Below are 57,671 nucleotides of genomic sequence, written 5' to 3'. Positions count from 1 at the left end.
TAGAAATCCAGAATGGACATACATCTATCACACATTCCTCCAATCAAACAAGAGCATTTATCTGGTCAACAAGTACGTATTTAGCAAATCCTCACGCAAACCAATCTCAAATAGTGGTAAGAGAAAATGCACAGCTTGATATACAGACGAATAGTAACATGACATATGGAACGTTAGCTCCGAGCTATGTTGTTGAAAAGAATGCTGTTTTTAATTTGGATAAAGTAACACTTGCTACAGATAGTGCAAGGAATCAATTCTTTGCATCTAATCAAACACAACCTGTAACATTTGATTTTCAAGAGCAGTCTCAAGTCGATTTTAAGTTGCCTTTGCCAATCAATCTTTATACTGCTAAAGGTGGGATGAATATTGGAGAAAATGCTGATGTTTCCCTAGATGTTGCAAGTGGAACCATCTTTACAACTTCGTCATCCAGTAATTTTGCACTCAATATGAATAAAGCAAAACAGGTTTCATTTGCGGGAACGAGTATAGGAACTTTGGGGTTAAATGGTGCCAATGACGTAAATAATCTATCTTTTACAAGTAACTATTTACAAAAAATAGAAACTTTTTCAAGTAAAACGGACAGCGCGCCGACACAAGAACTATTTAAGCAAGCTTCAGATTTAAGTGTTCAAGGAACGAATTTTACGAATATACCAGGTTCGAGTAGCCCATTTAGTGATGGAGAATTACTTGCTTTAAAAAACGCACAAAAATTGGTATTTAGTGAATTCGTGGATGTTCCAGATCAATTAGAACTATATGCCCTTAAGTCATTGGATACATCCGTTTCACTAATTGGAAGTTCTGTAAATAATGGGAGTCAAGCAACCGAAGTGAAATTCTTCATTTTCTCTTCTGAAGAAGATGCAAATGATTTAAGGAAAGCAAGGCAAATTGTTACATTAAATTCATTTGAAAATCAGAAAAATACAGTACTTAAATCTCAGTACGAAATCACTATAGACGGTTTGAACCCAAACACACTTTATTGGGCTCAAATGGTTGTGATCAATCAAGCTGGTGAGAGTGAATTTTCTGATGCAGAAATATTTGCTACCCAACCACAGTTGAGCAACCTTACAGCTAATGTCACAACCACTACTGCAATCATCAACGGGGTATTGGCAAGTGATACAGGAAAATGGACAGACTATTCAAATGGAGAAGCTGCTGCAATACCTGACCAACAGGCAGATTTTGGCAGTAAGTACCGACAAGTTACAGTAGAGTACAGTAAAAACAAAGACTTTCCAAAAGCTGAAACAATGTCTCAAGTGGCGGTACTTTCTGGTAATAAAAACCAAAATTTCAGTGCGAAATTAAAAGGACTTGAAGGAGACGTAACCTATTATGTTCGTGTGAGTGTTGCAGGTGTTTATGGAGAAGAAGTTGTTTTAGCGATGACACCGTTAACAGAATTCCAAACGATAACAGATATTATCAAAGTAGAAGTGCCAATCGAAATGGCCTTTCAAACCCAAAATAAAGACATTGGAACTTTGCAAGAAGGGCAAGTGTCTTCAAGTGAGTATCCAGTCGTAAACAAAGGAAACACTCCAACAAAAGTATCGATAACCAATCTAACGAAGGAAAATGCAGCGGCCAATCAGTTGCAACTGTTAGATAGTCTATCAGGAAATTTAGGTCAGGATGAACTAGCGTTGCAATTGCTTGTTGATAACAATCAGGCAGAGCCACTTTTCTTAACGAACGAATTATCAAAAAACCCTTTATCGGTCGGTGTTTTAAACGTGAATGAAGAAAAAAACTTGCGTCTTAAAGGTAAGTACTTTAACGCCACAAGACAAGCAATATTTCCAACGTACAAAGTGACATTCAAAGTAGAAAAAGATGAAGAGTGAGAGGGATTTTATGGATAACACAAACGAAGAGAAGAAGAAAAAGAAACGGCTGCTGATTTTACTATTACTATTCTTATTTGCAGCTTCAGCGGCAGGCTTATATTATTATTTTTCAACTAAAACGGGACCTGTACAAGTTGTTTCAGGAGACTACTTACCAGATGCAAAAGGCGCTAAAAAAATGAGTGATAAAGATCTCAAAGCAGCTGAACAAAAAGCTGTGGATGCAAGTAAATTCAATATGGTCATTAAATCAGAGGCTGTATTTGAGAACGGCGACAGTGAAGGTAGTCTATACATTCAAAATCCTATCGAAAATGGGTATCCCATCAATGTGGTAATTCATTTAGATAGCAATAATGAACAAGTTTATTCCTCCGGTGCAATTCAGCCAGGGTATGAAATAAATGGAGCAAAACTAGAGAAAAAACTTGCTCAGGGAGATTATCCAGCAACAGCTACGTTTGATATTTATGATTCAAAGACAAACAAGAAACGTGGGCAAGTTCAAGCTGGCATTACAATTCGCATCAACAACTAATATCGTTATTTAGCAGATTTTCTGTTAAAAATAAATCATTTCACACACAGAAGGAGAAACAGAATGAAGAAAACAAACTTTTTACTTACTACAATGATGCTAGGTCTAAGCGTATCAGGACTAACACAAATAGCTTTAGCGGATGATATTAATGGGAATAATTCAGCAGAGATCACGATTAATGGATCAATCGGTAAATTAGATAATACAAATCCAGATACGAATATCCCAGAAGGCTCTGATGAGTGGATTAATGTTACTGTTGATACAGTGACAGCCTTCCATACTACGACTGCTAGTGCACATAAAAACATTGAGTCTGCTGATTATAACATCGTAAATAATTCAGGTCGCGGTGTTGCAGTGACATTGAATAAAATGGAAGGAACTCCTAAGTACGTGGACACCTTAGCGATCGAAGCTAAAGGGAACGATTTAGTTGAGGCTCCAAAAAAGACTAATTTGGTCGCAAACAATGCGTTAGTTGACCTAACAAGTTCAGCAGTTTGGATGCGATTGGCCAATAAAGATGGACGTTTGAATATCGAAGATGATGCAGCTTCAGCCTATGCGAATTCTGCTAAATTCTTTTATACTGGTACAACAACGGCTAGTTTGCCAACAAATGTCAATGAAACTGCAGCAAAAGAAGAATATAAACTAACATTGAAATTCTCATCGATCCAAAAAGATGGAACAACGATTGGTGTAACACCATAATTAAATAAAGGCCGTGATATAAGATGAAACAATTCAAATGTTACATCATTACGATCATTCTTTTGGTGAGTTGTATTACTTCTTTTCAAACGATTGCGGATGCTACAACTGATATAGAGATCCATGGACAAATCGGTAGAAATGAGACAACTATACAGCCATCAATCAAACCAGAACCAGGGTCAGATACGAAATTAGCACAACCAAAGCAAACGCACATAAGAGTAAAAAATTTTCCAACCGCTGGTAGTATTGTCGAACAGCTAACGCCGATTGGCTTATTGCTCCTGTTGATTTTTTTATTGCTCAGTAGGTGGAAAGCACATAGAAATAAATAGTTTGGATAGCACTATTGTAATCTAACTCGTTATTCAAATGTAGAGGGTGGAGGAAACGGATAGTTCGTTTTTTCCATCCTCTATTTTTATTCGAACCGTTACGCAAAAACAGATTTGACAGCGCTTTCCTTTGTGCTATAATGATAAGTAACGGAATGTAACTGAATTTTCAGGCATAACCATAATAGCGTAAAGACGACAAGGATTTTGTTGTGTTTATTCTATTATGGTTTTTATATTTTTGGATAAAAGATTGAGAAGGAAGGTTCTGGTAATCGATGTTTTGAGATGACTGGACTGTATTTCTTAAAAATGTATAGTGAGGAGAAATGACCAATGAGCAAATCAGTATTTTCAGAAAATTTTTTATGGGGTGGCGCAACAGCAGCTAACCAATATGAAGGCGGCTATCTATCAGGAGGCAAAGGGCTTAGTACGCTTGATGCAATTACAGGAGGCAGTCACACAATACCTAGAATGATTACCTATAAAACGAAAGAGGGTAAAGTTGAAACATGTAGTAGAGGAGAAGCTTTGCCAGAAGGGGCAGTTGGCTATGTTGATCCAGATAAGTATTATCCTAGTCATGTAGCCACAGATTTTTATAATCATTATAAGGAAGATATTGCATTATTTGCAGAAATGGGCTTTAAATGCTTTAGACTTTCAATCGCTTGGGCTAGAATATGTCCAAAAGGAACAAAGGAAATCAATGAAGAAGGTTTGGCTTTTTATGATAAAGTCTTTGATGAGTTGTTACGTTACGGAATTGAGCCAATCGTAACAATCAATCACTTCGATATTCCAATGTATTTAGCAGATGAATTAGATGGGTGGTCAAATAGAAAAGTAATTGACTATTTCGTGTTTTTCTGTGAAACGTTGTTTAAACGCTACAAAGACAAAGTCAAATACTGGATGACCTTCAATGAAATTAATTTTTTGCGCAGCTGGACTCAAATTGGGATTCACCAAAATGATCAACAAGCAAAGTATCAAGCAGCACATCACTTATTCGTTGCTAGTGCTAAAGCGGTTAAATTAGGACATAAAATCAATCCTGATTTTAATATAGGGATGATGGTGGCTTATATTCCGAGTTACCCAATGAGTTGTAATCCAAATGATGTGATGGAAGCAATCAAGTTTAATCGGGAACAAGAATTTTATATTGATGTGCAAGTCAAAGGCTATTATCCAGCCCACAAAGTAAAAGAATTCGAACGAGAAAATGTCGTCATTCAAAAAGAGGCGGGGGATGATGAGCTTATTAAAGAAGGAACCGTTGATTACATTGGCTTTAGTTATTATATGTCGACCGTTTCTGCAGCTAATCCAGATGAAGTGAAATATGTGGGGGGAAATCAAATGCCAGCAGTCAAAAACCCATACTTGCAAGAATCAGAGTGGGGTTGGGCTGTTGATCCTCTAGGATTGCGTATTTCGTTGTGTAAATTGTATGATCGATATAATATACCATTATTTGTTGTAGAAAATGGCTTTGGTGCAGTGGATAAACTAGAAACAGACGGTACGATCCAAGATGATTATCGTATCGATTATTTCAGCAAACATATCGCTGCGATGAAAGATGCCATTGAATTAGATGGTGTTGATTTGATAGGCTATACGCCATGGGGATGTATTGATGTCGTTTCATCTGGAACAGGTGAAATGAAAAAAAGATATGGTTTTATCTATGTTGATATGGATGATGAAGGGAATGGAACATTGGATCGATCTAGAAAACAATCATTTTATTGGTACAAAAAATTGATTGCCGCAAATGGTCTACAAGAATAAAGAGGCGGGGTAGGAGGTTGGGACAGAAGTGTTTAACTCCGAGAAATAAGAAGGAATTTACGAAAATTGCTCTTCAAATTTTTGTGAATTTCGGCTTATTTCCGAAGGAGTTACTTCTGCGCCCACCGTTTATTCGGTTACTAAGAGCCTGAAACATAACTTTTTTAGTTATGTCTCAGGCTCATTCTCTTTTCTTAAAATAAATGTTCAAAAATTGGGCGTAAAATGTTGTAGTAAAAATCAACCATGGTATACTGCTAATGAGGCGAATTTTCTGGTTACAAAATTGTTTAATAAGTGTAGTCAGATGTTTGAAAAAGCCGCAGGAGGAATCATAACCAGATGAAAAGAGTATCAATCAAAGAATTAAAAGAATTAATCGAACTAACAGTGAGTGAGCCCGTTTCAATCATTGATGTCCGGGAAGTGGAAGAATTTGCTGCAGGTCATATCGTCAACGCTAAAAATTATCCTTTGTCCACTTTACCAGAGGCAATGACAGAGATAAATCGTGAACAACCCCATTATGTGATTTGTCAGCATGGCGTGCGTTCAGAGCATGCGTGCTCGTTTCTTGAAAATTATGGCTACAATGTTGTTTCTGTTTCAGAAGGTATGTCTGTTTGGGATGGAAAAGAAAATAGTTATCAATAAAAAAAATCGCAATGAGCCTGATGCTTGTTGCGATTTTTTTGATGAACAGAATTAAAGTGAAAACTTATTTTTAGTAAGCAAAATCCTTTGCAAGTATACTTACTTTTTGTTAGTATATAAATGTAGATAAGAAAACAACAGTTATTGGAGGAAAAAGTCATGACAACAAAATTATTAATTGCCTATTATAGTTCAACAGGAACAGGTACACAAATGGTAAAATGGGCCAAAGAAGCAGCAGAAGCGAATGGAGCAGAAGTTCGTTTAAGAAAAGTTCATGAGTTAGCGCCAGATGTGGCAATCGATTCAAATCCAGCTTGGCGCAAAAATGTCGAAGCAAGTAAAGAAATTCCAGAAGTGACAAGTGACGATTTATTATGGGCAGATGCCTACATTTTCTCTTCACCTTCACGCTTTGGTGTAATGGCCAGCCAGTTAAAACAATTTTTTGATTTACAAGGCGGGCTTTGGGCACAAGGAAAATTAGCGAATAAATTTGTTACAGCATTCTCTTCTGCACAAAATCCAAACGGTGGACAAGAGCAAGTAATCCAAGGGATATACACAGTAATGCAACATTGGGGTGCAATCATCGTGCCAGCAGGTTACGTAAATCCATCTACTTTTGCTGCTGGCGGTAACCCTTATGGAACAAGTGCTTCAATCGACGGTGAAGGGAATATGTTAAAAGCGGACGAAGTGAAAGCAGCAGTTCAAGATCAAACCAAACGTTTGGTTGATGTAACAAGTAATTATTTAGGTTAAAAAAAGTAAAACGATACCACTATTGCGTTCTTTTTATTAAAGAATGCGATAGTGGTATCATAAATAGTTTAGAAATCATTACCTCCCAAACGAGATCACTTCTCTTGGGGGTTTTTATTGGATAGACAGCCTAATAGATTGTTACTTCTTAAATGCGGTGATTAGATAACGCTCTAAAGTAGGCAAGATAAGTATTGGGTTATCTGAAAAATAGTTCTTATTTTGTTACATCTTCTCCAAACCACTTTTTTGAAATATCAGCTAGTTTTCCGGTTTTTCTAAGCTCTTCAAAACCGTTGTTGATTTTTTCGGCTAGTTCTTTATCGGATTTTCTCAGACCAACAGCGAAAGCTTCACTTTCAAATTCACCATTAACAATCGAATAATTTGCTAGATTATCCTCGTGAGAAAGATAATAGTTGGCATAAACACGATCAATCAATAAGCCATCAATTCGTCCGGACTTTAAATCCATAAATGCTTCATTAAAACCATCATACAAAATAGCTGTTTGATCTTTAACCAAATTTTTCAAAATGTCAGGTTGTGTTTCAAAGCTGTTGTAGCCAGAAGAACCATTTTGGACACCTAGAATTTTGCCTTTCATATCTGAGAATGAATGGATAGCATTCTTTTTCAGAGAAACGACGACTTGTTCATTTTTCATGTACTCATCACTAAAAAGTACTTTTTCTTCTCGTTCAGCACTTTTAGAATAACCATTCCAAATCAAGTCAATTGTTTGATTTTGTAATTCATTTTCTTTCATGGACCAGTCGATTGGTTGAAAGTCCACAGTGATCCCATATAACTCAAATACTGCCCGAGCTAAATCAACGTCAAATCCAATGATTTCACCGGATTTATTTTGAAAGCCCATGGGGACAAAGGAATCATCTAAGCCAACGATAACTCTTTTTTCATCATTGATTCGTGTCCATTGATCAGCATCTGTTTTTTTTCTACCACAACCGACTATGGATACTACTGCAAAAATAGCTGTTATGGCAAGGATTAGATAATTTTTTTTCTTCATATAATCTTTCCTTTCTACTGAACCGGTTTTACTGTTAATAAGTTGTCAGCAATATTTTCAGCAAAATTCATATCGTGGGTGACGACGATTTGAGTCATGCCTTGTGCTTTTAACGTTAAAATCACTTCTTCGACTTGTTGGCGAAGTTCAGGATCAAGTGCACTAGTAGGTTCGTCATAGCCTAATACTTTAGGTTTCATTGCAAGAGCCCGAGCGAGAGCGACTCGTTGTTTTTGACCGCCGGATAATTGATAAGGATACAAGTTCTCTTTTCCATGGAGATCGAATTTCATCAATAAGTCCATTGCTTCCATTTCACTTGCTTCTTTCGATTGTTTTAAGGAAAGGATAGGTGCTAACGTGATATTATCTAAAACTGAAAGGTGAGGAAATAATTGGAAATCTTGAAAAACAATCCCCACGACTTGATCTGCATTATTCATTTCTACAGGATTAAAGGGGACGCCATCCATCGTTAATTCACCTGAATCAATGGTTTCTAGACCAGCTAAACAACGCAACAACGTTGTTTTACCACCACCAGAAGGCCCTACAATCGTTAAAATCTCTCCATCTTTGATCTCTAAATTCAATTGATCGATGATGCGACGACTATCAAAACTTTTAGTTAAATTTTTTATTCGTAACATGATTTTCCTCCTAATTTTAAAAGCGTGGCGGGCTCGTTCTACTCTGACAGGAAAATAGGAAATTAAGAATGAGGCGCTTTTTGCCTCAATCGAAATTTATCTTTTACCCGAAGAGTTAGCCCGTAAAGCTAGATGACATATAGCAACAGTCTTCCGTTTATTTGTAATACTGATAGTGTTTTTCCAATTTTTTAGAGGCTAACGTTAGGACGGCCGTCAACAAAAGGTAAATAATACCAACTAAAACTAAAGGCAATAAACTGACATCGCGACTCATCGCAATTTTACCAGCACGTAATAGGTCCCCTAAACCAAGTACATAGATCAAAGAAGTATCTTTAACCAAATTGATCACTTCATTACCGATAGAAGGTAAAACGATTTTGATCACTTGGGGTAAAATAATTCTTGTGACGGTTTGAAATCGTGTTAAACGTAAAACTTTCGCCGCTTCATATTGCCCTTCTGGAATCGATTGAATGCCGCCACGAAAAATTTCTGCAAAATAAGCTGCATAATTTAAAATAAATGCGAATAAAGCTGCATCATATCGTTCAAAGACAATGCCAATCAATGGTAGGCCGTAAAAAACAAAAATAAGTTGTAGTAACAACGGTGTCCCACGCATTAGCCAGATATAAATAGTAATCAGAAAATTCAAAGGTTTAAAATTTGTCTGTAAGGCAAATGCAACTAAAATCCCAAGTGGAATCGAGCCTAATAGTGTAAAAATAAATACTTTCAATGTCATGAGTGCGCCGTCAACTAAAGCCGGCATAATTTCTAAAATATAGTTCATCATTTTTCCTCCAGTTTTTTATTTTTTTATAAGAGTAAACAAAAAAGTCCCCTTGACTGGTTTGCCAAGAGGACGAAATAATCGTGGTTCCACCTCAATTCGTTAATACCTCACAATATTAACCTCGTAGAATCTTTTGTAAAAGAAAAGATTCTTTTCTGATAACGGAGAATGCCGCATCTTCTTACTTGATTCAGAAGGTGACTAAAACAGGTGTGTTCATCGAAGGTTTCCAGCTTTTTTTCTCAGCGAATAAAAAAGTCTCTGTCAAGAAAGTATCTTTGATTACTTGTTCTGTTTGTGCGTTTTAATTTTATTAGAATAGCTAATATGAATTGTTCTAATAAGTTATTTCTATTTATTGTAACAATATACGATGTTTAGGGATAAAAAACAAAAAATCCTTTGGCAATTAAGCCAAAGGACGTAAAAATCGTGGTTCCACCTTTTTTTATTATCGCTTCACAACGATAACCTCATGAAGTCATAGACTTCCAATGCTGTAACGGGCATACCCGAACTTCCCTACTGCTACATTCAAAAAGTTAACTCCCAGATGTGGTTCGCTTTATCCTTCTGTCTTTTTACACCAACCAAAGACTCTCTTTGAGAATAAAATAAAGGTACTCTTCTGTTCTTTGTTTTTTTATAACTTTACCACCAGTTTTTCTGCTTGTCAACAACTGTTTGTTTAGAAAATTCAGAAAATAGCTTGTTTTAAGCATAAAAGTAACTGATTGAACAAAGTTGAGGTAAAATAGAAATAGTTACTTCCTATTAAAAAGTAAGTAAACGGTGATAGTGAAAAACTATCGCACTGTTTCTATTTGTACTATCCTTCTATAAATATATCTGATAAACTATGTACAATTATTGTCGGAAAGTAAAAAAGGAGTGGTATCGATTGAGGCGGCCGATTATTGGAATTGCAGCGAATGAAATTGAAGACGCAGGGGCGAAATTGTATCATTTACCGATCAGTTATACTCCTTGTGGATATGTTAAAGCCGTTCAAAACGCTGGTGGTTTACCCTTGGTTTTGCCAGTGGGCTCTCCTAATTTGGCTAAGGAGTATATCAAACAAATCGATAAGTTGATTTTGGCTGGCGGACAGAATGTTTCACCAGCATTATATGGTGAATCAGTTCAACTTGAAGAAGCGTCATTATCAGAAAAAAGAGATCAATTTGAGTTAGCGTTGATTGAAGAAGCTATTGCACAAAATAAACCGATTTTTGCGGTTTGTCGTGGTCTCCAATTAGTTAACGTAGCACTTGGTGGCAGTTTGTATCAGGACATCAGTCATTTTAGCGATGGGAAAATTGCCCATATGCAAGTACCGGTATCACGTGAAATCCCTACACATCAGATCCAAACAGAAGACACGAGTATTTTACGTGACATTTACGGTAAAAAAACAACTGTTAACTCGTTTCATTTTCAAGCTGTCAAAAAATTAGCAAAGAAACTAAAAGTTACAGCACTTAGTGAAGACGGCATTATTGAAGGAGTGGAAAGTAACGATTCGAATCTCGCATTTTTAGGCGTGCAGTGGCACCCTGATTTTGCTTTTGATCATTTGGAACAAGAAATGGCTGTTTTTCGTTATGTTGTTGAAGAATTATAGGTAAGATAGATTGAACAGAAAACAAGCGTTATGATCAGTTTTAAGAAAGAGGAGGAATTGGACAATGAAGAAAAAGTTTGGTGTTTTTGTATTAGCAGCGGGTTTATTATTGACGGCTTGCAATGGGGGACAAGGGACCAGCACATCTGGTGAAAAAACGGATGGCGGTAAAACAGATCAGACACAAGTAATCAAAGTTGCTTCTGGAGGAGAGTTATCAACACTAGATAGCGCACATTATACGGATGTATACAGTTCGGATATGATTGGTCAAGTTGTAGAAGGACTTTATCGAATGGATAAAAATCATGATCCAGAATTAGCTGTTGCAGCAAGTGAGCCTACCGTTAGTGATGATGGATTAGTGTACACATTTAAATTAAAAGAGACAAAATGGAGCAATAGTGATCCTGTTATAGCAGGTGATTTTGTCTCAGCATTTAAAAATGTTGTAGATCCAAGTTTTGGTTCAAGTAGCAGTAACCAAATGGATATTTTCAAAAATGGTCGAAAAATCCGAGAAGGGGAAGCAAAAGTGGATGAGCTTGGGGTCAAAGCAATTGATGATCAAACATTAGAAATGACCTTAGAATACCCAATTCCTTATCTATCTCAAATATTGGTTGGAACGCCCTTTATGCCAAAAAATGAAAAGTTCGTCAAAGAAAAAGGCGATGCTTACGGTACATCAACAGATAATTTTGTTGGAAATGGCCCATTTGTAATTTCTGGTTGGGACGGTAATACAGAAAATTGGAAACTAACAAAAAACAAAGACTACTGGGATCAGGAAAATGTTAAGCTAGATACGATTGATGTTCAAGTAGTGAAAGAAATCGGTACTGGAACAAACCTTTTTGATGCAGGTGATCTAGATTACACTGTTCTAGCAGATACGTATGCATTGCAATACAAAGACTCACCGCAAGCACATTTTATTCCTAAGGCAATGGTTGGCTATTTGAGTCCTAATCATAAGCGAGAAGTAACCGGCAATGTAAATGCGCGTAAAGCTATTTTACAAGCAATCGATAAAGAAACATTTGCTAAAGATATTTTAGGGGATGGTTCTACAGCTATCAACGGTTTTGTACCAAAAGATTTTGCGAAAGATCCTGAAACAGGCGAAGATTTCCGAAAAGAAAATGGAGATTTCCTTCCATATGATTTAAAAGAAGCACAAAAAAGTTGGGAAATAGCTAAGAAAGAATTAGGTAAAGATGAAATTGAATTAGAATTATTATCAGCCGATTCCGCACTTGCGAAAAAGACAATCGAGTATGTCCAAGGGCAATTACAACAAAATCTACCTGGGTTAAAAATTACGTTGAAATCTATTCCACTGCAAAATCGATTGGACTTGCAAACAGCAAGCAATTTTGACTTAGTTTTTGGTACATGGACACCAGATTATGCTGATCCAATCAACTTTTTAGAATTTTATGACTCTAAAAGTGGGTTGAATACTTCAGGCTATAATAATTCTGACTATGACAAAGGATTGAATGATGCTAGAATCACTTTAGCTAACGAACCAGAAAAACGTTGGGATAAATTAAAAGAATTAGAAGAAACGTTGATTGAAAAAGATGCCGCTGTTCTGCCGCTTTATCAAGGAGCAATTGGGTATCTAAAAGCGGATCAATTAAAAGAATTACAAGTTTTTCCGTTTGGTAGAACAGTATCTTATCGTTTAGCGTATGTTGAATAATAGATAAAAAAGGGAGCATAAAGATCAACATCTTTATGTTCCCTTTTTTTATTATGAAGTCATTAGTATCTTCATCGCAGTGTTTACAGTGAAAAAGAGAAAGGCGTAAACGAGGATCCAACAAAGAGCATGCATATCTTTTGTAATTGTTTGATAATGCGTTTAACATAAAAGTATAGATTAGAGAAAAATCTTGAAAAAGTACAATCAACGTTGGAGGGAGAAAATCTATGCGAGTAATCAAAGTACTTATTTCTATTATACTATTAGCTGGTATTTTTGGGATTGCTGGTTTATATTCTCAAATAGTAGATTTAGGTGTTGTGACCACATTTTTTGATAATTTACTGTTTCAATATGATTGGCTATTTTATTTTTACCAAGTTGTTCTTTTTGCTTTATTAGCAATCTTGTTGCTGGCTTTTTTGATGATTATATTCAAACCGATCACATCAAAACAAATCCACATAAAAAAAGATACCGGTCAAGTCAACTTACCACTGAACACACTGGAATCGATTGCTAGAGCTTCATTACATGGCATTGTAAATGGTGATAATACACAGGTAAAAGTTAGATTAACAAAGAAACAAACGGCAGATGTAGAAGTCACGATAGCAGACGAACAACAACAGCAGTTCTTAAGTAGAGGGAAACAAATTCAAGAATCAATCCCACAAGCCTTGCAAAACATGGCAATGATCGAGACGAATAAAATCAAGGTTATTTTCAAAAAGAAAAAAGCAGAATCGTCTTTATTGCCAAGCAGTAAAAAAGAGTCACGTGTGGTTTAAAGGAGGAAGGATAATGAAAAAAAAAATGACAATAGCTCCTTACCGCAATCAAATTATATGTACCGGATTAGCTGTTCTAATTGCCATACTGTTTATGACAATTGGATTTTGGAAAACAGTTTTGCTTGTCGCTTTAACAGGAATCGGCTATTTTATTGGCAAAACGCAAGATGAAAACCGCTCTATCTCTTCAATTTTAGCTACAATACAGGCTTTTTTTGAAAGATAAAAATAAATCGAATCAAAATCAGAAAGGTTGAGTAAAATATGGATAACAAAGCAACTGGAAACACAACTGAAGGAACAAACGCAAATGGAATCAAAACAAAATTAACATTTGACGATCAAGTCGTGAAAAAAATTGCTGGTATCGCCGTATCAGAAATCCCTGGTATTTTAGGATTAAGCGGAAATGCGATTACAAACTTGACCGATAAATTTACGAATGGAAACAATCCAACGAAAGGCATTAGTGCAGAAGTTGGAACGAAACAAGTTGCAATTGATTTAGATGTCATTGGGGAATATGGTAAGAATATTGCTCAAGTATTTGATACAGCAACAAAAAAAGTTGCAGAAGAAGTAAAAAACATGACGGGGCTAGATGTTATTGAATTTAACATGAACATAGATGATGTGATGTCAAAGGAACAGTACGAAGAAAAATTTGAAAACAAGAAAAAAGATGATAATGAAAATGATAAAAAACAAGAAAACAATACACGTACATTACAATAATGTTTCGCTGTAGTTGAATTAGAGGAGGATGTTTATTATGTTGAGTTTTATTTGGTCATTGATTGTCGGTGGTGTACTAGGAGCCATTGCTGGAGCAATTTTAGGTAGAGATGTACCAGGTGGTGTAATTGGCAATATTATCGTTGGATTTATTGGTAGCTGGGTAGGCACAATGCTTTTAGGAAACTTTGGCCCAATTATCGGTGGGTTTCCAATTATTTCCGCATTGATCGGTGCAGTGATTTGTATCGCAATTTATTCATTTATTGCGAAACGAATGGCATAAGTATAAAGAAATAAAAACCAGTTCTACATGACTTTTACAAGCTATGTAGAACTGGTTTTTTTATTATTCCAGCATTTCTGCTGGCAATAAAATCGTTTCTTTATGACCATCATCAAAAGCAAATACTTGAGACGGATAGTTTTCAGAGTAAGGAAAAGGTAAGTCAACGGCCATTTGAACATCGCTGATTTCTTGTGAAAAATGAACAGTTACTGTCCCACCATTGTCTATTAAATCAAAATACAGCATATTCGTAAGTGGGATGACCCCTTTTAAATCCAAATCGATAATCAGCCAGATACTGTCGATCAAAGCGCCAGGTAGGCTTTCAACCACACCTAAAGATGCATAACGACTACGTTCACTATCAAAACTTTCAACCATTTATATGACCTCCTTTAGCTATCTAATATCAACAGTATACCTTATTTAGGAAAAAGTCGCTTCTGTCATGTTTCAAAAAAAAAGCAACTAAAAAGCTTGCACAATCTGTTGAATGCAAAGATAGAAAAAAGAAATTGAGACATCACTCTAAGAGTGACATCTCAACCTTCTAAAATCTATTTTAATAGATGGATTATTCTGGTTTTTCACCGATCACTGTAGGTTCAGTAGCTTCTCCAGAACTTTCTTCTTCTGATTCCGTTTTCGCTTCTACTACGGCTGCAATTTGTTCTTCACTGTCAGTAATGATCTCATAATCTTTACTTTCTGGTAAATCAGCCACGGTAATAGCATCGCCAATTGCAAGTTTTGTAATATCGACTTCTACACGTTCCGGTAATTTATCTGGTGTTGCTGAAACTAAAACATTATATAAGTTTTGAGCAAGTTCACCACCAGCTTTCACCCCTTCGGATTCACCGATAAGCACGATTTCAGCTTCTACTTCCGTTGTTTCTTTCATATTTACAGCTAGAAATTCGATGTGTTTCATTTGATTTGTAAAGGTGTCCAATTGAGCTTTAAACATTAATGTATTGATTTTTTTACCACCAATAGTCATTGTGATTACGGCATTGGCACCATTGTCTCGTAAAATTTTTGTTATTTCTTTTTGATCAACTGAAATAGGTGTACTTTCAATTTCATACCCATAAACGACGGCGGGAACTTGACCAGAGTGACGTAGTTGATTTCTTAGTGAACGCGGACGGACAGCTCTTTCTTTGACTTCTAATGATACTGACATAACCTAAATTCCTCCCTTAAATTTAAAAGCTGAACAAGCTTTTATAGCCTCCATGTATTATGAGACTTGCTTATAAAGCTAGATAAATCAAAATGAATTTATATTTGGTTATCTGCAAAACGCAACATGATGGAAAAAAGGAGTTTTGTTGACGTAGAGTATAAACATGTAAAAGCATAAACTTAGCTAAGGTTTTCCTGTTCAAATTTGAAACGAACAAGCAGCTTCTACAAACGAACAACAAAAACAAAAAATCCCGAATAATTGTGCACAATTATCCAGGGGGAATTCCATATGATATCTTATTCTCTCCCAGGTCATTACGCTGTTTTTGAGAAACCTTATTCACTTTCTACATCAACCTTAACGCGAATTCAATGGTAAGTCAAGGGAAGTGAAGAAAGAACGGATGACCTTTAAAGAGTCTTAAAAAGTATCGATTCGGAAAAATCGTACGTCGTTCAGGGTGATTTCTTTTCATTTTTTAAAGTTTATACTAAAATATTAAATGAAATGAGGAAAATAAATGCGGTTAGATAAATTATTAGAAGAAAAAAAATCGGTTCTAAAAGAAAAGTAAAAACACTGATTCGCAGTAAACAAGTTACGGTTGACGGTCAGATCATCTTGAATGAAAATTTGAATGTAGATGCAACGTTACAAGAAATTTACGTTGGGGATCAAAAAATCCAACACGAATCCCATGTGTATTATATGCTGAATAAGCCTAAAGGTGTTGTGACGGCAGTCAAAGATGCTCAACATCAAACCGTTATTGAGTTAATTCATCCTAGTGATCAACGAGCAGGATTATATCCTATAGGTCGTTTAGATCGTGATACAGAAGGATTATTGCTAATGACGGATAACGGTCAGTTAGGGTATCAATTATTGTTGCCACATAAAAAGGTTACAAAGAGGTATGAAGTTAGAGTGAATGAACCTTTAACAGCTCAGGATCGTATAATATTTGCGCATGGAATCGTTTTTTCTGACGGAAATAGATGTAAGCCGGCCAAGCTGGAAATTTTAACATCAGAAAAAAATGAGAGCCATGCCTATTTAGATATCACGGAAGGGAAATTTCATCAAGTCAAAAAAATGTTTTTATCTGTTGGAAAAAAAGTGGTTTATTTGAAACGATTATCAATGGGGCCAATCCAATTAGATACAGACCTTGATTTAGGGGAATATCGTCCCTTAAACCAAGCAGAATTACAGATGTTGTTGCCTTATTTTACGACTCATAAAAAAGAAAAGAGAGTGGAAGATGAAATTTAAAACATTATTATTTGATGTAGATGATACATTACTAGATTTTCAATTAACAGAAAAAAAAGCACTACAAGCTCTTTTTCAAGAAGAAAACGTCACGCTAACAGATGAAATAGAAGCAACATACAAAAAAATCAACAGTCAATTGTGGCGTGAATTTGAGCAAGGAAAAATAGATAAAACAACGGTGACGGATACGCGCTTTAGTTTACTATTTGAGCAATTAGATAAAAAAGTAGATGGGAAAAAGATGGGGGAACAATATCGCCATTATCTAGGTCAGGGGCACGATTTGTTGGGAAATAGTAAAGAAATCATTGAACGACTCAAACCTGATTACGATCTGTATATTGTGACAAATGGTGTCGCAAAAACGCAATATCAACGACTGAACGATTCAAATATGACACCCTTTTTTAATGATATCTTTGTTTCAGAAGAAGTAGGTTTTCAAAAACCGATGAAAGAATATTTCGACTATGTTTTTGAACGAATTCCTAATTTTGAGCGAGAAAAAACATTGATTATTGGAGATTCATTGGCTTCAGATATTCAAGGAGGGAATTCGGCAAATATCAAAACAGTTTGGTTAAATCCAGGGAAACAACACCCAATAGCTGAGGTTAAACCAACGTATGAAATCAGTTATTTAGATGAGATTTTTAACGTGTTGGAACAATAAAAATTGGCAGTCGCAGGAGTTCATAAGACTTGCGACGGCTATTTTTTATAGATCTATACATAAGCGAACCATATCTTTTAAAATAAGCTTATTCTCGATTATTTCTTCCTCATAGTGACGAAGAAAAAAATCACGATCAATACTTGTCATGCGAAAGCCGCATTTTTGATAAAGATATAATTGACCCAAGCTAGTACTGCCCGTACCGATTTCAACGGTTTTGTATTGATTATTTTTAGCATAAACGAAAGCAAACTGGATCAATTTTTTACCAAAACCTTTCCCCTGATAGCTTTTTGAAACGGCAATATTCACAATTTCTAATGTTTCGGGTCTTGTAGGAAGTAAGACTAGAACACCAATCGGTATTTCATCGTGAAGTAGTTCAAAACATAAACCACGTTTAGTATAGTTAGCGACTAAATGTTTAGCTGGATCAGCTAATAATAGTAGGTCATAGTGGACTGTTTGAAGAGTTTCGATTTTCTTGATCGTCATACTGTTTTTTCCTTTCTAATAAAATAGTCAATAAGTGAATAAAATTGTGGCATTTATGCTCGTTTCTATTATAATAGAAAAAGGTTATTATGACTATTACATATAAGAGAGAGGTTTCGTTGAATGAAAAATACTCAACCAATCGTGATTGGTGTTACTGGCGGTTCCGGCAGTGGGAAAACCAGTGTCAGTCGAGCGATTTTTAATCATTTTCCCAATCATTCTATCATGATGCTGGAACAAGATTCTTATTATAAAGATCAAAGTCATCTGAGTTTTGAAGAAAGACTAACAACGAATTATGATCACCCGTTTGCTTTCGATACGGATTTGCTGATCGAGCACATACAACAGTTGATTAACTATCAAACAATCGAAAAACCAGTGTACGATTACGTTGCACACACTCGAAGTTCAGATATTCTTGTTCAAGAACCAAAAGAGGTCATTATTTTAGAAGGGATACTGATCTTGGAAGATGTTCGGTTAAGAGAGCTAATGGACATTAAACTCTATGTCGACACAGATGATGATATGCGCATCATTCGCAGAATCAAACGTGATATGGAAGAACGCGGAAGAACTTTAGACTCTGTTATTGAACAGTATTTATCAGTAGTAAAACCAATGTATCATCAGTTCATCGAACCCACAAAACGATATGCAGATGTGATTGTTCCAGAAGGCGGAGAAAATCACGTAGCGATTGATTTGATCACGACAAAAGTAGCAAGTATTTTAAATGAAGTATAAATAGAGAATCACTAAAAAACAATGGTTTTTATTTGAATTTATCAAATAGAGTCGTTGTTTTTTTGTTATGTTATTCTAGTGCAAAAACAGGAAATATAGACAAACTATTCTTAGGTGTAGTATCTTATGAGATAACTATTGACGAGGGCATCAGTGATCTTAGAGAGGAATGGATTAGATGAGAATTTTAATTATTGAGGACAATCGTGAACTGGCGACATCAGTTCAAAAAGGATTAGAACGGGAAAAATTCTTAGTCGATTTGGCTTTTTCTGGGCTAGAAGGAGAAGAGAAAGCCTATGTAAATAACTATGATGCTATTTTATTAGATTTGAATTTACCTGATAAAGATGGATTATCGATTTTACATTTTTTAAGAGAATCCAATATAGACAGTCCAATCATTATTATTACTGCGAGAGATGAAATTGAAGAAAGAGCAAAGGGTCTCGATTTTGGAGCAGATGATTATTTAGTAAAACCATTTGAATTATTAGAATTAGTTGCCCGTATTCGTGCAGTCGTCAGACGTTTTCACGGTCGAACATCACCTCATATCCAAATCAATCAACTGATGATCGATCCTGTAAAACGTTTTGTTTCTTATGGGGGAACGGAAATCACTTTAAAGCCAAAAGAGTTTGATATTTTATTATGTATTGCCCAACAGCATCCGGCGGTTGTTTCCACAGAAGTAATCGCTGAACATGTTTATGATGAAAATTTTGATCCATTTTCGTCTGTTTTGCGTGTTCATCTTGCTAGGTTAAAAAAACAACTTGCTCAAGCATCTGGAAAAGAATTGCTTAAAACGATTCGAGCGAAAGGATATCAATTATGCGAGTAAATTTTAAAATCAGTTTAACGGTGCTGACCTTTGCTTTTTTTGTTATTTTGATCATTAGTGCTGGCTTTTTTGCAGTGAAAAGTAACTGGAGTTCACTGAATATCGGTCAATCGATCGGTTCAGCGATTTATATTGTAAACGATGAAAATGAAACGATTGCTCAAGCACAGCCAACCACAACCGTTGCATTAAAAGCATCTGAATTAGTCAGTACTCAAGCGTTAGATGATATTTATTTAAATAGTTTATTAAAATATTTGCCGATGATCATTTTAGCAGTGTGTTCAGCTATTTTAGTACTGACGATGACCTTATGGTTTGTTTTACGGCGAATTTATACGAAGCAGATGATTTCGATTATTCATGATTTACAGTTTTTAGAGAAATTTTCTGAAGATAAAGTTGAAGATAAAACTGTTGCGAAAGCATTCAAACAGTTAAAAGACAAGTTTGATGGGAACCTAGCTGATTATAAGAGGTTGAGTAGTTATCTCACTCATGAACAGAAAAATGCTATTGCGATTTTAAGAGCTAATTTGGAATTAGAACACAATGAAACGGGCAATCTTCACATTTTAGATCGCCTAACGGATAGCATCGATGATATCTTGACCCTTTCAAACAGTTCGGAAGAAGCAATGAGTGAGAAGGTGGATGTGTCATTAATTTGCGCAGAAGTATGTGATACGTATCGCAAAAGTTACCCTGAACTTACATTTTCCTTTGATGAAATTGGCTCGACGTTGATTTTAGGCAAAAATCGTTGGATCTATCGAGCAGTATCAAATTTAGTGGACAATGCAATCAAATATGGGAATGAAAAGCCTATAGAAGTGGCTGTTAATAACCGAAACGGAAGTGTTATTGTTGAGATAACAGATCATGGTAAAGGAATCGACCCAGAGGTTCACACCACTATTTTTAACCACAATTACCGAATCAACGGACTAAAACAAGATGGTTACGGGATTGGCTTATCGGTTGTTTCTCATGTTTGTGATTTATGCCAAGGCTTTGTTTATGTTGAAAGTAAGAAAAATCAGGGATCAACTTTTTATCTATCATTTCCACAAATTGCTGAAAGTTAACATTCAGTTAACAATTGGTTTGGTATTGTAGAACAAGAAAGGAGGAGAGCTAGAACATGTTCGTCTTTAAACATGCTTTCTTAAATCTTAGAAGACACATCTGGAATTATTTACTAGTCGGCATCATGCTATTTCTTTTGATTTTAGGGACAATGGTTACAAGTACCCTCTATAGCTCTGCTAAATTATTCACGCAACATTACAGCAACCAATTTAAGACCATAGTAACGATTCTAGAACCTGATTTAAGTAATATATCGCATGAAAAAAAACTAACAAAAGAACAATATGTCAAATTTGGAAAGTCTAAGTACGTAAATGGAATGAAAATGATCGAGAACACGCCGATTTCCTTTGAAACGTTAACAACAATCCCATCTCCAAGTATGGTTCAATTCCAAGAATCAGAGGGAAATGAGTTGGAAGAGAATTACAATCAGGACCTAGCAAATTGGTTGGGAGCTGAATCAGATAGTCTTGTAAAAGAACTCGCTGAAAATGGATTGGATATTAGCGCAGGAAGCACAGTTCTAAAAGACAATGAATGCTTGGTCAGTAATGAATTTGCCGAATTGAACCAACTCAAAATAGGAGACTCAATTCAAGTCGTTTTAACAGGAAATGAAAAAAAAGCACGACAATCATTAGTTATTGCTGGAATGTATCAACCTAATGAACAAGTCCAATCAGATGGTGCTAGTCAATTGGTGGGGGGTCAAGGAAATGATATTTTTACAAATTGGGAAACCTTGCATGCGATGGAAAAAGACGATCAATTCGTGTATAACAGTGTATCGTATGAATTAACAAGCATGGCTATCTTTGAAGATTTTTTCGATGAGATCAAAACAAAAGGGTTACCAAGTGAATATCAAGTGATGACTAATGAAGCGAATATGAAACTATTGTTAAGTCCAGTTAACGGGACAGGTACACTTTCTGGAACGATTTTGTTAAGTTTCTTGATTTTTGGCAACTTTGGGTTAGCACTACTTTCAATTCGGCTGTTTAGACAAAAGCAAACAGAAATTTATGTGTTGCGTAATATTGGTATCACGAAACAGCAAATAATCAAAAGTCGACTGATCGAGTTGGTGGTAGTTGCGAGTTTTAGTTTTACTTTTGCCTTGATAGCGACAAAATTTATCGTACAGCCGATTGCAGATTGGCAATTAAGCAGCCAAAGGCAACTGATGGGAAACGTTGATCAGCTATTTAGTTTCGTCGCTAGTGAAAAAAACGAATCTATAGCATCTATCCCAATGGTGTTCAATGCTAATTCTTTCATCACTTTTATTGGAGTTACCTGCTTATTCTTGATTACCATCATGTCCATTGACAGTTATAAAGTTTTTAAATTTGAACCGATTGAATTTTTGTTAGAAAGGAATTTAGATGAGCGATGATTCTCTCTCTTAAAAATATAGTATATACGAATAAGAAAAACAACGTGACCGTATTGGACGATACAACGATCGATTTTTCATTGGGGAAGGTTTACGGCATTTTAGGAAAAAGTGGGGGAGGAAAAACGACCTTGCTTGCACTGATTGCAGGACTAGACAAGCTTGATTCAGGCACAATCTTTTATAAAAACCAAAACGTTGAAAACCTTGATCGCGACAATTATCGGCGACACGAAATCGGCACAGTTTTTCAACAGTACAATGTCCTTTCAAATGAAACGGCCTTGGCTAACCTCAATTTGAGCGCTTCAAGTGCTGTTGCACATGGAAATGGTTATTTTTATGATGCCCTAAAAAAAGTTGGTATCGATGAGAAAGTAGCAAGACAAAAACTTAAAAAATTGTCTATTGCTAATCAGCAACGGATTTATTTGGCCAAAGCACTAATCAATGATCCTGAAATCGTCTTAATTGACGAACCTGCTGTGACGTTAAGTGAACTTTCATTAGAAATGATCATGGAGTACATACGTATATACGCGAAAAATGAAAATAAGTGTATCATCATCAGTTCTCAATCAAAAGTGATTGCGGAATATGTTGACGAATTATGGGGATTGAATGGTGGGAAACTATCATTTATAAAAGACAATGGTGAATAGGATAAGCTTTAGCGTATATCAAAGGTTGTTGTTGACTCGACTGAACAGTGTGATGTATCTGTCTAAGTTATTCTTCATTGTTTTTTAACAGGAAGGAAGAGTATATGAACTATTGGAATCGAGCATTGTGCAGTGTTACAAGAAGAAAAGGAAAATCAATTATTTTATTTGCAGTTATTTTTATATTAGGAAACGTGATTGCCGGGTCGATCGCGATTCAACAATCCACCGCAAACGTCGAAAAGAAAATTAAACATGACCTAGGCGCTACTGTGAGTGTTGAATTGGATTATCAAAAAATGATGGATGAAGGTCAGTCTTTTTCCCCTTCCACATTAAAAGTGGAGGATGTTAAAAAGTTGGGACAGTCATCGTATGTCAAAGAATTTGACTATAACGTGAAAACCAACTTTTTTGTAAAAAAAATCAAAACCTATGAAATGGAAAATGCTACAACAATGGGTGGTATGCCCAAAATGTTGAGTATTAAAGGAAACAATTTACTGGAACCGTTAGATTTTAAGGATAAAAAAGTCAATTTAGTTGAAGGACGAACATTTAAGCAAGATGAAATCAATAACGGAAAAGATGTTGCAATCATTTCAAAAAAACTTGCAGAAGAAAATGGTTTTAATGTAGGAGACAAAGTCGTTTTAGATAGCTTGATCATGGATTATAAACAAGATGGCTCAACCGAAGAACTTGCAAGTCAAGATCACCCAGTAGAAATTATTGGTATCTTTGAACCGACAAGTGTTGAAAAGAAAAAATCAGATGGAAAAGATCAAAAAGGTTTCGAAGAGCAATTCATGGAAACCGAGCAGTTTAATACGGTCTATATGCCAAATGATGCAGTGATGAACATCAATAAAATAGAATTTGAAAAAGGAAAATCATTGTTACCAGATCATTATAAAAAAGCTGACGGGACAGACATGACGCAAGAGGATATGGACCAAATCACTCCTATCTATGTGCTTAAGTCTCCAGAAGATGTCGAAGCCTTCAAAGAAGAATCAAAATCAATGATACCAGAAGGCTACAAAGTAACAGCATCAACGGATCAGTATGATGAAGTTGGCGGTACATTCAAAAAAATGTCGCAAATTTCAGGTTATGTTGTGATTTTAGCAATTGGCGCTACATTATTGATTATTTCATTAGTAGTCATTCTTTTCTTGCGCGACCGTAAACATGAATTAGGCATTTATTTGTCCTTAGGTGAAACAAGGGCCAAAGTAATGCAACAGATTTTGATTGAATTGTTGTTGATTAGTTTAATTGCAATGTGCTTATCCCTTGTTACAGGGAATCTGCTTGGGAAAATGGTTTCAGAATCCTTGATTGCAAGCGACGCCTTTTCACAAACGAGCAATGCAGCGAGCAATGGTGCTGCCATGACGATCGGTGGAGGCAGTGGGGTAAATATGTCATCATTAACAACTGAAGATGTTTCCAGTGCATATGAAGTGAAATTCTCAATTAGCTATATCGTGACCTTCTTAATTGCAGGATTAAGCACAGTTCTATTGTCTGCGATTTTACCTTTGACGTATGTCTTACGGTTGAATCCAAAGAAAATCATGATGTAGGAGGAAACCAAAATGACAATTTTACAAACGAAAAACGTGAGCTATTTTTATCAAGACGGAGACAAACGTCGAATGATTTTACATGATACATCCATTCATTTTGAAAAAGGACAATTTTATACGATCTTAGGGCAATCTGGTTCTGGAAAAACAACGTTTCTTTCATTGATCAGTGCATTGGATGAACCAAAATCTGGCGAAGTTTTATACAAAGGTCAGAACATCAAAAAAATTGGATTGGAAAAGTATCGTAGAGATGATATCAGTATTATTTTTCAAAGTTACAATTTAGTTCCCTATTTAACGGCTATAGAAAATGTGTTAGTGGCGATGTCGATCACAGATAATGATATGCCAAAAGATAACCGTGCAGTTGCCTACAATTTATTAGATTATATCGGTATCAATAAAGCGAAGGCAGATCGTTTGGTGGGACAATTATCAGGGGGAGAACAACAACGTGTAGCAATTGCGAGAGCCTTAGCAACAAATGTTGATATCATTCTTGCTGATGAACCGACAGGAAATTTAGATGAAGGCATGGAACAAGAAATCGTGGATATCTTTAAAGATTTAGCAGAAACACATAATAAATGTGTGATTGTCGTGACCCATTCGAATGAAATAGCCAAACAATCAGATAAAACCTATTTTCTTAAGCAAGGTGAGTTGATGTTGAATGAGTGATTTTTTATCGAATTTCAATAAATCGAATTACGATGAGACAAAAGAAAAAGCTGCGGGAAGATCTGAATAAAGAAGGGTCAACAGATTCTTCATTAAATAAAGTGTCCGATGAAAAACCAAGTGAGCAACCAACAAGAATGGGACCAGTCAATGTGACTGATCCCAAAGTTGATAGTTCTTCTTTTTCACCAGATACAGAACAAGCAGCAAATGACCAAACAAGAAGAAGTCAGCCAGAAGATGAAACGGAAATAGATCCTACGTACCATAAGAAAAGGAAACAAAAATTTTTAATAATAGGGATAGGGACCTTTGTAGCACTTTGTATGTTGTATTTCGGTTATTTCCAAATGACCCATGTTGCACTCCCAGAGTTTTCTGGAAAAGATTTAGCAGAAGTACGAACCTGGGCGACGGAAAATAAAGTGAAATTAAAAGTTGAACAGACGTACAGTAAACAGGTCGAAGCAAACAAAGTGATTTCCCAAACAGTAAAAAAAGGCAAAAAAATCAAAAAAGGGGCTGAATTAACGGTTGAAGCAAGCATAGGTGCTGACCCAGAAGAAAAATTGAAGCTCCCTGATTTTATGACGATGAAAAAAACAGAAGTAGAAAAATGGATCAAGGATAATAAAGCAGACAATATTTCGTTGATCGACGAATACAGTGATACGTTGGAAAAAGGCAAAGCTGTGCGCTTTGAAATCGTCAATAAAGATGTGACAAAAGAAAATTATAAACGTAAAGACAAAGCGAATATGTATTATTCCAAAGGAAAAGAGACGTTTGAAAAAAATATTTCTGTCCCTGATTTTACGAAAAAAATGAAGACGGAAGTTGAAAGTTGGGCTAAAACAAATGAGATAAAAGTGACCTATGAAGAAGCTAGCTCAGCAGACGTTCCAGCAGAAAGTATTATTTCTCAAAGCATTGCGAAAGATCAGAAAGTCGCTAAAAAAGACAGTTTGACTGTGACAGTATCTTTAGGTAAAGGCTATGTTGTGCCAAACTTTGCCGATTATACACAAGAAGAAGCTGGGACTGCTGTCGAAGGTTTAACAGTTCAAGCCAAGAGCGTGTTTACGAATAACGTAGCGTATGGTCAATTAGTTTCGCAAAGTGTTGAAGCGGGAACTCAGTTGACAAGCAAAGATGATTTGAAAGTTAAAGTCTACTACTCTGCTGGACAACCTTATCTTAAAGATCTAAGAGGGAACACAGTAGAAGGGGATTTACAAAAGTATTTCTATGACGAATTCCAATCAAAAGGAGCAAATATCCAATATACTGTAAGATACGTTGACTCTGCACAACCTAAAGGCACAGTGGTCGGTATGAGCGCCTATAATTTATATGTACCGTTGGATTACACGGTTACGTTAGATATTAGTTTGGGGAATTTAGATGGCGGATCTGATCCAATACCTAAAAAAGATTCTGAGAATGAAACAGACTCAAAAGAAATACCCTAATACGCTGAAAAATAGTAAAGAGAGAAATCAGGAAAGTAAGTTGTCCTGATTTTTTTCTTTGGTTATGAAATAATAGGAGATGACAAAATAAAAGTTTGATGAGAAACAATAGTTCTTACCAGTTAACAATTAAAGAGAGTTCTTTTTTTTAATTGATTTATTTCTATATAAAATCTGTTTTTGATAGAAATAGGAAAATATGTGGGTTGATTTTAATGATTATTGTTTAGTGTATTTTTTGACTTATAACGATACAAATCCATCTTTTTTTGAGTTTTTAGAAAGAGATTACGCAGTGCCAATTTGAATATATATAGTTATTTTGTTAAATATACCAATTAAAAAAGAAAGGTTTTGATATGTTTTAAGTTTTTTAAATAAAATATATTATATATTTTTTTCTCATGAAACCCTTTTTTTGCAGAAATTATCAAAGTTTTCAGGGGATAGTATAAATTTTTGAAAAAATATTCTAGAAAAGCATGATATAATTTACACGAAAGAAGTTTTTGTTAGGTTAGGGGTGATAAAGTATTATGATGCGAAGGGGAGAAATCTTTTATGCAAATCTCTCGCCTGTTGTTGGTTCGGAGCAAGGAGGGATTAGACCAGTATTAATTATTCAAAATAATAAAGGCAATTTATTTAGTCCAACGTTGATTGTTGCACCTATTACTAGAAATGTGAATAAGAAAATGCAGCCGACACAGGTCAAGGTGGATATACCGCATGACGAAAGAATGACACCGTCATTGGTATTACTAGAACAAATCCGAACGTTGGATAAAGAACGAATTCTTCACAAAATTTGTCATTTAGAAGATGGCGATATGCTGAAGGTCAATCAAGCACTGAAAATAAGTATTGGTATTCGTTAAATGGGAGTAGTACATAGGTAAAGATATACATAAATATTCGTAAGCAACGGGTTGAAAAAGTAGTTAATCGAACGAAACAATTCGCGAATATTCTTTAGGAAATGTGAATAGAAATTAGAGCCTAGAACAAGACTGTATAGTAGTCTTATTCTAGGCTCTAAAATGGCTCTATTGAGTCTAAAAGGGTTCCCTTACTTAAAAGTGTTTTTTTGAAGTTTTCAGCATTTATGGCTATAGTATAGTCAAAGGAGTCGATCAGGATGAAGAAAATTCGTTTTGGAATAATAAGTACGGCTCAAATCGTCCCTCGGTTTGTAAAGGGAATCAGAGAAAGCCGTTCCGGAGAAGTTCACGCAATTGCTTCACGTACTTTGGCAAAAGCAGTAGAAATGTCAGAAGAATTGACTATTCCTAAGGCTTATGGCAGTTATGAAGCATTATGTGAAGACGATGAAATAGATATTGTTTATGTGGCGACCTATAATAAAGGGCACTATGAAGCGGCAAAAATGGCATTGACGTATAAGAAACATGTATTGGTTGAAAAGCCATTTACGTTGAATTTGCAGCAAGCAGAAGAACTATTTGCATTAGCTGAAAAAAATGGCTGTTTTTTGATGGAAGCACAAAAATCTGTGTTTTTACCGATTAGTTTACAAGTGAAAGAAGTTATTCAACAAAATAAAATTGGCAAAATACACTGGTTGCAGTCCGTTACATCGTACCCTAATGCCGATCATATCAGTTGGTTTCATTCCTTAGAGGCTGGGGGTGGAACGCTACATGGATCAGGAAGCTATCCCTTACAGTACATGCAGTTTATTCTAGATCAACCAATTACAGAATATAGTGGTAGTGTTACAAGAAGAAAAGGTGAAACAGACGATCAGGTAAATCTGGCTTTAAAATTTCAAAATCAAGCCCTAGGAAACATTTTTATTTCTGTAAAAGTAGATATTCCAAGTAAAATGACGATTTATGGTGAGTTAGGCCGTATAGAAATCCCTTATTTCTGGAAAACAAAGCAAGCTACTATTTACTACGCAGATGGCAAACAAGAGACTTTGTTAGGGGAATTTGACAGTGAATTTGTTTTTGAAGTAGAGCATGTGAATGAATGCCTTCAAAACCATTGTATAGAAAGCCCCATCATGACTAAAAAAATGACAGTAGCGACGGTAGGTTTGGTGGACAATTTATATACTAAATGGTTGGAAGAGGACGATAAATTATAAAGATATTGCAATCGAAGCTTATCTATGTTAAAGTTATCCTCATGCGACGAGTTGACTCAATCAGATAGCTTCGGCTGTTCCGTTTTGACGGCTAGTGATTGACAAAACAACAGAGGCACATATGTTAAATCATACCTACCGGATGTAGGCGTGTCGGATAAATATTTTTGTGGAGAAGATTTTATCTATTTATTTTTATAAATACTGTGGCAAAAAAGAAGACTTCGGTCTTCTTTTTTGTTTTAAGATGAGGTGTAAATACTGCATGTCACATCGTTAGACTGAATTGTATTTTTGTATCTTGCGCAAGTTGGTGCAAGGAGTATTAAATAATAGATAATTTTGATTGCACTAAGAAAAAAGTCTGATAGATCCATTGATTACAAGTAAATTAATTATAGATGGTTTTATAAAATAACGATTTTTTGAATATAAAATTTCTGAATAAAATAGTATACGAAGAAAGTTGCACTTGTGTAAGTGCAACTTTTTTGTGTTGTTAAGCAATAAAAATCAAGCTATAGTTCAAGTGGAAGGGAAAGAAAGTGGGTGAGTAGGATGTCATTGCACTTATCAAAACGGGAAATAAAAATTTTGTTGCTGCTTTTAGATTTAGAAGACAGCGTTACAACAAAAGAATTAGCAGAAACCTTTGAAGTTAGTGTGCGGACAATCAAGTATGATTTGGAAAATGTACGTGATTGGTTCAAAGATCAAAACGTCTTGCTTAAAACGCGACGGAACAAAGGAATTTGGTTAGAAATACCAGATTCAGAACGATTGACCTTGAAAAATGAAATTATCGAAGTAGAGCGATTCGAAACCTATCCTGATCAGGAGTTACGAGCAAATCAATTGATTTTCCGCTTGTTATTAGCATCAAAATGTCTAACTTCTCAGGAATTAGCAGATGATTTACAAGTCAGCAGAAATACGATCATCAGTGATTTAGATCGAGTAGAAGAATTAGCTCAGATGTATGAACTGACACTTAACCGTCAAAGCCGTCAGGGATTTTCGATTATAGGGGAAGAAAGTAAAATTCGCTTATTGATGGAATACATCACTCAAAAGGAAATCACTGAATATGATATTTACCAAATCATGAGCTACTTTGTCCAATCTGGCCAACAGAGAAAAATGCAGGAAGTTCATGTTGGTGTCAATACGATATTTCAAAAAATATACCAAGTTGCACTAAAGGAAATGACAGGTCTGTTAGATCCGTCTTTGTTTGATCAGTTTAACTACGCTGAAATTCTTTCGATTACATTAAGAGTGGCGATTGCCTCTTCAAGAATACAGCTTCATCATACCGTTGGTGGGTACAAAATGCTGACAAATCAAAACGTTTTACAGCAAAAGCGAGAATTACCATTTTTATTGATGAAAAAAGTCTTTGATCATTATGAGTTGCCGCTTTTAGCCGATGAGTATTTTTATATTTATAGTGACGTATTTGTTGCGAATAACCAGCAAGATATTGTCGGGTTGACGGAGAAGCTGATCAAAGATGTATCAAAAGAAGTCAATTTTCCTTTTTATAGAGATCGTCAGTTATTTACGAATCTCTTCGCTCATTTATCCTTACGTTTAACAAAAAAACACCTCTTTATAAACGAATATAATCCTTTCGTTGATGATATCAAGGCGAAGTATCCGCAATTATTTTCAGCAATACAACTGGCTAGTCAAAGTGATATCGTAGGGTCTGCGCTCTTGATCAATGATTCTTTCATTGCCTATATTGCCCTACATTTTTTGGTGGCATATGAAAAAAATCTTCATGAAATCAATATTGTGAGAATTGTCTATGTGTGTTCAACAGGCTTAGGTGTGACAAGTTTAATCGAACAGAAGATTCTAGAAGAAGTATCGAATGTTGAAATTGCTGGATTTGCTTCTGTTCTAAACGCTGTGGATGTAATAGAAGAAAAAAATCCAGATTTGGTTTTGAGTATTTTTCCAATCGAAATTGTGAATCGACCTTTTGTCAAAGTAAATCCTCTGCCGACAGAAGCAGATATTCACAGTATCCAAGAAGAAGTAAATAAAATTTTGGCGCATACTCAATCGGGAAAAGTACCTCGATTGATTCCTCGTCAGCAAATTAAGGAAACGCAAGGCATTGAAGCGGAAAGTCGAGATATTGTCGTGCGTACATATGTGATTTATGAAGAGTTACTTAAAGCATTCTCCGAAAAATTAACGCAAGAATATAAAGAAGCGTTTTTGCTTCATGTGATGTTGATGGTCCATCGAATCACCTTTGATAGTCAATATGAGAATGAAGGCAATATCGTCAAAGAAACATTATTGGCGCAACAAGAATTGGTGGAACACATCGAACGGATTTTTGCTAAAAATGAGTTAATGGTTAATCAAGCAGAAATTACTGCTTTATTGAATTATATAAGAGAGGAGTAACAGGTATGAAGTTAAATGAGGATGCAAAAAAAATCATTGATGAAAGTCCGCATAAAGTGGCGTTAGAAGCGACAGTTGCGCAAATTTATGGATTGTTGGAGAAGCAAGCAATGCAACCGACTCAATTACAATGGACAATTTTGATCAACCACGTCAACGAAATGATCAAGCGCTCGATTGCTGGAGAAAAAATGTCTGGCGTTGATCCTGTGATGTTTGAAGAAGTATCGAAAGAGGCGTTAGCAATTGCAGATCAAGTGGTTCAACATATTGGGAATCTGCCACAAGATGAAATGTACGTATTATCGATTCATTTTGAAGCGGCAAGGCAAAGCGATAGTTAAGTATGAAGAATTGAAGTTTGACTATCACTATCTAAATAAAAAATGGAGGAATCAACTATGATAACAGTAGTAATCGCAGATCGCTTAGGTAAAGGACAAAATGTTGCAAAAGGTGTAGAGGCCGCAGGAGGCAAAGCCGTTGTTGTGCCAGGAATGGGTGCAGATATGCGTTTAGGAGATGTTATGCAACAAGAAAAGGCAGATTTAGGCATTTCATTTTGTGGAAGCGGAGGAGCTGGTGCCTTGACAGCGGCTACAAAATACGGCTATCCAGAACGTCATGGTATGCGTTCGATCGACGAAGGTGTAACGGCAATAAATGATGGGAAAACAGTTTTAGGTTTTGGTTTTATGGATCAAGAAGAATTAGGCAAACGTATAGTTGAAGCGTATCTGAAAAAGAAAGCGTAACGATTAAACTAGGAGGGAAAACCAAATGGAGCAAGTAACGATAAAAAAACGTCAGGTGATTCAGGTTGAAGGAACGGGGAAAGAAAAAAATCTGGCTTTCGCCAATGCGCTGAATCAAATCCATAATCGTGTACTAAAGGAAAGAGAGGATGTGATCGTTCGAATAGAGCCATTAGATATTCAGATTATCACAGCAGAACAAGAAACTTATACAGAACGCTTTTTCTTTTTCTTTTTACCTCGAGCACGTGCCGATTATCGCGTAATGCTAGATGTGGAAGTGGAGATTACACTGATTGAAATGGACACGATTACATTTGTAGAAAAAAAAGTTGCTGATCCAAAAGGTCTTCCCAATTTTTTTTGGAAAGAGACAAAGAATGCATAAGGAGGCAAATTAGATGGATGTTTTAGTCGTTTTACTCAAGTCATTACTGATTGGGGGATTGGTTGGATTTGCAGCGGGCGCCGGCGCTGCAAGAATGTTCCACGCACCAAGTACACAAGGCCTAGGTGCATTTAGGACATTAGGTGAAATGAATGCATGTGAAGGAGATGCAGCCAGTCATTTTTCATTTGGATTAGGTTTCTTCTTCAATGCTTGGGCATCAACGGTTGGCGCAGGAGCTTTTACACAAGATGTCGATCATCGTGTCATTCCTAACTGGGCTGCAGCCGCTTTATTAGCAAAAAATAAAAATATCGCTGAAACAATGCACAATCCTAAGAAAATGGGGATTTCAGGTGCAATCGTAGGGATGTTGGTGGTGGCATTTTTGAATACGACCGCATCAGCGATTCCAGAGTCTTTACAAGTGACAGCGGTTGCTGTGTTAGTACCAGCAGCGAATCTTTTGATCAACACAGTAATGCCCGTTTTATTCTGGTTGGCGGCAATCGATGCTGGAAAACGCTCTGGACTTTGGGCAACTATTTTTGGGGGTCTTGCGACAATGATTATGGGAAATGCCGTACCAGGTGTTGTATTAGGAATTTTGATTGGTAAGGGAGTCGACGAAATTGGCTGGAATAAAGTAACGAAAAGTATGATGGTAGCAGTAATTTTGTTATTTGTCTTTAGTGGTTTTTTCCGTGGATTTGATTTACAAATGATTGAAAGTTTCCGTTTGCAAATTCCAGGTTGGCTGCAAAATGTGCATGATGTTTTTAGTGTTGGCAACTAATCAAGTAGAAAGTGAGGAACTTTGATGGATGAAATAGTAGCGTTAGAAAAAAAGAATTTTTGGTTTGCTGATTGGTCATTTCCAATTTTGGTCGGTTTACTGTCAGCAGGTGTATTTGCTGGAACGCATATGTACATTGAGCATGGTGTGGGGGCATTTAATGAAGTAGCGATCGTTGCGATGTTGAAAGCTGGGATGGATGGTGGCTCATACGGTGCTGCGGCTGCATTCGGCGCAAGCTTCTTGTTTGCACGTATTTTAGAAGGATCATTGGTTGGGATTTTAGATATTGGCGGAGCGATTTTAACGGGAGTTGGGATTGGAGTTCCAGCGATTCTTTTAAGTATGGGAGTCACAGCACCTGTTAAAAACTTTGGTCTATCCTTAGCGACTGGAATGATCTTAGGGTTGATCATCGGTGGAATCATTATTATGATTCGGAAATTCACTATTAATCAGTCAAATTCTACCTTTGGTGCAGATGTCATGATGGGAGCTGGAAATGCTTCAGGTCGCTTCTTAGGGCCGCTGATCATAATCAGTGCATGTGGTGCGTCAGCGCCAATCGGTATTGGGTCAATTATTGGCGCTGTGATTTTCTATGTATGGAAAAAACCGATAGCAGGTGGTGCAATTTTAGGTGCAATGATCTTTGGTGCACTTTTTCCAGTAGATTTGCCTCGTTAAAACCGATTGAAGTTGCACTTTTCTTTTGAAAACCGTTTACATTATAATGTTACCATGTTATTATGAATTGGAAATAATTTGATTTTTTATTCATACTAATTTTTGAATGGAGGACAAAAGAAATGAATGGTTTTGTGCAGTGGATGGAAGTAAAATTGATGCCAATTGCCAATAAATTTGGTTCACAAAGACATATGACGGCGATTAGAAAGGGACTTATTGCAACAATGCCTTTGACAATCGTGGGTGCTTTTTTCACAGTATTTCAGAATATTCCGATTGAGGCTTATATGAAGTTTATCGAGCCTTACCAAGCAGTTTTAGATATTCCGTCACGATATACAATGGGGATTTTAGCTCTATATGCAACGTTTGGGATTGCTTCTTCTCTGGCGACAAGTTATAAGTTAGATTCTTTGACATGTGGGATTTTAGCGGTGATGGCATTTTTAGTCACAGCAGCACCTCCGACACGTGTTTTTGAAGATGTTAAAAATGTGATCGGTGCTGGACGCTATATCAATTTAGCTAATATAGGGTCAGCTTCTTTATTTGGGGCTATTGTTACTGCACTTGTTTCTGTAGAAATTTATCGTTTCTTTATCCAAAAGAACATCACAATCAAAATGCCGGACGGTGTTCCGCCAGAAGTGTCGAATTCATTTATCGCATTGATTCCTGGTGCAGTGATTTTATTATTATTTTGGGTGATTCGTCATGTTATCGGTTTTGACTTAAATGGTTTTTTGAGTACGTTATTGATGCCGTTAAAAGACACCTTAGCAGGAAACAGTTTGTTTGGCGGATTACTTACAGTCTTCTTGATTTGTTTCTTCTGGGTTTTAGGGATTCATGGACCAGCAATCATGGGACCGGTTATCAGACCTTTTTGGGATATGTCGATTGCTGAAAATACCCTTGCTTTCCAAGAAGGTGCATCGGTTCATAACTTGCCGAATATCTTTACGGAACAATTTTTACAGTGGTTTATCTGGATCGGTGGAGCCGGTACTACTTTAGCATTAGTCGTTTTAATGATGTTTTCCAAATCAACCTACTTGAAAAGTTTAGGACGCTTGTCCTTCTTACCGGGATTATTTAATATTAATGAACCAGTGATTTTTGGGACACCTATCGTAATGAACCCGATTTTGGGGATTCCATTTATCGTTGCACCATTGATCACAACGACATTTTCTTATTTCTTAACGGTGACAAATGTGATTCCAATGATGGCGGCACGTTTACCGTTTGCGATACCTGCGCCAGTTGCTGCTTGGATGAGTACAAACTGGAGTGTCCCAGCAGCACTATTAGTCTGTGTCAATTTCGTAATTACTTTGGCGATTTATTATCCATTCTTCAAAGTATACGAAAAACAACAGTTAGACAAAGAAGCAGAGGAATTAGCAGCTGAAAAGAATGCGAAAACAGTTGCATAAGTAAGAAATCAGAAAGGGAGGGTAGTAACGTTACTATCCTCTTTGGTGATTAAGATCATGTTCATTTGGTTTAGTATATTTTTTATTTTTAGTCAAGTCATGATTGAAAAAAACTGGTTACCTGCAAAATTTACAGGGTTACGGTTGTTGCAGTTATGTCTTGTATCAATTGGGTTGATTTTGTTCTCCATCCTAGTTGGAGTTTTCGTTAGACAGCCTCTATTTATAGTAGGGAGCGTAACTATTTTATGCAGTTCAGTTATTTCTTGGAAATACAGACATAAATTCGACCATATAAAGCGAGGGTAAAAGTCATGAAAAGAGCATTAGGTGTATCCGTATATCCAGATCATAGTGATGCAGAAAAAGATAAAACGTATTTGAAAAAGGCCAGTGAATGTGGGTTTTCACGAATCTTTATGAGTATGTTGGAAGTAACAGAAGGCAAAGAAGTTGTAAAAGAAAAGTTCAAATCGTTGATTGCTTTTGCAAAAGAGTTAGGGTATGAAACGATTTTAGATGTGGCACCGAATATTTTTGATGAATTACAAATTTCATATGATGATTTAACGTTCTTTTATGAGACTGGTGCTGACGGTATTCGGTTAGATGCTGGATTTGATGGCAACAAGGAAGCGAAGCTGACGTTTAATCCATTTGATTTAGCGATTGAACTGAATATGAGTAACGATGTGGCGTATCTTGATAATATTTTGACCTATGAAGCCAACGTTCCATTTCTTTATGGATGTCACAACTTTTATCCGCAGGAAGGGACAGCTTTGCCGTATGATTTCTTTGAGCGTTGTAGCATTCGTTTTAAAAAACATGGGATTCGTACAGCGGCATTTATCAATTCTCAAGTAGGTGAGATTGGTCCATGGGATGTAAATGATGGGTTACCAACCCTAGAAATGCATCGACATTTACCAGTCGACATCCAAACAAAACATTTATTTGCGACGGGATTGATTGATGATGTAATTATTGGAAATGCGTATGCATCAGATGAAGAATTAGAATTATTAGGTAGTTTAAATCGTTATCAGTTAGAATTGGCTATCGAATTTACAAAAGATGTCAGCGCGATTGAAAAAGAAATTACGTTGAAGGAACAACACTTCCGTCGTGGTGACATCACAGACCAAGTAGTTCGTTCAACCGAAGTCCGTAAAAAATATAAAAATAAAGCCAATCCAGCACATGACAATGTACAAACCTTTCAAATTGGCGATGTAGTCATTGGGAATGATGCTTTTGGAAAATACAAAAATGAACTGCAAATTGTTTTACAGCCACATTCAGATGAGCGTAAAAATAAAGTAGGGAAAATAACAGAAAAAGAATTATTGTTGTTGGCGTTTGTAAAACCCTGGACTAAATTTAGATTTAAAGAAAAGTAGGGGATAAAATGAGTTACGATTTAATCATAAAGAACGGGAAAACTATTAAAGGAAATCCAGTAGAAATAGCAATCAATGCTGGGAAAATTGCAAAAGTTTCAGAGAAAATTGATGCGGACAGTAAAGAACTGATCGAGTTAGAGCAAGGGACTTACGTATCAGCTGGCTGGATCGATGATCATGTACATTGTTTTGAGAAGATGACGTTATATTACGATTTTCCTGATGAAATTGGTGTCAAAAAAGGTGTAACGACATTAATTGATGCGGGTACGACAGGTGCAGAAAATATCCATGAATTCTACGACTTAGCAAAACAAGCAAAAACAAATGTCTATGCGTTAATCAATATTTCAAAATGGGGGATCGTTGAACAAGATGAACTGGCTGATTTAAGCAAAGTCAAAGAAGAATTAGTGCATAATGCATTAGCTGAATTACCTGGTTTTGTGGTAGGGATCAAAGCTCGTATGAGCAAAACGGTGATTGGAGAAAATGGTATTACTCCTTTAGAAATGGCTAAGAATATTCAAAAAGAAAATAATCATTTGCCGTTAATGGTTCACATTGGATCTGCGCCTCCGGAACTAGAAGAAATTTTAGCTCATATGTCAAAAGGAGATGTTTTGACCCACTGTTTCAATGGAAAATCGAACGGAATAGTCAATAAAGAAACCAATCAAATCAAAGATTTTGCTTGGGCTCTTATGATAAAGGGATTGTATTTGATATCGGTCATGGGACAGATAGTTTTAATTTCCATGTCGCAGAAACAGCTTTAAGAGAAGGAATGAAGGCAACGTCTATCAGTACAGACATTTATATTCGAAATCGAGAAAATGGACCAGTGTATGATTTAGCGACGACAATGGAGAAATTGCGCGTAGTAGGGTATGAATGGTCTGAAATTATTGAGAAAGTTACTGTAACGCCTGCTGAAAATTTCCAGTTGGCTACAAAAGGACATCTGAAAGAAGGGTATGATGGTGATATCACGATCTTTAAGATTGAAGCAGGGCAGAAAATAGTGACTGATTCAAATGGATTTACTAGAGAAACAAAAGAATGGATCAAACCTGTAAAAACCATTATTGGAGGAACAGTTTATGACAATTAGCTACGAAAAATTCAAGTTAAAAGAAGTCATCAATGCGTCAGGCAGAATGACAATCTTAGGCGTGTCAAAAGTGTCAGAGAATGTCTTAGCTGCTCAAAAGTTCGGTGGCGAACATTTCTTTGAAATGAGTGAATTAAGTATTCAAACAGGTGCCTATTTAGCGAAATTATTAAAGGTCGAAGATGCTCAAGTCGTGTCTTGCGCTTCTGCTGGTATTGCGCAAAGTGTGGCGGCTTTGATCGGGGAAGGTTCTGTCTATCATGCTTATCATCCGTACACAGAGAAGGTAACGAAACGTGAAATCATCCTGCCTAAAGGGCACAATGTAGACTACGGCACGCCCGTTGAAATAATGGTCCAACAAGGTGGCGGTCAAGTAGTGGAAGCAGGGTATGCAAATATGTGCTCGTCAGAACACATCGAAATGATGATCACGGACCAAACTGCCGCGATTCTATACATCAAGAGCCATCATACGGTTCAAAAAAGTATGCTAAGTGTGGCAGAAGCCGCAACGGTAGCCCAAAAGCACAAGCTACCACTAATCATAGATGCGGCAGCAGAAGAAGATCTCTTCAAATACATCGAGGCTGGCGCAGACCTAGTGATTTACAGCGGAGCGAAAGCCATCGAAGGCCCAAGCGCAGGACTTGTGATTGGGAAAAAAGAGTACATCGAATGGATTCGTCTGCAAGGAAAAGGCATTGGCCGTGCAATGAAAATCGGTAAAGAGAATATTTTAGGGTTCACCCAAGCCGTTGAAGAGTATGTAAAAAATGGTAGTGAAACAGGAGCGTCGATGCGAGCACGGTTGGCGCCATTTATTGAAAAATTGAACACTATCCCAAACCTTGAAGCCAAAGTCGTTCAAGACGGCGCTGGAAGAGATATTTACCGTGCCAGTATCAAAGTCAGTGGGCCAAAATCAGCTAAAGAGGTCATCCAAGAACTAAAAGCGAAAAGTCCAGCAATTTACACCCGTGAATACCAAGCAAATAACGGCATTATCGAATTCGATATCCGTTCAGTGAATGAAGCGGAAATGAATAAGATCACGAAAAGACTACAAGAAATGATGAATTAAAGGAGAGAATCAATTATGACATTAACACCCAACTATTTAGAAGACCGTATTTGCCTAAACGTCCTAGCCAACTCAGTAGAAAATGCGAAAGACTGTTACGAAGCAGCAGAGGGACACATTGTTTTAGGCGTATTATCTAAAAACTATCCAACAGACGAAGCGGCGATCGAAGACATGAAAAAATACGCCGCAGAAACCAACAACGCATTGTCTGTCGGCTTAGGAGCTGGTGATCCAAACCAAAGCCAAATGGTGTCAAGAATTTCAAAAGACTTACAACCTCAACACGTCAACCAGGTTTTTACAGGTGTTGGCACATCTCGTGCTTTATTAGGGCAAAATGAAACGATCGTAAACGGCTTAGTGTCTCCAACGGGCAAAGTCGGCATCGTCAATATCGCTACAGGGCCATTAAGTTCACAAGCACCAGCGGGAGAAGTGACGATCGAAACAGCCATTCGCTTATTACAAGACATGGGAGGCAGCTCGATCAAATTCTTCCCGATGAAAGGCTTAGCGCATATCGAAGAATACAAAGCAGTCGCTGAAGCTTGTGCGAAATATGACTTCTATCTAGAACCAACTGGTGGTATTGATTTAGAAAACTTTGAAGAAATCGTACAAATCGCAGTGGAAGCAGGAGTGAAGAAAATCATTCCTCATGTGTATAGCTCGATCATCGACTCAGCGACTGGTGATACTAAACCAGAAGATGTGAAAACCTTGCTTGGGATGATGAAAAACACTTTGGGCAAATAAAAACTGAGCTAGATAAAAAATAAAAGCAGAACAAGCTCGTTCAGGACTGACAAAACAATAGACAAGAGTTCTCTTTTTTTCGAAGTCCTAGCTTGAAAAGCTAGAAATAGGCAGGGGTCAGAAATGAGAATTGCAGCTTTTGGTGAAATAATGATGCGCCTAACTCCACCAGAATATTTGATGCTGGAGCAAACCAAAGAATTACGTTTAGACTTTACAGGGACAGGTGTCAATATTTTAAGCAATCTTGCGCATTTTGGGTGTCAAACAAGCTTACTGACAAACCTACCTGATAATCGTTTAGGTGAAGCCGCTAAAGCGCGTGTTCGTCAGTTAGGTATTCAAGATCATTGGATTGGCGTATATGGAGATCACATAGGCTCTTACTTTGCTGAAATGGGTTTTGGACCAAGGCCGACTCAAGTAACCTATCAAAATCGCCGAAATAGTTCATTTGGTGTGAGTGGAGCTTCTAATTATGAGTTCGATGCATTTTTAGCTGAAGTTGATTTAGTCCATATTTGTGGTATAGCATTGAGTTTAACTGAAAAAACGCGTGAGGCGGCATTTATATTAGCTGAAAAGGCACATGCTTTAGGAAAAAAAGTTTGTTTTGATTTTAATTTTCGCCCCAGTTTAAACGAAGCTCATGGTGTTTTATTTATGAAGGAACAATATGAAAAAATGTTACCGTATTGTGACGTGGTTTTTGGCAGTCAGCGGGATTTGACTGACTTGTTAGGAATGGAATTGGCTAAAACGTTAGACGCCTCTAAACAATTTGAAGTATTGGTTCAACAGTTTATGACGGACTACCAGATTGAATATTTTGCTGGAACGATTCGTCAAGGTGAAGGGGACAAACACTATTTAACAGGTTTTTTATTTGATTCAGAAAAACAAGTCAAAGCAGCACCAAGAGAAATCGTTCGTTTAGATCGAATCGGTGCTGGAGATGGATACGCTGCCGGAGTTTTGCTTGGCATCAGTGAAGGATGGTCATTATTAGAAACAGTAGAATTTGCTACTGCTAATGGTGTTTTAGCACATACGATCCAAGGAGATGTGCCACTTACAACTAGAAAACAGGTAAAACATCTAATGGAACAGCCGACAGTGGATCTGATTCGGTAGAAAAAAGAGTAGAATGAAATAGTGTAAATGCGTTTATACTACTTTCGTTCTACTCTTTTTTTCATTATAATGAAGATAAGCAATGATTTTAGCGAAACCATTTACGTGATGCAGATAAATTGGTATGCTAAGGAAGCGGAGCTATTATGTAATACGTTATTTTTTATATAAAAAAGTCTGTTTAGAGGAGGAGATCGACATGACCGATGAAAATATTTGGAAAGCACTAGACGATGATGTTTTGAAAGATAGTATTCGAAAACGACCAGGTATGTACATTGGTGGGATTGGTCAAACTGGCTTGGAAAGCATGGTCTTGCAAGTACTAGATCATTTATTGTACTTAGCAGTTGATCTAAAGCAGGCAGAACTTTCGATAGAACTTTCTAATACCCAATTTATTTTTTCTTTTTTCAGTAAAAAAGGGTTATTTTTAGATAAAATACCAGAAGAACAGTACACCCCCCCGTATCTTTTTCTATCTGTAGTCAATGCCTTATCAGAACAGCTTGGTTTTGGTGTAGAGAAATTAGGCAAACGTATGATTCAAATTTATCAAAATGGGCAGTTGAACAAAAAAGCCTTGATTCCATCAGAAGACGAGGGACAACGGATCGAACTAGCTTTTACACCCGATGAACTGCTATTTGGCAATAAACCATTGTCTTATTTTATTTTATTCAATCGATGTCAAGAACTGGCGATGCTAAACAGCGGGTTGACCATTTCGTTGACTGACGGAAAAAAACAGAAAAACTTTTTCCATTATGAACAAGGACTTGTGGAATACATTTTTCAAAAGGATGATAGCATCACAAGAGGCGGTCAACCATTGATTATCAACACGATCAGTGAAGGGGTTTTGATTCAAGCCGTTATCTCCAAGAATGGCTCTACGAGCATTAAAGACAGTTTTGTCAACGGTCATTTACCATCTGATGGTGGCACACATCTTGAAGGGTTCATCCAAGGAACGGTAGATGCAATCAATCAATTTCTAGAAGAAACGAATCGTTTAAAGTATTTAACGATCGATAATTTTCCAGAACGCTATGACATGGTTCTTTCCGTCAGAGTCAAACGCCCCAGATACACTGGGGCCATCAAAAAGAAAATTAGAAATCCTGAGCTTTACAAAATTGTGAAAGAAGCTGTTTTTACTGAAGTATCAATCTTTTTAAAACGGCATCCGGCGTGGTACTTAAATTAAACGAATGGCTCATCATTGAAAGGTGCGGCGGTTATGAAAATTTTTATTGATGGTGATGGTTCACCAGTAAAAGAGACAACAATTGAAGTTGCACTAGCTTATTCGATCGACGTTGTCATTGTGACGAGTATCGATCATTATTCTTTAAAAGAGTATCCTCAAAATGTTTCTTTTGTTTATGTAGATAAAGGAGCTGATGCAGCAGATTATAAGATTGTTCAGTTGATTAAAACGGGTGATGTTTTAGTAACACAAGATTATGGGCTAGCTTCATTAGTTTTGCCGAAAGGTGCTCGAGTGATGCATCAATTAGGATATGAATATACAGGAGAAAATATGGACGGATTACTGGAACAACGTTATTTTAGTGCGAAAGTACGAAAAAGTGGTGGCCGTACGAAAGGGCCGAAAGCATTCACACAGGCAGATCGTGAAAAATTCAAAGCCAATCTAGTTGAGCTGATCAACGGATACATAAAATAGCAGGAAAAAATACTTATCTTATTCGAAAGAACAAGAATAAAAAAATTCTTTGATTTCGTGATTTGTTTCTATTCGGACTAACGCTTTTATGCTAAAATATGAAAGAACTATTTTCAATTTATTTATTGGACGCAACAACCGTGTTAATTGAAGTTGAATATGTCCTTTTTACGTAAGAATATTTAGCATCAAGAGCTAGCCTTTGGGAAAAAAGAGAAAAACTGAATGCTACAAAAAAACTTCAGACATATATTCTTTTTCAAGGCAAAACGGGCTCTTTCAGCTTTAAAATTATCTAGCTTTACAGGCTAGCTCTTCGGAAAAAAGAGAAAATCTGATTGTGGCGAAAAGCACCACTTTCTTATTTTCCAATCAGAGCTACCAAGTCTGTTTAGCTTCAAAAATTAGGAGGAAAAGCATTTGAAGATTACATTGTTATATGGTGGTAGAAGTGAGGAACATGATGTTTCTATATTATCTGCCTATTCTGTTTTAAATGCGATCTACTATAATTATTATGAAGTTCAATTGGTTTTTATCAGTAAAGAGGGAGAATGGGTCAAAGGACCACTTCTATCAGAGAAGCCAGAAAGTCCAGATGTCCTGAAGCTAAATTGGTCTGAAAAAGGCGAAACAGATAAGTGGGGAGAATACAATGGACGTGTGATTTTACCGTGTGAAATCCAAGAAGAAGAGACGATTGTTTTCCCAGTGTTACATGGACCAAACGGTGAAGATGGGACGATTCAAGGCTTTTTAGAAACGATTGGTATGCCATATGTAGGAGCTGGCGTTTTAGCAAGTGCGAATGCAATGGACAAAATCATGACAAAATATCTACTGCAAACGGCAGGAATTCCTCAAGTGCCATTTGTTCCTGTCCTAAGAAGTGATTGGAAAGAAAATCCTAAAAAAGTCTTTGAACAGTGTGAAGGTTCATTGATTTATCCCGTTTTTGTGAAACCAGCTAACATGGGCTCAAGTGTAGGGATCAGCAAAGCTGAAAACCGTGAAGAACTACAAAATGCGTTGGAAGAAGCGTATCGTTATGATTCCAGAGCAATCGTCGAGCAAGGAATCGAGGCTCGTGAGATCGAGGTAGCGATTTTAGGTAATGAAGATGTTCGAACGACCTTGCCTGGTGAAATCGTCAAAGATGTTGATTTTTATGATTACAATTCTAAATACATCGACAATCAAATCACGATGCAAATTCCAGCTGAAGTGCCGGATGAAGTGCATCAAAAAGCACAAGAATTTGCTAAAAAAGCGTATACTATTTTAGATGGTAGTGGGTTAAGTCGATGCGATTTCTTTTTGACTAGTAAAAATGAATTATTTTTAAACGAATTAAATACGATGCCTGGTTTTACTGAGTTTAGTATGTATCCCTTATTATGGGAAAATATGGGCTTAAAATACAGTGATTTGATCGAAGAATTAATTCAATTAGCTTTAAATCGTTTCAAACAAAGACAAAGTTTTTACGAAAGATAACACACCAAAAAAGGGAGGAGACAAAACATTGGAAGTTTTGTTTCAGCCCTTTTATGTATGAGTTCAATCTAAGTAGAAGCCTTGAATGGTGAAGAAACTATAGTTTACGTTTAAAAAGGAGAGAAACCGATGAAATTAACTTTTTGGGAAGCCGCTGAAGCGACAAAAGCTACGAATGATTGGCAACAATGGTCAGATTTTGAATTGACTGGAATTGAATTTGACAGCAGATTAATAACCCAAGGCAATCTTTTTGTTCCACTAAAAGGTGAAAATGATGGTCATTCCTTCGTTACCAGTGCAATAGATAACGGAGCAAAAGCTGCTTTTTGGAGTTCTTTAGAAACGGCGCCAGAACAATTTCCGATTTTAAAAGTCACAAATACCTTGAAAGCCATGCAAGACCTAGCTGCTTACTATCTAAAGAAAATGAAGCCTACGGTGATTGCGATTACGGGGAGCAATGGTAAAACCACGACCAAAGATATGACAGAAGCTGTTCTGGCTCAACAGTTCAAGACATATAAAACGCAAGGCAATTATAATAATGATATCGGGTTACCATACACTATTTTACATATGCCAGATGAAACAGAAAAACTGATTCTAGAGATGGGCATGGATCATGCAAATGAAATCGATTTTCTATCAAGGTTAGCCCAGCCAGATGTGGCTGCAATTACAATGATTGGCGAGGCGCATATTGAAAATCTCGGTTCAAGAGCAGGGATCGCAAAAGCGAAAATGGAAATCACTGCAGGACTTGCAGGTAAAGGCTTGTTGATTATTCCAGCAGAGGAACCCTTACTAGTACCGTTAACAGTAGGATTCACTCAAACAATCCAAACATTTGGTTTGGAACAAGCGGATTGCAAAGCAGCAATTGTTGAAGCACAAAAAGACTATACATCGTTTAAGATCAACGGCTCAAACACTGTATTTACTATTCCTGTTCCAGGCAAATATAACGTTGGAAATGCATTGATTGCTATTTGTATCGGGCAATGGTTTGATATGTCGGAAGAAAAAATCCAAGCAGGTTTGGCTGATTTTCAATTAACCAAAAATCGGACTGAATGGTTGAAAAGTAAGACAGGGATCGAGATTTTAAGCGATGTTTATAACGCCAACCCAACAGCAATGAACTTAGTATTAGACAGTTTTAGCCAGATGCCTACACAAGGAAAACGAGTGGCAGTATTAGGTGATATGCTTGAATTAGGGTCAGATTCTGCAGCGATGCATATGTCTGTGAACGAGCATCTGGATCCAAACGAAATTGCAGAAGTTGTCCTGTATGGCGCTGAAATGCGTGCCCTATATGATACACTCACAAAAAAATATCAAAAAAGACAGCTTTATTACTTCAAAAAAGAAGAAAAAGAAGCATTGACAACTACATTAAAATCAATTCTTGAACCCAAAGATATGGTCGTATTGAAAGCAAGCAATGGCATGGGATTAAATGAAGTCGTGTCAAAACTTATTAAAATTTAGCAAGCTTTCATAAAACTTGCTGAAAATGTAAAACTATGGTAGAATAACCTATTGCCGAAAGATCGAAGTAGATAAAACGAAAGTACCTATTGAAGATACTTTTCTATCATATAAAGATTAAAAAAGCTGAACGAACTCGTTTGGCTTTTCTAGTGCCTGTAGCTTCATAAGGTGGATTTTTCGGTAACACTAATGAGAAAATAAACGAAACCTATGTAGAAGGTTTATTGACTCCATGAACATTTTCAAAATTAGTGAAAGTCAAATCACCTGTAACATTAATTTTAGAAGAATCTATTTCTTCTGCAACAAACACTATTTAGGAGGATATCATTTGAAATTTAAAGAACTAGGTTTAGAAACAGATTTATTAGCAGCAATCGAGCGCTCAGGATTTGAAGAAGCAACACCGATTCAGGAGGAAACAATCCCTCTAGCATTGCAAGGAAAAGACGTCATTGGACAAGCACAAACAGGAACTGGTAAAACAGCTGCTTTTGGGTTACCAATGTTACAAAAAATCGATACAAGCAAACGTATGTTGCAAGGAATCGTGATTGCACCAACTCGTGAGTTAGCAATCCAAACACAAGAAGAGTTATATCGTTTAGGCCGCGATAAAAAAATCCGTGTACAAGCCGTTTACGGTGGAGCAGATATCGGCCGTCAAATCCGTGGACTAAAAGAAAATCCACATGTTGTTGTCGGAACACCTGGACGTTTATTGGATCATATCAATCGTCGTACTCTAAAACTAGATACAATTGAAACGTTAGTTTTAGATGAAGCAGATGAAATGTTGAATATGGGATTCTTAGAAGATATCGAAAAAATCATCTCAAAAATTCCATCAACTCGTCAAACATTGCTATTTTCAGCAACAATGCCGCCAGCTATTAAAAATATCGGCGTGAAATTTATGAAAGAACCAGAACACGTGAAGATCAAAGCAAAAGAAATGACTGCTGATTTGATCGATCAATATTACGTACGTTCAAAAGATTTCGAAAAATTCGATGTAATGACGCGCTTATTAGACGTTCAAACACCAGAATTGACAATCGTATTTGGTCGTACAAAACGTCGTGTAGATGAATTAGCTCGTGGTTTAGAAGCGCGCGGATACAAAGCTGAAGGAATCCATGGTGATTTATCACAACAAAAACGTATGAGCGTTTTACGTTCATTTAAAAATGGAAACTTAGATATTTTAGTTGCGACAGACGTAGCAGCTCGTGGACTAGATATTTCAGGTGTTACGCATGTTTACAACTACGATATTCCACAAGATCCAGAGAGTTATGTTCACCGTATCGGCCGTACAGGTCGTGCTGGTAAAGGCGGAATGTCAGTAACTTTTGTGACACCAAACGAAATGGGTTACTTACATGTTATCGAAGAATTAACGAAAAAACGCATGACACCGTTACGTCCACCAAATGAACAAGAAGCCTTTAAAGGACAATTAGGTGCAGCAATCGAAACGGTTGAAGAAAAAATGGCAGAAAATGGTCTAGAAAATTATTTGCCTGCAGCTAAAGACCTTTTAGAAAAATATTCTGCTGAAGATTTAGCAGCATTATTACTAAAAACTATTTCTAAAGATCCATCAGATGCTGTGCCGGTAAAAATTACACCAGAGCGTCCATTACCATCAACTAAAAAAGGCTTCAACAAAAATAATCGTAGCGGTGGCGGTGGCAACAGCCGTAATCGTAATAAAAACGGCGGTGGCGGTTACCGTGGAAACAAAAATAACAAAGGTACTGGCGGCAGCGGAAATGGCGGCGGCTATAATAAGAGCAAAGACAATCGTTCAGCAAAACGTCACAACGATAAAAAACGTAGCTTTGTTATTAGAGATAACTCAAATTAATAAATTCAAAAAAAGTATAAATAAAAATAATCAACGTTCAATTTAACTGTTTATTGGATTTTAAGAGGGTAGAACAAAGCTTAAATGCTCTGTTCTACCCTCTTTTATTGAATTCTAGCTTTAAGAGCTAACACTGCATGTTATTTCAATGTTAATAGTCCCTAAAAAGTTGTGGTTCTGAGGATTAAAGAGGTTTGAAAAAAGAAAAAAATAGGAGTGGTAAAAAGAATCATAGTCAACTTTTCCTGTTTTTTTGGTAGTGGGGAGCGAGCTCTTTCAGCTTTTTAATAATTTTTACATTATTATGTGGAAAAATTGCTAAAATTTGATAGAATAAGAGTAATTTATAAAATAAAAAAAGAGGGCTCGGAAGAATGATTAAAGGAATTGGTATAGATATGGTAGAACTCTCAAGAATTGAAAAAATTATCGAAAACAAAACGTCCTTTGTAAGAAGAGTTTTGACTAATGATGAGCTCGCTCTTTTTCAAACATTACCTCATAAACGTCAAGTAGAGTTTTTAGCAGGTAGATTTGCTTGCAAAGAAGCTTTTTCTAAGGCGTGGGGGACAGGGATTGGAAGTGTTGGGTTAAAGGATGTTGAAGTGTTAAAAGAAGAGAATGGTGCGCCAAAAGTTACTAAATCTCCTCATGAAGGCAATGTATTTGTTTCAATTTCTCATACAGACACTTTTGCGGTTGCCCAAATCATTTTGGAAGTTGTATAAAGTGAAGCTGGATTTATCTATTAAATTTGAATAAAGGTTATGACAATACGTTTGATTAGGTTTTGTTTCGACCTTAAAAGAAAGAAGGACACATATGGCTGTAGGATGGCATCGTCCCACAAAGTTAGTGATCGATACACAAGCAATTAAAGAAAATGTTGGCAACGAAGTAAAACGAATGCCGCAAGGAACAGAATTATTTGCAGTAGTTAAAGCAAATGGCTATGGTCATGGAGCTGTTCAAACGGCCAGAGCGGCTATTGAGGGAGGCGCTACGGGATTTTGTGTAGCAATCTTAGATGAAGCGATAGAACTGCGTGAAGCAGGCATTACAGAACCAATACTGATTTTAAGTGTCGTTGACGTTTCTTACATAGACTTGCTGTTGAAATATGATTTATCTGTCACGGTAGCAACTCAAGAATGGTTGGAACAAGCGATTGAGCAATTGAAGTATATAGAAACACCAACACCATTGAAAATACATATAAAAGTGGATACAGGCATGGGGCGCATTGGATTTACTACGCCAGAAGCGGTAAAGCAAACAGTTGATTTAGTTCAATCAACAAATGTGCTTATTTGGGAAGGATTATTTACGCATTTTTCTACAGCAGATGAAAAAGATATACGCTATTTTGAAAAACAAACACATCGTTTTCAAACAATTTTGGCAGTACTTGTTGACTTACCAAAATATGTTCATGTTAGCAATAGTGCGACAGCTTTGTGGCATCCTGAAAATGTGGGAAATATGATTCGTTTTGGTATAGCAATGTATGGATTGAATCCGTCGGGACATGCGTTACCAGAAACTTACCCATTAAAACCCGCACTGAGTTTGGTCTCAAAACTGATTCAGGTCAAAGAACTTTCAGCTGGAGAAGGAATTGGTTACGGTAATACCTATACCACAACCGAAAAGGAATGGATCGGCACAGTACCAATTGGTTATGCAGATGGTTGGCTGCGTCATCTACAGGGCTTTTCAGTGTTAGTAAATGGTGAGCGATGTGAAATCGTTGGTAGGATTTGTATGGATCAATGCATGATTCGTTTGCCAAAGCAAACAGCAATAGGGACGCAAGTTACATTGATTGGGCACGATCATGGAGAAGAGATTACGATGCAAATGGTCGCAGATAAACTAGAAACGATCCATTATGAAGTAGCATGCACATTTTCTGAACGCATGCCAAGGGAGTATTAATAGAATAGGAGGTTTAAAATGGTCAAAAGGGGTGACATATATTTTGCAGACTTATCCCCTGTTGTAGGATCGGAACAAGGGGGAGTACGTCCAGTACTAGTCATACAAAATAATTTAGGCAATCATTTTAGCCCAACGATCATTGTCGCTGCAATCACAGCGAAGATGGCTAAGCCAAAATTACCAACACATATAGGGATTAATTCTGAAGAAACTGGAATCGAACGTGATTCGGTCATTTTACTAGAACAGATCCGTACTATAGATAAAATACGTTTGAAAGAAAAAGTTTGCCATTTAGGTATAGAAATCATGGACTCTGTTGACCGCGCGTTGGGTGTTAGTGTAGGGATCGTAGAAGCAGAGCTAGAAGAAGAAAATCTTGGTACATATCGCTAAATGTATTAGGTATTTTAATGGAGAACATAGGACATATCCTGTTTTGTTAATGTCGGGATAGTCATGTAGGACATTGTAATTCTAAAAAGAATCACCTTGTTTTTTACTTATACATTGTTATTTTTTGTTATTTGTTACTAAATACTAAAAATACTAATATCAGCAGCTGGAAACGAAAAATCAATCAATTAGAATCAATTTCCTTTATCTTAAATACTAAAAAAATAATAATTTGACATAATTGTTTCGTCTTGTATTAACGTTTTTTTGCATTATTATAAAAAAACGTTGGCAACGAGGGTACGTAATGTTACAATAAACTATATATAATTGGGTGGAAAGTGGATAACTTTCAAAAAATAGATATAGTTAGTGTTTTTTTATTAAGGGTAAAGGAGTTTATATTTGATGACGATTTTCATGTTTGTATTAGTAGTAATACTGTTTCTTATTTTCAGTTATCAGCTGTATGTACGATTTCAACTGGAGACCTTAGATTCTGATAGTCCAAAAATGAAGCGCAAGATCAATTTTTATAAGTATCAAGAGAATAATCGCTCATTACTATTTTTGATGATTGGCGCTCTTGTTTTTTGCTTAGTACTCTTTGGGATACTTTATAATCAAGATGCTTTAAGAAAAGATAATAAAAATTTAGAGTTGAAGATTGACGAGATCAAAGACGCCAGAGGAGGAGCTTCTGGCGCTGAAATTGAGAGTTATAAAGAAAATGCGTTGAAATTGACCGAATTTCCTTGGAGAAAAGTGGTAGAAAGCAGAGATGCTCAAGCACTTGATAATTATGAACTTCAACTTCTAAGAGATTGGCAGCCCTTTTTTGGAGAAGCGAATGTGGCGATCATGATTAGTCAAAAAACGGAAACATTGACCGTGTCAGTTTTTCCAACAGCATTGACATTTAGTGATTTCCAAACAGCTGAAAAAAATATTGAAACCTTTATCAAAGAGTTACAGCCAGTAAAAGAGATAACAATGATTGATTTTAACTTTACATATCGAGATCAAACGAACAAGCTATCTAAAAAATCAATCGTTTATACAAGAGGAACTACAGACAGTAACTTAGAAAAAATAGTATTAGACAAGTAGAGTAGAGAAATAAAAGACGAGGTGTAAACACATGGCAAAGAGACGGTTAATTAAAAAAATTAACGAGGTTTCCGATGACGAATTAACACAAGAAGTAGATTTTAATTCGGCAGAAGAAAAACAACTAAATTCAGTAACGACGAACACTAATAGCAACTTACTAGCGGAACAAGAACAAGAGATTACACGCTTAAGAGAATTGATCAAAGAATACAGATTGCAAGAATCTGAATTCGAACAAAATAAAGAAGAAAATTTCCGACTATCTCAACAGAATAAGCAATTAGTTTTAAAGGTTGAAAATAGCCAAGAAGAACTTGAATCATTAAAAGAGAAAAATGACGATTTAGCGACACAGCTCAATCAAAAAGAAACAGAGATTTTTGAGCTGGAAGATGCAAATGAGACTGCGGATTCTACAGAAGAAATTACTCGTTTAAACGCACAAATCGAAGAATTAGAAAAAGAAAATAGTCGTAAGCAAGAACAAATTGCATACTTAGAAACAGCGCTTGTTGAGAAAGATAAAGCGTTGGAAACTCAAATTCTCGAAAAAGAAAAAGAAATACAACAATTACAAGCTGATTTAAGTGCCCGAGGAACAATCGGAGAAAAACAAGAAGCATTGGAGACGGTGAAGATGGAATTAGAATCATTGAATGAAAAACTTCAAACTACGGATAAAGAAAATCAAGAATTGACACAAAAACTTGCTGATCTTCAAGAACAAATGCGCCGTTTACAACAAGAAAACCAAGAATTAAAAGACAAGGAAATCACTTTAGCAACAGATAGTGATGTTTCTGTTGACAACAGTCGCGTGGATGAATTGAAAAAAGAATTGGAAACAGTTCTAAAAGAAAAAAGCGAGTTGGAAACAAGTCTAGGGCGTATCCAAGGGTTGAATGATAAATATTCTATCCAAAAAAATGTCTTTGAATCCGAATTAGCTGGTTTAAGAACGATTAACAAAGAAAAAGAAGAAGAACTAGAAACCTTAAATGCTGAACTTGAAACAATGCGTAGCATGTCTGCAACTGGAGAAGCGACAGGGAACCAATTAGCTGAACTATTGCAAGCAAAACAACAAATCAATGATTTATTGTTGAAAAATCAATCCTTACAAGAAGAGGCGTTGAAATCACAACAAGAGATCGGTGAAGTAATGGTTTCAGCCAAGAAAGAAGCAAATCGCATTATCAGTGAAGCGCAAGTTGAAGCGAAACACATGGTCAACTCAGCAGAACTTGAAATGTTGAATATTGGCAACCGTGCGAAAAATATTTCAAATGAAGTAGAAGAATCTAAAAATGAAGTAATGACGATTTACCGTGAATTAGAGGAACGTTTAAGCAAACTATCACGTTTGGATAAATCTGGAAACTAAACAATCACAAAACGAATGAAGGGAGGAACAATATGAAAAAACAAATCAATAAAAAAAATTCTATTCTGTTGATTTTTTCTGCAATATTGTTTAGTACTGTTATTTACTTTATGTCTAGTTCAATGGTTTTAGGAGCCTCAGCAGGTGGCGGTATGGAATCTGTACCAGTAACAGCAGACGGTGGAACAGCAATTGCGCCGCCTCCAACACCTGTAGTTCCACAAGCGGAACCAAAGAAAGAAACGACATCTGAAAATACCGTTGCTGAAGACAAGGAAAAAGAGGCACCTAAAGAAGTCTATATTGTAAAAAACGGTCAGACTTTATGGGAAATTGCTCAAGATTCAGGCTTATCGATCCAAACATTAATGAATAAAAATCAGCTTAGTAGTAGCATCATTGTTGAGGGACAGGAATTAGTATTCGATCAATAGTAAGCTTTAGGTGGGTGGAGCAAAACTTTTTAGAGTTTTGCCTCGCTCACTTTTTTCAATTTAAGAGTAGTCCTATTGTTGGGTTTTTATATGGAAAAATACATAGCAGTCTGTTATTCTTAACTAAGAGTATTAATTGGTATGATTGAGGTGCATCATGGATGAAATAAAAGAACGTTTTGAACGACTGATACGACAATTAAAAAGACAATTTAATAAAAACAAAAAAACAAAAAATAAAAGTAAAAACAAGAATAGAAAACATCCCCAGCCAGTACTAAAAAAGAAACGTCCTCGCCCTACAGGACAAACGGAACCTAAAAGTGAAAAACCAAGAGTAAGACCAAGGCCAAAAGAAGAAATAGTCGGAATTTCAAAACCAATCAATAAAAAGAGGAAAAAGAGAAAGTTAACGAAAGAAGAAGTTGAAAGACTAAGAAAGAAAAAAAGACAAGATAGTATCATTGAAATCATCAAGTTCATGTTACCCGTTGTAGTATTTGCAATCTTTGTTTTCTTCTTTATTTTAAATACTTCACCTCATATGGTTGATGGGGATTCAATGAAACCAACATTGCTAAATGGTGATCGGGTCATTGTACGTCGAACAAAAGAGCCTAGAAGATACGAAATCATCACATTTAAACCACCCGTAAAAAGCGAGTTTCAGTATGTGAAACGTGTCATCGGTATGCCAGGAGACTTAGTTTGGACTGAAGGTAGTGATTTATTTATTAATCATCAAGCGGAATCGTTACCAAAAGTTTCGGAATTATCTGCCGCAAGTGAACTGCCTGATGGAACAATCAAAGTCAATCTCTCTGAAGACAGTTTGGACCAGATGTCAAAATTGAAAAAAATTCCTAAAGGACATTATTTTGTATTAGGAGACAATCGAAATAATTCCAGTGATAGTAGAACATTTGGTTTAGTTGATGGTCTTGCAATCGAAGGAGTTGTTTCCTTTAGATTTGCACCGTTTAATAATGTCGGTTGGATAAAATAAAAAAACGATAATATTTTATCGTTTTTTTATTTTCATTATTATAAAGAAAAAATATGATTTTGATTGATGATTATCGTTATTAAAATAAATAAAAAGAAACAGAAATAAAATTTTTTTATTGCAATTTAATTACTATTCTCATTAAATTTAGTAGGTATAAAGAAAACAGAGAACATCAAGGGTCTGTTCTCTGCTATAATTTCAATTAGTGATAGAAATAATTATCTCGTATCAATCAGCTGAATAATCAATTTTTCAATTTCAGTCATATCATAACTATTACCAATATCAGAAAAAATATAGATAAGTTCTTGTTTTTCAGAAATCATGTCACTATAAATATTTGAAAGTAGGATGTCATAATGGCTATCCTCTTTAAAAGCTTCCGCCTTGATTGGGTATTTATGCCCTAAAACATTTGTTAAATGTTGGATAACTAATTCACCAATAAAAGGATTTAATGAATGATAAACACCAATCGAAATTTTCTCTTCATTTAATTCAGCAATGTGGTTCAATATAATCGTATAATGAATTTCAGTGAATTTATTTTTGTAACTGTCTTTTTCACCATCTTGATCAAACTTTTTAGTCGCAATATCCATCAATTCAAAAACTTCATTACCGGAAAAGGGATGACGATGCGCATTGACGATAGACTTTATGGTCCAACTATCAAAAGGCAAAATAAACCCATCGAAATAATATAGTTGAGAATGAAGCTGGAACAATAGATTTTCAATATACAATAATCGAGCGGATGACGCATAACTCGATAAATAGCCTTGTTGCTTTAGATATTTTAAGATCACTTTGTTCATATAGTTTAAATAAGAACTTTGTCTACGTTGTTGTTCTGCTAATCTGAAAGCAAAAGAAGAATTAGGAGAAAAATTGTGCATAGAACAAAAGAAGTCATAAAACATGTATGCTTCATAAATAGTATATGGACGGTCGATTTTTTTCATATATGTATGTAAAGACAAATTGATCTCTTCAAATAACGGTCGGTCAGGATAATCGTAGTTTGGACTAATGACCGGATTAAATTCAGTCGTCTGTCGTCTAAAAGATATTTTCATCCATAATTTGATTTGTAGCACCTCGGTTGGATCAAAGACTAGATTAAGAGACTCTTTTAAAATATCTACAAAACCAAGATATTGATTAGCCGTTTCTTTTTCTAAACTTGATTTGTCTTCAAAAAGAAACCAGAAGAAACTAAAGAAAAAATAGCGAATCTGTTTTTCTTCACCGATTAATTTTCCACGTTTGATTTGAAGTCGAAATTCCTTTAGCAATTCATTTAATTCAGTAATTTTGCGATAATAAGTCGCTGAGCTGATTGCGTAGTTCAGCTGAAAATAATCACAGGTCAATTCCCCTTTATTGAACAGTTGATTGATCATTTGAAATTTAATTGATTTTTCTAGAAAAAGTACAACAACCTTCTTCAATGGGAATGTCGGTTGTTTTTTTAAAAAGATATTTTCACCTTGTAATGTTATTTCAACTTGCTCGCTTACTTGATTCTCTTCCAGAAAACTTTGGAGGAATGACAGATACTCATTCAATGTTGGTAAGCTAATTTGAAATTCGTTGACTAGCTCGTTTTTTGTTGCCTTGCCTTGATTGTTGTATAAAAATAATAATATATCATTCATATAATCGAAGGGCTTTTCTAAAAAATCTCGTTTTAGCATAATAGACACCTCACTTTAAGCATACTTGATTCATAAGAAAATGGCAATACGCATTGTATAAAAAGAAAGTAACTCTTTATTATTATTTCAAAAAAACGAAATTATATATATAATGAAGTGTAATAATTTTTTTAATTTATAATTATGTAATTGCAATGATGGTTTATTCAATTGAAGGGAGAAGAACCATAGTGAAAGTAGTAATTATCGGAGCCTCACATGGAGGGCTTCAAGCTGCGGTAACGATAAAGAAGTTAAATCCTCAAACAGAGGTTGTTTTAATTGAAAAAAGAGGTGAGCTTAGCTTTGTTTCAAGTGGGATTGTTTTGAAATTAAATCAATTAGTCAATGATTTGGACAACGTGAGATACCTTACCTCTGAAGAATTAGAAGAACAAGGTGTAGATGTCTTACTAAACGCAACAGTGACTACAATCGATCCTGATAAAAAAACCATTGCCTACTTGGATACCTCTAAAAAATCACATGAAATCAACTACGAGAAGTTAATCCTTGCAACTGGATCAAATCAATTTTCCACGAACCTAACATTACCAAGTAAAGACAAGGTTACTGTTTTTAAAAGCTATTCAAGCTCTAAGGAAGTGTTGGAAAAATTAGAACATGCAAAATCTATTTCGATTGTTGGTGGTGGATATATCGGTGTAGAATTGTGCGATGCTTTGAGAGGACAAGGCAAAGAAATTCACTTAATTGAAAGTGCTGATTCAGTTCTATTTCGTTATTTAGATAAGGATCTATCTTCATTGATTGAACAAAAAATTCGAGACTCTGGCGTTAAACTTCATTTAAATGAGAGTGTTATTGGCTTTTCAGACACAGACAAAGAGTTGTTTGTCACGAAAACAACAAATGAAGAAATCAGAAATGATTATGTGATCGTAGCTGTCAATGCTCGACCAGATACTACATTAGTAAAGGATTTTCTAGATTTGAATGCAAACGGAACGATTCGTGTTAATGAGCAGATGCAGACAAGTGATCCTGATATTTTTGCTTTGGGTGATGTTATTTCTTATCCTGTCCACAATAGTTATCGTAAATCTTTTATTCCTTTAGTCAATAATGTTGTTCGCAGCGCAACAGTAGCTGCAATGAACGTAATAGGGTATCCGATGAAATATAATAAAACACAAAAAACAACCGCTGCTAACATTTTCGACTGCTACGTTGCAAGTACTGGATTAACCGAAATAGAAGCCAAATTTGAAGGCATCGAAGTTGAAAGTATCTTTTTGACAGTACCATGTCAATTGCCTTACCTTGAATTGCAGGAGGACGTGCATATCAAAATGGTTTTTGAAAAAGGGTCGCACAAATTAATTGGCGCTCAATTGATGTCAGAAAAAGATATTACGCAATCAATCAACACATTATCTTTGGCCATCAACCAAGGAATAACACTTGAAGAATTAGTTACGATGGATTTTTATTTTAACCCAAGCATCAATCAACCGATGGGGATCATTAGTCGGGCAGCCTATGAATTTTTGATTGAAAAGTATAAGATTGAATAAATTTGAAGTAAGGTGCTTTAATTTCTACTATTATTGCTATAATACTTAGAGAATGTGAGGAAGAGAAAGATTCAACTCATATTCCATGAGTAGAGTAAGGTCTGTTGATTAGACTTTACTCTTTTTTTATAAAAATAAGCTGTTACTTTTTTTGCTTTCCTAAAACGGATAAATTCTATAAAAAAGTCTGTAACGAATGACCGCAGGCATAATATTCGTTGATTTCTTTTTTCTTGTTGATTTATATGCAATTGGAAAAAATGGTTTAATAATCTTATTAAGAGGGCAAACGGTTGAGTAAATATTGAAAATTAGCAATATCTGCATAAGGAATTATTTTGCGTTTTGTGATTTTTTCATTTCACAAAAAGTGAAAAATACAATTGTGTCTATGTGTTTGGTTTGTTATACTTATCTTTTATAAATTTAACAAGGAGTGAAAATATGGGGATAAAAAGCAGTCTATCTATAGCAGGAAATATATCCGCTTCTTTTAGCCAATCAGCCAATGCTTTAAACAACATAAAAGGACCAACCAATATCGCGACGAGAACGAACGTGAGGGGCAATGCGAAGGCGAAAGAAACAGCGACAATTTTTGGAAACGATATCAACAAACTCTCAGCTAGTATTGTAGCTACTGGGAAAAATATACACTCTGTTGCAAAGGATTTTTCCGAAATCGACTTAAAAGCATCACATCAATTTCAAGCGAACACATCGCCAATGAGTAGGTGGTTCTAATGACAGAGGTGAGTGACCAAGCAACACTTAAAACGATTCAAGCAGAACAAGAGTTAGTCACAAGAGAAATCCGGACAATAGGTAAACAACTGGAGGACCTTCACTCTATCCATCAAGAAGAACAGCGCTTATATTCTCAAGTGGTTGCAACTTCTTCGCCGGAAGAACGACACTATTTTCAAGATAGAGGTCTGGATAGTCGAGATCAATCAACTAAAGCGCAACAGCGTCTAGCAGATAAAGAAAGAGAATTA

General features: G+C 36.1%; 57 protein-coding genes, 2 pseudogenes and 2 other annotated features (2 of these 61 only partly in view). Of the genes and pseudogenes, 52 read left to right on the top strand and 7 right to left on the bottom strand.

All coding sequences use genetic code 11. The features are described from left to right. The 7 genes from AC1PU0_RS14260 to wrbA all read left to right on the top strand — a co-directional run. Positions 1-1,874, top strand: partial view of a fibronectin type III domain-containing protein gene (locus AC1PU0_RS14260; protein WP_206848977.1) — the 3' portion only. 778 nt of this gene lie to the left of the window's left edge; the window shows 1,874 of its 2,652 coding nt (coding positions 779-2,652); its start codon lies off the left edge, out of view; it ends in the stop codon at positions 1,872-1,874. 10 nt (positions 1,875-1,884) lie between these two features. Further along, positions 1,885-2,415 carry a hypothetical protein gene (locus AC1PU0_RS14255; protein WP_206848980.1) on the top strand — a complete coding sequence of 177 codons (531 nt, stop codon included), beginning with the start codon at positions 1,885-1,887 and terminating at the stop codon, positions 2,413-2,415. Positions 2,416-2,478: 63 nt separating this feature from the next. After that, complete coding sequence (locus AC1PU0_RS14250) at positions 2,479-3,135, top strand: hypothetical protein (protein WP_206848982.1); 657 nt, start codon at positions 2,479-2,481, stop codon at positions 3,133-3,135. Positions 3,136-3,158: 23 nt separating this feature from the next. Beyond that, entirely contained in the window at positions 3,159-3,473 is a 315-nt protein-coding gene (locus AC1PU0_RS14245) for a hypothetical protein (protein WP_206836812.1), read from the top strand. Between the two features lie 336 nt (positions 3,474-3,809). Continuing rightward, positions 3,810-5,276 (top strand): glycoside hydrolase family 1 protein, encoded by a 1,467-nt coding sequence (locus tag AC1PU0_RS14240; RefSeq protein ID WP_206848983.1) that lies wholly within the window; start codon positions 3,810-3,812, stop codon positions 5,274-5,276. Between the two features lie 342 nt (positions 5,277-5,618). Then, positions 5,619-5,930: a rhodanese-like domain-containing protein gene (locus tag AC1PU0_RS14235; RefSeq protein WP_069653600.1), complete on the top strand. Its 312-nt coding sequence runs from the start codon at positions 5,619-5,621 to the stop codon at positions 5,928-5,930. Positions 5,931-6,089: 159 nt separating this feature from the next. Then, positions 6,090-6,695, top strand: coding sequence for an NAD(P)H:quinone oxidoreductase type IV (wrbA, locus tag AC1PU0_RS14230; protein ID WP_069653601.1), 606 nt, complete (start codon positions 6,090-6,092; stop codon positions 6,693-6,695). A gap of 217 nt (positions 6,696-6,912) precedes the next feature. Here wrbA and AC1PU0_RS14225 read toward each other — a convergent pair whose 3' ends face one another. The 3 genes from AC1PU0_RS14225 to AC1PU0_RS14215 all read right to left on the bottom strand — a co-directional run bounded on the left by AC1PU0_RS14225 (position 6,913) and on the right by AC1PU0_RS14215 (position 9,183). After that, on the bottom strand, positions 6,913-7,731 hold the full coding sequence (locus tag AC1PU0_RS14225) for an amino acid ABC transporter substrate-binding protein (protein ID WP_206848985.1): 819 nt from the start codon (positions 7,729-7,731) through the stop codon (positions 6,913-6,915). A gap of 14 nt (positions 7,732-7,745) precedes the next feature. Beyond that, positions 7,746-8,381 (bottom strand): amino acid ABC transporter ATP-binding protein, encoded by a 636-nt coding sequence (locus AC1PU0_RS14220; RefSeq protein WP_069653603.1) that lies wholly within the window; start codon positions 8,379-8,381, stop codon positions 7,746-7,748. Between the two features lie 157 nt (positions 8,382-8,538). Then, positions 8,539-9,183, bottom strand: a complete 645-nt coding sequence (locus AC1PU0_RS14215; protein ID WP_181429461.1) for an amino acid ABC transporter permease — start codon at positions 9,181-9,183, stop codon at positions 8,539-8,541. A gap of 62 nt (positions 9,184-9,245) precedes the next feature. Then, positions 9,246-9,492 (bottom strand) — a binding site (T-box leader). Between the two features lie 105 nt (positions 9,493-9,597). Then, positions 9,598-9,828: a binding site (T-box leader), on the bottom strand. A gap of 256 nt (positions 9,829-10,084) precedes the next feature. On the opposite strand from AC1PU0_RS14215, the gene AC1PU0_RS14210 reads away from it, so the two are divergent. The 6 genes from AC1PU0_RS14210 (at position 10,085) to AC1PU0_RS14185 (ending at position 14,336) form a co-directional block, all read left to right on the top strand. Next, positions 10,085-10,807 carry a gamma-glutamyl-gamma-aminobutyrate hydrolase family protein gene (locus tag AC1PU0_RS14210; protein WP_206848987.1) on the top strand — a complete coding sequence of 241 codons (723 nt, stop codon included), beginning with the start codon at positions 10,085-10,087 and terminating at the stop codon, positions 10,805-10,807. A 64-nt stretch (positions 10,808-10,871) separates the two neighbouring features. Next, on the top strand, positions 10,872-12,518 hold the full coding sequence (locus AC1PU0_RS14205; RefSeq protein WP_206848989.1) for a peptide ABC transporter substrate-binding protein: 1,647 nt from the start codon (positions 10,872-10,874) through the stop codon (positions 12,516-12,518). 230 nt (positions 12,519-12,748) lie between these two features. After that, the gene (amaP, locus tag AC1PU0_RS14200; protein WP_206848991.1) at positions 12,749-13,312 is read left to right on the top strand and encodes an alkaline shock response membrane anchor protein AmaP; all 564 of its coding nucleotides are present in this window, start codon (positions 12,749-12,751) and stop codon (positions 13,310-13,312) included. A 13-nt stretch (positions 13,313-13,325) separates the two neighbouring features. Next, positions 13,326-13,541, top strand: coding sequence for a DUF2273 domain-containing protein (locus tag AC1PU0_RS14195; protein ID WP_206848993.1), 216 nt, complete (start codon positions 13,326-13,328; stop codon positions 13,539-13,541). A gap of 38 nt (positions 13,542-13,579) precedes the next feature. After that, positions 13,580-14,050: an Asp23/Gls24 family envelope stress response protein gene (locus AC1PU0_RS14190; RefSeq protein WP_206848995.1), complete on the top strand. Its 471-nt coding sequence runs from the start codon at positions 13,580-13,582 to the stop codon at positions 14,048-14,050. A gap of 37 nt (positions 14,051-14,087) precedes the next feature. Next, on the top strand, positions 14,088-14,336 hold the full coding sequence (locus tag AC1PU0_RS14185) for a GlsB/YeaQ/YmgE family stress response membrane protein (protein WP_069638886.1): 249 nt from the start codon (positions 14,088-14,090) through the stop codon (positions 14,334-14,336). Between the two features lie 63 nt (positions 14,337-14,399). On the opposite strand, the gene AC1PU0_RS14180 is transcribed toward AC1PU0_RS14185, so the two are convergent. Further along, the gene (locus tag AC1PU0_RS14180; protein WP_111247618.1) at positions 14,400-14,720 is read right to left on the bottom strand and encodes a DUF960 domain-containing protein; all 321 of its coding nucleotides are present in this window, start codon (positions 14,718-14,720) and stop codon (positions 14,400-14,402) included. A 193-nt stretch (positions 14,721-14,913) separates the two neighbouring features. Beyond that, positions 14,914-15,528: a 50S ribosomal protein L25/general stress protein Ctc gene (locus tag AC1PU0_RS14175; RefSeq protein ID WP_206848997.1), complete on the bottom strand. Its 615-nt coding sequence runs from the start codon at positions 15,526-15,528 to the stop codon at positions 14,914-14,916. A gap of 526 nt (positions 15,529-16,054) precedes the next feature. On the opposite strand from AC1PU0_RS14175, the pseudogene AC1PU0_RS14170 reads away from it, so the two are divergent. Together AC1PU0_RS14170 and AC1PU0_RS14165 are read left to right on the top strand one after the other, a co-directional pair. Further along, positions 16,055-16,809: pseudogene (locus AC1PU0_RS14170) on the top strand (16S rRNA pseudouridine(516) synthase). After that, positions 16,799-17,485 carry a YjjG family noncanonical pyrimidine nucleotidase gene (locus AC1PU0_RS14165; protein ID WP_111247620.1) on the top strand — a complete coding sequence of 229 codons (687 nt, stop codon included), beginning with the start codon at positions 16,799-16,801 and terminating at the stop codon, positions 17,483-17,485. The pseudogene AC1PU0_RS14170 and the gene AC1PU0_RS14165 overlap by 11 nt, the downstream one beginning before the upstream one ends. A gap of 45 nt (positions 17,486-17,530) precedes the next feature. On the opposite strand, the gene AC1PU0_RS14160 is transcribed toward AC1PU0_RS14165, so the two are convergent. Then, positions 17,531-17,983: a GNAT family N-acetyltransferase gene (locus AC1PU0_RS14160; RefSeq protein ID WP_206849000.1), complete on the bottom strand. Its 453-nt coding sequence runs from the start codon at positions 17,981-17,983 to the stop codon at positions 17,531-17,533. 123 nt (positions 17,984-18,106) lie between these two features. Here AC1PU0_RS14160 and udk point away from each other — a divergent pair, with 123 nt between their 5' ends. The 34 genes and pseudogenes from udk (at position 18,107) to lepB (ending at position 53,432) form a co-directional block, all read left to right on the top strand. After that, entirely contained in the window at positions 18,107-18,736 is a 630-nt protein-coding gene (gene udk / locus AC1PU0_RS14155; RefSeq protein ID WP_069653615.1) for a uridine kinase, read from the top strand. A gap of 178 nt (positions 18,737-18,914) precedes the next feature. Continuing rightward, complete coding sequence (locus tag AC1PU0_RS14150) at positions 18,915-19,583, top strand: response regulator transcription factor (RefSeq protein ID WP_206849002.1); 669 nt, start codon at positions 18,915-18,917, stop codon at positions 19,581-19,583. Continuing rightward, complete coding sequence (locus AC1PU0_RS14145) at positions 19,574-20,671, top strand: sensor histidine kinase (protein ID WP_069653617.1); 1,098 nt, start codon at positions 19,574-19,576, stop codon at positions 20,669-20,671. The genes AC1PU0_RS14150 and AC1PU0_RS14145 overlap by 10 nt, the downstream gene beginning before the upstream one ends. A 56-nt stretch (positions 20,672-20,727) precedes the next feature. After that, positions 20,728-22,077, top strand: coding sequence for an ABC transporter permease (locus AC1PU0_RS14140; RefSeq protein WP_479998505.1), 1,350 nt, complete (start codon positions 20,728-20,730; stop codon positions 22,075-22,077). 44 nt (positions 22,078-22,121) lie between these two features. Continuing rightward, on the top strand, positions 22,122-22,739 hold the full coding sequence (locus tag AC1PU0_RS14135) for an ATP-binding cassette domain-containing protein (protein ID WP_240485847.1): 618 nt from the start codon (positions 22,122-22,124) through the stop codon (positions 22,737-22,739). A 104-nt stretch (positions 22,740-22,843) separates the two neighbouring features. Continuing rightward, positions 22,844-24,331 (top strand): ABC transporter permease, encoded by a 1,488-nt coding sequence (locus tag AC1PU0_RS14130; protein WP_069653620.1) that lies wholly within the window; start codon positions 22,844-22,846, stop codon positions 24,329-24,331. Positions 24,332-24,343: 12 nt separating this feature from the next. Then, positions 24,344-25,018, top strand: a complete 675-nt coding sequence (locus tag AC1PU0_RS14125) for an ABC transporter ATP-binding protein (RefSeq protein WP_111247624.1) — start codon at positions 24,344-24,346, stop codon at positions 25,016-25,018. Beyond that, positions 25,015-26,490 (top strand): PASTA domain-containing protein, encoded by a 1,476-nt coding sequence (locus AC1PU0_RS14120; RefSeq protein WP_479998504.1) that lies wholly within the window; start codon positions 25,015-25,017, stop codon positions 26,488-26,490. Before AC1PU0_RS14125 ends, AC1PU0_RS14120 begins: the two co-directional genes overlap by 4 nt. Before the next feature lie 536 nt (positions 26,491-27,026). After that, entirely contained in the window at positions 27,027-27,368 is a 342-nt protein-coding gene (locus tag AC1PU0_RS14115; protein ID WP_069653623.1) for a type II toxin-antitoxin system PemK/MazF family toxin, read from the top strand. Positions 27,369-27,628: 260 nt separating this feature from the next. Then, on the top strand, positions 27,629-28,603 hold the full coding sequence (locus AC1PU0_RS14110) for a Gfo/Idh/MocA family protein (RefSeq protein ID WP_479998503.1): 975 nt from the start codon (positions 27,629-27,631) through the stop codon (positions 28,601-28,603). Between the two features lie 558 nt (positions 28,604-29,161). Continuing rightward, positions 29,162-31,030 (top strand): BglG family transcription antiterminator, encoded by a 1,869-nt coding sequence (locus AC1PU0_RS14105; protein ID WP_479998502.1) that lies wholly within the window; start codon positions 29,162-29,164, stop codon positions 31,028-31,030. Between the two features lie 5 nt (positions 31,031-31,035). Beyond that, positions 31,036-31,374: a PRD domain-containing protein gene (locus AC1PU0_RS14100; RefSeq protein WP_479998501.1), complete on the top strand. Its 339-nt coding sequence runs from the start codon at positions 31,036-31,038 to the stop codon at positions 31,372-31,374. A gap of 57 nt (positions 31,375-31,431) precedes the next feature. Beyond that, positions 31,432-31,785, top strand: a complete 354-nt coding sequence (locus AC1PU0_RS14095) for a glycine-rich SFCGS family protein (RefSeq protein WP_111247627.1) — start codon at positions 31,432-31,434, stop codon at positions 31,783-31,785. Positions 31,786-31,810: 25 nt separating this feature from the next. Next, on the top strand, positions 31,811-32,173 hold the full coding sequence (locus AC1PU0_RS14090; RefSeq protein WP_479998500.1) for a DUF4312 family protein: 363 nt from the start codon (positions 31,811-31,813) through the stop codon (positions 32,171-32,173). A gap of 13 nt (positions 32,174-32,186) precedes the next feature. Then, positions 32,187-32,969: a DUF4311 domain-containing protein gene (locus AC1PU0_RS14085; protein WP_479998499.1), complete on the top strand. Its 783-nt coding sequence runs from the start codon at positions 32,187-32,189 to the stop codon at positions 32,967-32,969. A 24-nt stretch (positions 32,970-32,993) separates the two neighbouring features. Continuing rightward, complete coding sequence (locus tag AC1PU0_RS14080) at positions 32,994-33,656, top strand: DUF4310 family protein (RefSeq protein ID WP_479998498.1); 663 nt, start codon at positions 32,994-32,996, stop codon at positions 33,654-33,656. 122 nt (positions 33,657-33,778) lie between these two features. Then, complete coding sequence (locus AC1PU0_RS14075) at positions 33,779-35,098, top strand: PTS sugar transporter subunit IIC (RefSeq protein WP_206849008.1); 1,320 nt, start codon at positions 33,779-33,781, stop codon at positions 35,096-35,098. A 314-nt stretch (positions 35,099-35,412) separates the two neighbouring features. Beyond that, on the top strand, positions 35,413-36,501 hold the full coding sequence (locus tag AC1PU0_RS14070; protein ID WP_206849009.1) for a DUF871 domain-containing protein: 1,089 nt from the start codon (positions 35,413-35,415) through the stop codon (positions 36,499-36,501). Between the two features lie 8 nt (positions 36,502-36,509). Further along, positions 36,510-37,618 (top strand): annotated as a pseudogene (locus AC1PU0_RS14065) (amidohydrolase/deacetylase family metallohydrolase). After that, positions 37,608-38,702, top strand: a complete 1,095-nt coding sequence (locus AC1PU0_RS14060) for a DgaE family pyridoxal phosphate-dependent ammonia lyase (RefSeq protein WP_206849011.1) — start codon at positions 37,608-37,610, stop codon at positions 38,700-38,702. Before AC1PU0_RS14065 ends, AC1PU0_RS14060 begins: the two are co-directional and overlap by 11 nt. Before the next feature lie 15 nt (positions 38,703-38,717). After that, a complete protein-coding gene (dagF, locus tag AC1PU0_RS14055; protein ID WP_206849012.1) occupies positions 38,718-39,461 on the top strand; it encodes a 2-dehydro-3-deoxy-phosphogluconate aldolase in 744 nt (247 codons plus the stop codon). Between the two features lie 123 nt (positions 39,462-39,584). After that, entirely contained in the window at positions 39,585-40,595 is a 1,011-nt protein-coding gene (locus AC1PU0_RS14050) for a sugar kinase (RefSeq protein ID WP_206849013.1), read from the top strand. Between the two features lie 199 nt (positions 40,596-40,794). After that, a complete protein-coding gene (locus tag AC1PU0_RS14045) occupies positions 40,795-41,805 on the top strand; it encodes a DNA topoisomerase IV subunit B family protein (protein ID WP_206849014.1) in 1,011 nt (336 codons plus the stop codon). A gap of 33 nt (positions 41,806-41,838) precedes the next feature. Further along, positions 41,839-42,288 (top strand): YaiI/YqxD family protein, encoded by a 450-nt coding sequence (locus AC1PU0_RS14040; RefSeq protein WP_206849015.1) that lies wholly within the window; start codon positions 41,839-41,841, stop codon positions 42,286-42,288. A gap of 420 nt (positions 42,289-42,708) precedes the next feature. Continuing rightward, positions 42,709-43,785, top strand: a complete 1,077-nt coding sequence (locus tag AC1PU0_RS14035; protein WP_069653639.1) for a D-alanine--D-alanine ligase — start codon at positions 42,709-42,711, stop codon at positions 43,783-43,785. Positions 43,786-43,914: 129 nt separating this feature from the next. Then, positions 43,915-45,282, top strand: a complete 1,368-nt coding sequence (locus AC1PU0_RS14030) for a UDP-N-acetylmuramoyl-tripeptide--D-alanyl-D-alanine ligase (RefSeq protein WP_206849017.1) — start codon at positions 43,915-43,917, stop codon at positions 45,280-45,282. Between the two features lie 334 nt (positions 45,283-45,616). Then, positions 45,617-47,158, top strand: coding sequence for a degradosome RNA helicase CshA (gene cshA / locus AC1PU0_RS14025; protein ID WP_069653641.1), 1,542 nt, complete (start codon positions 45,617-45,619; stop codon positions 47,156-47,158). Positions 47,159-47,532: 374 nt separating this feature from the next. Then, positions 47,533-47,886, top strand: coding sequence for a holo-ACP synthase (gene acpS / locus AC1PU0_RS14020; RefSeq protein WP_069653642.1), 354 nt, complete (start codon positions 47,533-47,535; stop codon positions 47,884-47,886). 94 nt (positions 47,887-47,980) lie between these two features. Further along, on the top strand, positions 47,981-49,096 hold the full coding sequence (gene alr / locus AC1PU0_RS14015; protein WP_206849018.1) for an alanine racemase: 1,116 nt from the start codon (positions 47,981-47,983) through the stop codon (positions 49,094-49,096). A gap of 18 nt (positions 49,097-49,114) precedes the next feature. Then, positions 49,115-49,495: a type II toxin-antitoxin system PemK/MazF family toxin gene (locus tag AC1PU0_RS14010; protein ID WP_069653644.1), complete on the top strand. Its 381-nt coding sequence runs from the start codon at positions 49,115-49,117 to the stop codon at positions 49,493-49,495. A gap of 408 nt (positions 49,496-49,903) precedes the next feature. Next, positions 49,904-50,605, top strand: a complete 702-nt coding sequence (locus AC1PU0_RS14005) for a hypothetical protein (protein WP_069653645.1) — start codon at positions 49,904-49,906, stop codon at positions 50,603-50,605. A 31-nt stretch (positions 50,606-50,636) separates the two neighbouring features. After that, positions 50,637-51,992, top strand: coding sequence for a hypothetical protein (locus AC1PU0_RS14000; RefSeq protein ID WP_479998497.1), 1,356 nt, complete (start codon positions 50,637-50,639; stop codon positions 51,990-51,992). A 32-nt stretch (positions 51,993-52,024) separates the two neighbouring features. Then, entirely contained in the window at positions 52,025-52,426 is a 402-nt protein-coding gene (locus AC1PU0_RS13995) for a LysM peptidoglycan-binding domain-containing protein (RefSeq protein ID WP_206836227.1), read from the top strand. A 157-nt stretch (positions 52,427-52,583) separates the two neighbouring features. Then, positions 52,584-53,432, top strand: coding sequence for a signal peptidase I (lepB, locus tag AC1PU0_RS13990; RefSeq protein WP_479998496.1), 849 nt, complete (start codon positions 52,584-52,586; stop codon positions 53,430-53,432). A gap of 221 nt (positions 53,433-53,653) precedes the next feature. On the opposite strand, the gene AC1PU0_RS13985 is transcribed toward lepB, so the two are convergent. Continuing rightward, positions 53,654-55,135, bottom strand: coding sequence for an AcpB/EbpR/MafR family transcriptional regulator (locus tag AC1PU0_RS13985; RefSeq protein WP_069653648.1), 1,482 nt, complete (start codon positions 55,133-55,135; stop codon positions 53,654-53,656). A gap of 191 nt (positions 55,136-55,326) precedes the next feature. On the opposite strand from AC1PU0_RS13985, the gene AC1PU0_RS13980 reads away from it, so the two are divergent. The 3 genes from AC1PU0_RS13980 to AC1PU0_RS13970 form a co-directional block, all read left to right on the top strand. After that, entirely contained in the window at positions 55,327-56,673 is a 1,347-nt protein-coding gene (locus AC1PU0_RS13980; RefSeq protein WP_069653649.1) for an FAD-dependent oxidoreductase, read from the top strand. A 444-nt stretch (positions 56,674-57,117) separates the two neighbouring features. Further along, positions 57,118-57,417, top strand: coding sequence for a TIGR04197 family type VII secretion effector (locus tag AC1PU0_RS13975; RefSeq protein WP_479998495.1), 300 nt, complete (start codon positions 57,118-57,120; stop codon positions 57,415-57,417). Then, on the top strand, positions 57,417-57,671 hold the 5' portion of the coding sequence (locus AC1PU0_RS13970; protein ID WP_479998494.1) for a hypothetical protein. The gene runs 93 nt beyond the window's last position; 255 of the gene's 348 nt are visible here — the first part of the coding sequence; it begins with the start codon at positions 57,417-57,419; its stop codon lies off the right edge, out of view. The genes AC1PU0_RS13975 and AC1PU0_RS13970 overlap by 1 nt, the downstream gene beginning before the upstream one ends.

It is taken from the genome of Enterococcus sp. XAF26B05_ASV22 (assembly GCF_056727285.1).
The sequence above is the reverse complement of the archived record's forward strand: the minus strand, read 5'-3'. Positions and strand labels throughout refer to the sequence as shown.

Bases quoted from the DNA above. Each gene is read 5' to 3' on its own strand.
- AC1PU0_RS14050 (WP_206849013.1), top strand. From the start codon at position 39,585: ATGAGAATTGCAGCTTTTGGTGAAATAATGATGCGCCTAACTCCACCA.
- AC1PU0_RS14185 (WP_069638886.1), top strand. From the start codon at position 14,088: ATGTTGAGTTTTATTTGGTCATTGATTGTCGGTGGTGTACTAGGAGCC.
- AC1PU0_RS14115 (WP_069653623.1), top strand. From the start codon at position 27,027: ATGATGCGAAGGGGAGAAATCTTTTATGCAAATCTCTCGCCTGTTGTT.
- dagF (WP_206849012.1), top strand. From the start codon at position 38,718: ATGACATTAACACCCAACTATTTAGAAGACCGTATTTGCCTAAACGTC.
- AC1PU0_RS14010 (WP_069653644.1), top strand. From the start codon at position 49,115: ATGGTCAAAAGGGGTGACATATATTTTGCAGACTTATCCCCTGTTGTA.
- AC1PU0_RS13985 (WP_069653648.1), bottom strand. From the start codon at position 55,135: ATGCTAAAACGAGATTTTTTAGAAAAGCCCTTCGATTATATGAATGAT.
- AC1PU0_RS14160 (WP_206849000.1), bottom strand. From the start codon at position 17,983: ATGACGATCAAGAAAATCGAAACTCTTCAAACAGTCCACTATGACCTA.
- AC1PU0_RS14070 (WP_206849009.1), top strand. From the start codon at position 35,413: ATGAAAAGAGCATTAGGTGTATCCGTATATCCAGATCATAGTGATGCA.
- AC1PU0_RS13975 (WP_479998495.1), top strand. From the start codon at position 57,118: ATGGGGATAAAAAGCAGTCTATCTATAGCAGGAAATATATCCGCTTCT.
- AC1PU0_RS14140 (WP_479998505.1), top strand. From the start codon at position 20,728: ATGTTCGTCTTTAAACATGCTTTCTTAAATCTTAGAAGACACATCTGG.
- acpS (WP_069653642.1), top strand. From the start codon at position 47,533: ATGATTAAAGGAATTGGTATAGATATGGTAGAACTCTCAAGAATTGAA.
- udk (WP_069653615.1), top strand. From the start codon at position 18,107: ATGAAAAATACTCAACCAATCGTGATTGGTGTTACTGGCGGTTCCGGC.
- AC1PU0_RS14215 (WP_181429461.1), bottom strand. From the start codon at position 9,183: ATGATGAACTATATTTTAGAAATTATGCCGGCTTTAGTTGACGGCGCA.
- AC1PU0_RS13995 (WP_206836227.1), top strand. From the start codon at position 52,025: ATGAAAAAACAAATCAATAAAAAAAATTCTATTCTGTTGATTTTTTCT.
- AC1PU0_RS14245 (WP_206836812.1), top strand. From the start codon at position 3,159: ATGAAACAATTCAAATGTTACATCATTACGATCATTCTTTTGGTGAGT.
- alr (WP_206849018.1), top strand. From the start codon at position 47,981: ATGGCTGTAGGATGGCATCGTCCCACAAAGTTAGTGATCGATACACAA.
- AC1PU0_RS14255 (WP_206848980.1), top strand. From the start codon at position 1,885: ATGGATAACACAAACGAAGAGAAGAAGAAAAAGAAACGGCTGCTGATT.
- AC1PU0_RS14205 (WP_206848989.1), top strand. From the start codon at position 10,872: ATGAAGAAAAAGTTTGGTGTTTTTGTATTAGCAGCGGGTTTATTATTG.
- AC1PU0_RS14190 (WP_206848995.1), top strand. From the start codon at position 13,580: ATGGATAACAAAGCAACTGGAAACACAACTGAAGGAACAAACGCAAAT.
- AC1PU0_RS14165 (WP_111247620.1), top strand. From the start codon at position 16,799: ATGAAATTTAAAACATTATTATTTGATGTAGATGATACATTACTAGAT.
- AC1PU0_RS14240 (WP_206848983.1), top strand. From the start codon at position 3,810: ATGAGCAAATCAGTATTTTCAGAAAATTTTTTATGGGGTGGCGCAACA.
- AC1PU0_RS14085 (WP_479998499.1), top strand. From the start codon at position 32,187: ATGGATGTTTTAGTCGTTTTACTCAAGTCATTACTGATTGGGGGATTG.
- AC1PU0_RS14180 (WP_111247618.1), bottom strand. From the start codon at position 14,720: ATGGTTGAAAGTTTTGATAGTGAACGTAGTCGTTATGCATCTTTAGGT.
- AC1PU0_RS14030 (WP_206849017.1), top strand. From the start codon at position 43,915: ATGAAATTAACTTTTTGGGAAGCCGCTGAAGCGACAAAAGCTACGAAT.
- wrbA (WP_069653601.1), top strand. From the start codon at position 6,090: ATGACAACAAAATTATTAATTGCCTATTATAGTTCAACAGGAACAGGT.
- AC1PU0_RS14195 (WP_206848993.1), top strand. From the start codon at position 13,326: ATGAAAAAAAAAATGACAATAGCTCCTTACCGCAATCAAATTATATGT.
- AC1PU0_RS14250 (WP_206848982.1), top strand. From the start codon at position 2,479: ATGAAGAAAACAAACTTTTTACTTACTACAATGATGCTAGGTCTAAGC.
- AC1PU0_RS14150 (WP_206849002.1), top strand. From the start codon at position 18,915: ATGAGAATTTTAATTATTGAGGACAATCGTGAACTGGCGACATCAGTT.
- AC1PU0_RS14090 (WP_479998500.1), top strand. From the start codon at position 31,811: ATGGAGCAAGTAACGATAAAAAAACGTCAGGTGATTCAGGTTGAAGGA.
- AC1PU0_RS14040 (WP_206849015.1), top strand. From the start codon at position 41,839: ATGAAAATTTTTATTGATGGTGATGGTTCACCAGTAAAAGAGACAACA.
- amaP (WP_206848991.1), top strand. From the start codon at position 12,749: ATGCGAGTAATCAAAGTACTTATTTCTATTATACTATTAGCTGGTATT.
- AC1PU0_RS14045 (WP_206849014.1), top strand. From the start codon at position 40,795: ATGACCGATGAAAATATTTGGAAAGCACTAGACGATGATGTTTTGAAA.
- AC1PU0_RS14000 (WP_479998497.1), top strand. From the start codon at position 50,637: ATGGCAAAGAGACGGTTAATTAAAAAAATTAACGAGGTTTCCGATGAC.
- AC1PU0_RS14005 (WP_069653645.1), top strand. From the start codon at position 49,904: ATGACGATTTTCATGTTTGTATTAGTAGTAATACTGTTTCTTATTTTC.
- AC1PU0_RS14145 (WP_069653617.1), top strand. From the start codon at position 19,574: ATGCGAGTAAATTTTAAAATCAGTTTAACGGTGCTGACCTTTGCTTTT.
- AC1PU0_RS14060 (WP_206849011.1), top strand. From the start codon at position 37,608: ATGACAATTAGCTACGAAAAATTCAAGTTAAAAGAAGTCATCAATGCG.
- AC1PU0_RS14095 (WP_111247627.1), top strand. From the start codon at position 31,432: ATGATAACAGTAGTAATCGCAGATCGCTTAGGTAAAGGACAAAATGTT.
- AC1PU0_RS14080 (WP_479998498.1), top strand. From the start codon at position 32,994: ATGGATGAAATAGTAGCGTTAGAAAAAAAGAATTTTTGGTTTGCTGAT.
- lepB (WP_479998496.1), top strand. From the start codon at position 52,584: ATGGATGAAATAAAAGAACGTTTTGAACGACTGATACGACAATTAAAA.
- AC1PU0_RS14100 (WP_479998501.1), top strand. From the start codon at position 31,036: ATGAAGTTAAATGAGGATGCAAAAAAAATCATTGATGAAAGTCCGCAT.
- AC1PU0_RS14220 (WP_069653603.1), bottom strand. From the start codon at position 8,381: ATGTTACGAATAAAAAATTTAACTAAAAGTTTTGATAGTCGTCGCATC.
- AC1PU0_RS14105 (WP_479998502.1), top strand. From the start codon at position 29,162: ATGTCATTGCACTTATCAAAACGGGAAATAAAAATTTTGTTGCTGCTT.
- AC1PU0_RS14225 (WP_206848985.1), bottom strand. From the start codon at position 7,731: ATGAAGAAAAAAAATTATCTAATCCTTGCCATAACAGCTATTTTTGCA.
- AC1PU0_RS14235 (WP_069653600.1), top strand. From the start codon at position 5,619: ATGAAAAGAGTATCAATCAAAGAATTAAAAGAATTAATCGAACTAACA.
- AC1PU0_RS14130 (WP_069653620.1), top strand. From the start codon at position 22,844: ATGAACTATTGGAATCGAGCATTGTGCAGTGTTACAAGAAGAAAAGGA.
- AC1PU0_RS14075 (WP_206849008.1), top strand. From the start codon at position 33,779: ATGAATGGTTTTGTGCAGTGGATGGAAGTAAAATTGATGCCAATTGCC.
- AC1PU0_RS14110 (WP_479998503.1), top strand. From the start codon at position 27,629: ATGAAGAAAATTCGTTTTGGAATAATAAGTACGGCTCAAATCGTCCCT.
- AC1PU0_RS14175 (WP_206848997.1), bottom strand. From the start codon at position 15,528: ATGTCAGTATCATTAGAAGTCAAAGAAAGAGCTGTCCGTCCGCGTTCA.
- AC1PU0_RS14125 (WP_111247624.1), top strand. From the start codon at position 24,344: ATGACAATTTTACAAACGAAAAACGTGAGCTATTTTTATCAAGACGGA.